Annotated in this window: 39 protein-coding genes and 1 tRNA gene (1 of these 40 running past the window's edge); 24 read left to right on the top strand and 16 right to left on the bottom strand. The window is 67.8% G+C overall.

The features are described 5' to 3' along the window. A protein-coding gene (locus ACAH41_RS17040) for a methyl-accepting chemotaxis protein (RefSeq protein WP_325656753.1) crosses the window boundary here: on the bottom strand, positions 1 to 1514 show its 5' portion. The gene continues 40 nt to the left of window position 1, outside the view; 1514 of the gene's 1554 nt are visible here — the first part of the coding sequence; the start codon lies at positions 1512 to 1514; the stop codon falls past the left edge of the window. 171 nt (positions 1515 to 1685) lie between these two features. On the opposite strand from ACAH41_RS17040, the gene ACAH41_RS17035 reads away from it, so the two are divergent. From ACAH41_RS17035 to ACAH41_RS17025, 3 genes are all read left to right on the top strand, one after another. Next, a complete protein-coding gene (locus ACAH41_RS17035; protein WP_325656755.1) occupies positions 1686 to 2252 on the top strand; it encodes a YaeQ family protein in 567 nt (188 codons plus the stop codon). A gap of 184 nt (positions 2253 to 2436) precedes the next feature. Beyond that, complete coding sequence (locus tag ACAH41_RS17030; RefSeq protein ID WP_325656757.1) at positions 2437 to 4626, top strand: prolyl oligopeptidase family serine peptidase; 2190 nt, start codon at positions 2437 to 2439, stop codon at positions 4624 to 4626. A 94-nt stretch (positions 4627 to 4720) separates the two neighbouring features. Beyond that, the gene (locus ACAH41_RS17025) at positions 4721 to 6778 is read left to right on the top strand and encodes a diguanylate cyclase domain-containing protein (RefSeq protein ID WP_325656760.1); all 2058 of its coding nucleotides are present in this window, start codon (positions 4721 to 4723) and stop codon (positions 6776 to 6778) included. A gap of 16 nt (positions 6779 to 6794) precedes the next feature. Here the strand turns inward: ACAH41_RS17025 and ACAH41_RS17020 are convergent, their stop codons facing one another. Further along, a complete protein-coding gene (locus tag ACAH41_RS17020; RefSeq protein ID WP_325656762.1) occupies positions 6795 to 8540 on the bottom strand; it encodes a long-chain fatty acid--CoA ligase in 1746 nt (581 codons plus the stop codon). A 253-nt stretch (positions 8541 to 8793) separates the two neighbouring features. Between ACAH41_RS17020 and ACAH41_RS17015 the strand changes: the two genes are divergently transcribed. From ACAH41_RS17015 to ACAH41_RS17005, 3 genes are all read left to right on the top strand, one after another. Further along, entirely contained in the window at positions 8794 to 9390 is a 597-nt protein-coding gene (locus ACAH41_RS17015; protein ID WP_325656764.1) for a hypothetical protein, read from the top strand. 14 nt (positions 9391 to 9404) lie between these two features. Further along, a complete protein-coding gene (locus ACAH41_RS17010) occupies positions 9405 to 11801 on the top strand; it encodes a response regulator (RefSeq protein WP_325656766.1) in 2397 nt (798 codons plus the stop codon). A 104-nt stretch (positions 11802 to 11905) separates the two neighbouring features. Next, a complete protein-coding gene (locus ACAH41_RS17005; protein WP_325656768.1) occupies positions 11906 to 15880 on the top strand; it encodes a glycosyltransferase in 3975 nt (1324 codons plus the stop codon). A 3-nt stretch (positions 15881 to 15883) separates the two neighbouring features. Here the strand turns inward: ACAH41_RS17005 and murB are convergent, their stop codons facing one another. Continuing rightward, the gene (gene murB / locus ACAH41_RS17000) at positions 15884 to 16900 is read right to left on the bottom strand and encodes a UDP-N-acetylmuramate dehydrogenase (RefSeq protein WP_325656770.1); all 1017 of its coding nucleotides are present in this window, start codon (positions 16898 to 16900) and stop codon (positions 15884 to 15886) included. Positions 16901 to 16980: 80 nt separating this feature from the next. On the opposite strand from murB, the gene ACAH41_RS16995 reads away from it, so the two are divergent. The 7 genes from ACAH41_RS16995 to ACAH41_RS16965 all read left to right on the top strand — a co-directional run bounded on the left by ACAH41_RS16995 (position 16981) and on the right by ACAH41_RS16965 (position 23614). Then, a complete protein-coding gene (locus ACAH41_RS16995; RefSeq protein WP_325656772.1) occupies positions 16981 to 17475 on the top strand; it encodes a YajQ family cyclic di-GMP-binding protein in 495 nt (164 codons plus the stop codon). A 103-nt stretch (positions 17476 to 17578) separates the two neighbouring features. Further along, positions 17579 to 18040 (top strand): GNAT family N-acetyltransferase, encoded by a 462-nt coding sequence (locus ACAH41_RS16990; protein WP_325656775.1) that lies wholly within the window; start codon positions 17579 to 17581, stop codon positions 18038 to 18040. A 137-nt stretch (positions 18041 to 18177) separates the two neighbouring features. Next, positions 18178 to 19380, top strand: a complete 1203-nt coding sequence (locus tag ACAH41_RS16985) for an acyl-CoA dehydrogenase family protein (RefSeq protein ID WP_325656777.1) — start codon at positions 18178 to 18180, stop codon at positions 19378 to 19380. A 9-nt stretch (positions 19381 to 19389) separates the two neighbouring features. Further along, entirely contained in the window at positions 19390 to 20523 is a 1134-nt protein-coding gene (locus ACAH41_RS16980; RefSeq protein WP_325656779.1) for an acyl-CoA dehydrogenase family protein, read from the top strand. A 138-nt stretch (positions 20524 to 20661) separates the two neighbouring features. Further along, positions 20662 to 21750, top strand: coding sequence for a hypothetical protein (locus ACAH41_RS16975; RefSeq protein WP_370538384.1), 1089 nt, complete (start codon positions 20662 to 20664; stop codon positions 21748 to 21750). A gap of 158 nt (positions 21751 to 21908) precedes the next feature. Next, complete coding sequence (locus ACAH41_RS16970; RefSeq protein WP_325656782.1) at positions 21909 to 22640, top strand: pseudouridine synthase; 732 nt, start codon at positions 21909 to 21911, stop codon at positions 22638 to 22640. Positions 22641 to 22651: 11 nt separating this feature from the next. Then, on the top strand, positions 22652 to 23614 hold the full coding sequence (locus ACAH41_RS16965) for a bifunctional riboflavin kinase/FAD synthetase (RefSeq protein WP_325656783.1): 963 nt from the start codon (positions 22652 to 22654) through the stop codon (positions 23612 to 23614). Positions 23615 to 23654: 40 nt separating this feature from the next. Here the strand turns inward: ACAH41_RS16965 and ACAH41_RS16960 are convergent, their stop codons facing one another. From ACAH41_RS16960 to ACAH41_RS16925, 8 genes are all read right to left on the bottom strand, one after another. Further along, positions 23655 to 24551, bottom strand: coding sequence for a hypothetical protein (locus ACAH41_RS16960; protein WP_325656784.1), 897 nt, complete (start codon positions 24549 to 24551; stop codon positions 23655 to 23657). A gap of 116 nt (positions 24552 to 24667) precedes the next feature. Continuing rightward, positions 24668 to 26188, bottom strand: a complete 1521-nt coding sequence (locus ACAH41_RS16955; protein ID WP_325656786.1) for an ATP-binding protein — start codon at positions 26186 to 26188, stop codon at positions 24668 to 24670. Then, on the bottom strand, positions 26185 to 27543 hold the full coding sequence (locus ACAH41_RS16950; RefSeq protein ID WP_325656788.1) for a sigma-54 dependent transcriptional regulator: 1359 nt from the start codon (positions 27541 to 27543) through the stop codon (positions 26185 to 26187). Before ACAH41_RS16950 ends, ACAH41_RS16955 begins: the two co-directional genes overlap by 4 nt. Before the next feature lie 22 nt (positions 27544 to 27565). Continuing rightward, complete coding sequence (locus ACAH41_RS16945) at positions 27566 to 28798, bottom strand: FtsX-like permease family protein (RefSeq protein ID WP_325656790.1); 1233 nt, start codon at positions 28796 to 28798, stop codon at positions 27566 to 27568. A gap of 11 nt (positions 28799 to 28809) precedes the next feature. After that, positions 28810 to 30111: an ABC transporter permease gene (locus ACAH41_RS16940; RefSeq protein WP_325656792.1), complete on the bottom strand. Its 1302-nt coding sequence runs from the start codon at positions 30109 to 30111 to the stop codon at positions 28810 to 28812. A 31-nt stretch (positions 30112 to 30142) separates the two neighbouring features. Next, positions 30143 to 31444 (bottom strand): TolC family outer membrane protein, encoded by a 1302-nt coding sequence (locus ACAH41_RS16935; RefSeq protein WP_325656794.1) that lies wholly within the window; start codon positions 31442 to 31444, stop codon positions 30143 to 30145. Between the two features lie 283 nt (positions 31445 to 31727). After that, positions 31728 to 32447, bottom strand: a complete 720-nt coding sequence (locus ACAH41_RS16930; RefSeq protein ID WP_325656798.1) for an ABC transporter ATP-binding protein — start codon at positions 32445 to 32447, stop codon at positions 31728 to 31730. 39 nt (positions 32448 to 32486) lie between these two features. Next, on the bottom strand, positions 32487 to 33776 hold the full coding sequence (locus ACAH41_RS16925) for an HlyD family efflux transporter periplasmic adaptor subunit (RefSeq protein ID WP_325656800.1): 1290 nt from the start codon (positions 33774 to 33776) through the stop codon (positions 32487 to 32489). A gap of 443 nt (positions 33777 to 34219) precedes the next feature. Here ACAH41_RS16925 and ileS point away from each other — a divergent pair, with 443 nt between their 5' ends. The 7 genes from ileS to ACAH41_RS16890 all read left to right on the top strand — a co-directional run bounded on the left by ileS (position 34220) and on the right by ACAH41_RS16890 (position 42917). Continuing rightward, positions 34220 to 37135, top strand: coding sequence for an isoleucine--tRNA ligase (ileS, locus tag ACAH41_RS16920; RefSeq protein ID WP_325656802.1), 2916 nt, complete (start codon positions 34220 to 34222; stop codon positions 37133 to 37135). Between the two features lie 12 nt (positions 37136 to 37147). Further along, on the top strand, positions 37148 to 37681 hold the full coding sequence (gene lspA, locus ACAH41_RS16915; protein WP_325656804.1) for a signal peptidase II: 534 nt from the start codon (positions 37148 to 37150) through the stop codon (positions 37679 to 37681). Positions 37682 to 37685: 4 nt separating this feature from the next. Beyond that, positions 37686 to 38111 carry a YchJ family protein gene (locus ACAH41_RS16910; RefSeq protein WP_370538383.1) on the top strand — a complete coding sequence of 142 codons (426 nt, stop codon included), beginning with the start codon at positions 37686 to 37688 and terminating at the stop codon, positions 38109 to 38111. Further along, positions 38108 to 38959 carry a pseudouridine synthase gene (locus ACAH41_RS16905; RefSeq protein ID WP_325656806.1) on the top strand — a complete coding sequence of 284 codons (852 nt, stop codon included), beginning with the start codon at positions 38108 to 38110 and terminating at the stop codon, positions 38957 to 38959. Before ACAH41_RS16910 ends, ACAH41_RS16905 begins: the two co-directional genes overlap by 4 nt. Beyond that, complete coding sequence (gene rarD / locus ACAH41_RS16900) at positions 38956 to 39837, top strand: EamA family transporter RarD (protein WP_325656808.1); 882 nt, start codon at positions 38956 to 38958, stop codon at positions 39835 to 39837. Before ACAH41_RS16905 ends, rarD begins: the two co-directional genes overlap by 4 nt. Positions 39838 to 40211: 374 nt before the next feature. Then, positions 40212 to 41006 carry a hypothetical protein gene (locus ACAH41_RS16895; protein WP_325656810.1) on the top strand — a complete coding sequence of 265 codons (795 nt, stop codon included), beginning with the start codon at positions 40212 to 40214 and terminating at the stop codon, positions 41004 to 41006. 294 nt (positions 41007 to 41300) lie between these two features. After that, positions 41301 to 42917 (top strand): TIGR04141 family sporadically distributed protein, encoded by a 1617-nt coding sequence (locus ACAH41_RS16890; protein ID WP_325656812.1) that lies wholly within the window; start codon positions 41301 to 41303, stop codon positions 42915 to 42917. A gap of 304 nt (positions 42918 to 43221) precedes the next feature. Here ACAH41_RS16890 and ACAH41_RS16885 read toward each other — a convergent pair whose 3' ends face one another. The 5 genes from ACAH41_RS16885 to ACAH41_RS16865 all read right to left on the bottom strand — a co-directional run bounded on the left by ACAH41_RS16885 (position 43222) and on the right by ACAH41_RS16865 (position 54469). Further along, the gene (locus ACAH41_RS16885) at positions 43222 to 45318 is read right to left on the bottom strand and encodes an HlyD family efflux transporter periplasmic adaptor subunit (RefSeq protein WP_325656814.1); all 2097 of its coding nucleotides are present in this window, start codon (positions 45316 to 45318) and stop codon (positions 43222 to 43224) included. After that, complete coding sequence (locus ACAH41_RS16880; RefSeq protein ID WP_325656816.1) at positions 45315 to 46637, bottom strand: HlyD family efflux transporter periplasmic adaptor subunit; 1323 nt, start codon at positions 46635 to 46637, stop codon at positions 45315 to 45317. Before ACAH41_RS16880 ends, ACAH41_RS16885 begins: the two co-directional genes overlap by 4 nt. After that, positions 46634 to 52093: a DUF4347 domain-containing protein gene (locus tag ACAH41_RS16875; protein WP_325656825.1), complete on the bottom strand. Its 5460-nt coding sequence runs from the start codon at positions 52091 to 52093 to the stop codon at positions 46634 to 46636. Before ACAH41_RS16875 ends, ACAH41_RS16880 begins: the two co-directional genes overlap by 4 nt. A 76-nt stretch (positions 52094 to 52169) precedes the next feature. Further along, positions 52170 to 52931 (bottom strand): efflux RND transporter periplasmic adaptor subunit, encoded by a 762-nt coding sequence (locus tag ACAH41_RS16870; RefSeq protein WP_325656827.1) that lies wholly within the window; start codon positions 52929 to 52931, stop codon positions 52170 to 52172. Beyond that, positions 52931 to 54469 (bottom strand): TolC family protein, encoded by a 1539-nt coding sequence (locus ACAH41_RS16865; protein WP_325656829.1) that lies wholly within the window; start codon positions 54467 to 54469, stop codon positions 52931 to 52933. Before ACAH41_RS16865 ends, ACAH41_RS16870 begins: the two co-directional genes overlap by 1 nt. A gap of 169 nt (positions 54470 to 54638) precedes the next feature. Between ACAH41_RS16865 and ACAH41_RS16860 the strand changes: the two genes are divergently transcribed. From ACAH41_RS16860 to ACAH41_RS16845, 4 genes are all read left to right on the top strand, one after another. Continuing rightward, positions 54639 to 55514 carry a hypothetical protein gene (locus tag ACAH41_RS16860; RefSeq protein WP_370538382.1) on the top strand — a complete coding sequence of 292 codons (876 nt, stop codon included), beginning with the start codon at positions 54639 to 54641 and terminating at the stop codon, positions 55512 to 55514. A gap of 59 nt (positions 55515 to 55573) precedes the next feature. Continuing rightward, a tRNA-Ala gene (locus ACAH41_RS16855) sits at positions 55574 to 55649 on the top strand. 386 nt (positions 55650 to 56035) lie between these two features. Continuing rightward, entirely contained in the window at positions 56036 to 56713 is a 678-nt protein-coding gene (locus ACAH41_RS16850) for a TonB family protein (protein ID WP_325656832.1), read from the top strand. A 209-nt stretch (positions 56714 to 56922) separates the two neighbouring features. Further along, a partial coding sequence (locus ACAH41_RS16845) for a MotA/TolQ/ExbB proton channel family protein (RefSeq protein ID WP_325656834.1) occupies positions 56923 to 57671 on the top strand: 749 nt, incomplete at its 3' end.

Raw genomic sequence — 57671 nt, 5'->3', positions numbered from 1 at the left:
CGCTGCGCCTGGTCCTTCAGGCTTTGCGCCGCGGCGGCCGACTCTTCCACCAGCGCCGCGTTCTGCTGCGTCATCTGGTCCAGCTGCGTGACCGAGCGGCCGATCTCGCCGATGCCGGTGCTCTGCTCGCTGGCCGCATGCGAAATCTCGCGAATGATGTGATCGACGCGCTCCACGCTGCTGACGATCTCGCCCATGGTCGCGCCGGCATCCTTCACCAGCCGCGCGCCGGATTCGACGCTTTCGACCGACGCCCCGATCAGCGACTTGATTTCGCGTGCCGCACCCGCCGAGCGCTGCGCCAGCGAGCGCACTTCGCTGGCCACGACCGCAAAGCCGCGGCCCTGCTCGCCGGCGCGCGCCGCTTCGACAGCGGCGTTCAGCGCCAGGATGTTGGTCTGGAAAGCGATGCCATCGATCACGCCGATGATGTCGGCAATCTTGCGCGAGCTGGCGCTGATGTTGTCCATCGTCGTCACCACCTGGCCGACGACTTCGCCGCCACGCGCGGCCACCGAAGTCGCGCTGCCGGCCAGCGCATTGGCCTGCCGGGCCGACTCGGCGCTCTGCTGCACCGTGCCGGTCAGCTGCTCCATCGCGCTGGCGGTCTGCTGCAGGTTGCTGGCGGTCTGCTCGGTGCGCCGGCTCAGGTCCAGGTTGCCGGTGGCCACTTCGCGGCTGGCGGTGCCAATCTGCTCGCTGGCCTGCTGCACTTCGCCGACCAGGCGGGCCAGCATCGCCTGCATGGCTTGCAGCTCGGTCACCAGCCCCGTCACTTCGTCCGGGCTGCGGCTGTCCCAGCGCTGGGGCATCAGGTCGCCATCGGCGACGCGGCGGGCCAGCGCCTGCGCCTGCTGCAGCGGCCGCAGGATGGACACGGTCAGCGCCCAGCCCAGCAGGGCCGAAGCCAGCAAGCCGGCGACCACGCCGCCGAGCAGCAAGGCTTCGCCGGTGCGGGCCGAGGCCACCGCGTCGGCGCGTTTTTCCTCGACCAGCGTGGCCTCGTGCCGGGCCAGTTCATCCACTGCCTTGGCATAGGCGGCCGCCGCGGGGCGCAGCTGCTGCTCGATCTCTTCGGTCGACACATGCGCACCTTCGGCGTCGCGTTTGACCAGCGCGGTGCGCACGTCGCGAAACTGGCTGCCGGCGGCGTCGATCTGCTTCATCAGTGCCAGCGACTGCGCGTCGTCCAGCAGCGATTCGAGGCGCTTGCGCAGCTCGGCAGAGCGCTCCGAGGTGCGCTTGCGGTCGGTGCCCACGCGGGTGGCCAGGGCCTTGTCATCGCTCACCAGCAAGGCTTCGGCGCGGAAGGAGCTGATGTCGACGATGCCGTGCAGCTCACGCGCCAGCAGCGCGCGCTCGGCCGCCACACCGCCAAGCTCGGCGGCCACGCCGGACAACACCCGCAGGCGCCAGGCGCCCACGCCCGAGGCCAGCGCCATCAGCAGGGTCACGCCAGCCAGGCAAAGCGACAAACGGGCGCGCAGCCGGAACTTCAGCGGCAAGGAAATCATGATGCGGTCGCCTGCTCGATGCCCGGGCATCGCCTCCGGCGTCACTATTGGTAGATACCCTGACTATCGGCTGAGGCTTTCGCAACTTGAGGCCACGGGCGGCTTGCGCAGCCCAGCGCCTACACTTCGGACCCCGCTCACGTTGGGCGGGCTGTCCCGCTGTCGCACCCCATGGCCATCAAATCCACCGTCTTCAAGGCCCAGCTGCAGATCGCTGACATGGACCGCGCGCTTTACGCCGACCATGCGATCACGCTGGCCCGCCACCCGTCGGAAAACGACGAACGCATGATGATGCGACTGCTGGCGTTCGCCCTTTCCGTGCCAGCCGATGACCTGCGCGGCAACCTGGAATTCACTGCCGGCCTGTCCGATCCGGACGCGCCCGACCTGTGGCAGAAGGACCTGACCGGCCAGCTGGTGCAGTGGATCGAGGTCGGCCAGCCCGACGACCGGCGCCTGGCCAAGGCCTGCAGCCGCTCGGAAGTGGTCAAGCTGTGGGCCTTCGCCAGCGCCGTGCCCATCTGGTGGCAGGCGCTGGAAGGCAAGGTCGTTCGGCTGCCCAACCTGGAGGTCTGGCAGGTGCCGGCCGACCAGAGCAAGGAACTGGCCACGCTGGCCCAGCGCACGATGCAGCTGCAGGTCACGGTGCAGGAAGGCCAGATCTGGGTCGGTGATGCGAGCCGTTCCATCACCGTCGAGCCCAAGCTGCTCAAGGGCCTGCACGCCAGGCGCTGAACAGGACCCCCAGGCCGACGACAAGCGTCGTCCGCCCCCCGAGGGGGTGAGTCGACTTGGGGCGGCCCGGCGTCGACTCGTCCCGCCTCGTACCGAACCCAGGAAGCGGCATGGTCCTATCATGACGGTTTCGTGCCAGCGCCAACCCGGCGGCTGGTGGTGTACCGCCACAAGCGTCCCGACGATGTCCCACTTCAACCGCCGCCAGGCCCTCGCCCTGCTGGGCGCGGCCGGCACCCCCCTGGCCATGGCACACAACCCCCTCTCCGCGGCCGCTGCCGCCGTCGCCCCTTCGTCCGTTGCCACCGAGGATCCCTACCTCTGGCTGGAAGACGTGCTGGGCGACAAAGCCCTCACCTGGGTCCGCGAGCACAACGCCGCGTCGCGCAGCGTGCTGGAAGCCCAGCCGGACTTCGAAGCCATGCGCACCCGGCTGAAGGACATCCTCGACTCGCGCGACCGCATCCCCATGGTCAGCCGCGAGGGCGAGTACCTCTACAACCTGTGGAAGGACCAGGCCCACCCGCGCGGCCTGTGGCGCCGCACCACGCTGGACAGCTACCGCCAGGCCGAGCCGCAGTGGGACGTGATCCTGGACCTGGACGCGCTGGCCAAGGCCGAGAACGAGAACTGGGTCTGGAGCCGGGCCACGCGGCTGGGCGGCAAGTCCACGCGGGCGCTGGTCGCGCTGTCCCGCGGCGGGGCGGACGCCACCGTTGTGCGCGAATTCGACCTGGCCACGCGGCGCTTCATCGAAGGCGGCTTCACGCTGCCCGAGGCCAAGTCGGACCTGGCATGGCTGGACGAGAACACCCTTTTCGTCGGCACAGATTTCGGCGAAGGCTCGCTGACCGATTCCGGCTACCCGCGCGTGGTCAAGCTGTGGAAACGCGGCGAGCCGCTGTCGGCCGCACGCACCGTCTACGAGGCGCAGAAGACCGACGTCGCCGCCTCGATCTCGGTCGACCACACCCCTGGCTTCGAGCGCGTGGTCTTCGGCCGCGCCCCTGACTTCTTCACCGACGAACTGGTGCTCTGGCGCGACGGCAAAAGCACGCCGATCGCCAAGCCGGCCGACGCCCAGATCTCGTTCTGGCGCGATGCGGTGCTGATCAAGCTGCGCAGCGACTGGACCGTGGGCGACAGCACCTGGGCCAGCGGCTCGCTGCTGATGGCCCCGGCCGAGGCCTACCTGCGCGGCGAACGCCACTTCACTGCGCTGTTCACGCCCACCGCCACCCGCTCGCTGGAAGGCTGGTCGACGACCCGCAGCCAGGTGCTGCTGGACGTGCTGGACAACGTGGCCAACCGTGTCGTCGCCTGGCGCAAGGTTGCGAACGACAAAGGCCAGGAATGGCAGCAGCGCGAGCTGAAGACGCCCTTCCCCGGCGCGCTGCAGGTCCAGCCGCTGCACGACCCGCAGGTCGCAGACGACCCGCTGGCCGAACACTTCTTCGTCTCGTACGTCGACTTCCTGACGCCCGACTCGCTGTATCTCGGCCGTGCCGACCAGGATTCACTGGAGCGCATCAAGGCCCGCCCCGCCTTTTTCGACACCACCGGCATGCGCGTCGAACAGCGCTTTGCCAAGTCCAAGGACGGCACCAGGGTGCCCTACTTCGTGGTCTGGCCGCAGGGCGCGACGGCCAACGGCAAGAACCCCACGCTGCTCTACGGCTACGGCGGCTTCGAGGTCTCGATGCAGCCCTGGTACTCGGCCAGCTGGGGCCATGGCTGGCTGCGCAAGGGCGGCGTGCTGGTGGTGGCCAACATCCGCGGCGGCGGCGAGTTCGGCCCGGCCTGGCACCAGGCAGCCATCAAGTCGCACAAGCAGAAGAGCTACGACGACTTCATCGCCGTGGCCGAGGACCTGCTGGCCAACAAGGTCACGACGCGCGAACACCTGGGCATCCAGGGCGGCAGCAACGGCGGCCTGCTGGTCGGCGCGGTGATGATGCAGCGCCCGGACCTGTTCAATGCGATGGTCTGCCAAGTGCCGCTGCTGGACATGAAGCGCTACAACAAGCTGCTGGCCGGCGCCAGCTGGATGGGCGAATACGGCAATCCGGACGACCCGGCCGAATGGCGCTTCATCTCCAAGTACAGCCCCTACCAGAACGTGCACCAGAAGACGAAATACCCGCGCGTCTTCTTCGTCACCTCCACCCGCGACGACCGGGTGCACCCCGGCCACGCACGCAAGATGGCGGCCCGCATGATGTCGCAGGGCCACCCGGTGCTGTACTACGAGAACATCGAGGGCGGCCACGGCGGCGCGGCCGACAATGCCCAGCTGGCCGACCGCCAGGCGCTGGAGTTCGCCTACCTGTGGGCCCAGCTCGGCAGCCCTGCCAAGGCAGGCACGAGAAGCTGAGCCGGCTCAAGTCAGGCGGTGCGGGGCCGATAGACGGACAAGCCCGTTTCGCGTGCGGGGGCCCTCCCGGGCGCCGGCGAAACGGTTTTGCCCCATGTCCGTGCCCGCCTGCCTGCCCGCGCTGTTTGCCTCGCTGAAGTTCCGCCTCACGGCCATCGGCGTGCTGGTGCTGGCACTGGGCATTGGCCTGATCACGGTGCAGCTGACCCAGCACGCCGAGCGCGACCTGCTGCAGATGCAGCGCCAGCGCGAGCTGGACGGCGTGGTGCGCAGCGCCGCGGTGCTGTCGCGCCGTTGCGTGGAACTGCAGCGTGCGCTGCGCGCTAGCGCCAGCCTGCTGGACGAGGCCACGCTGGCCGACCCGCAGCGGCTGGCCAGCGCCATCGATGCCACACCCGCATTGCGCGAGTTGTTCAGCTACGTGTTCGTGGCTGACGCCAATGGCAAGGTGCTGCTGATTGCAGACAGCCAGGGCCTGCGCCATCCACAGGTGTGGATAGGCGACCGCGACTATTTCCAGACCGCCATCACCCAGGCCAGGCCCACCATCTCCGAGCCGCTGCCCGATCGGGTGCTGGGCCAGCCCGTCGTGGCGCTGGTGCACCCGTTGACCGGCATCGGCAGCGGCCGGGTGCATGGCGTGATCGGCGGCGCGATGAAGCTGGCCAGCCGCGAGCTGCTGTCGGACCTGGTCGAAAGCACCAACGGCCACGCAGGCGACACCGGTGCCACCGTGATCGTCACCGATGCCAACGGCCGCATCCTCGCCCATCCCGAGCCGCGCCGCCTGCTCGGCCAGTTGCGCGAGGAGCCCGGGCTGCGCGAGGCGACCGAAGCCTGGTGGGCCAGCGGCGCGCCGGTCGAGCCCAGCGGGCTCACGCTTCCGCAGACGGGCCAGATGGTCAGCAACGCCGGCGTGCCCGGGCCGGACTGGGTGGTCTGGCGCCTGTTGCCGGAAGAGGCCTTGCTCGCGCCGCTGCACCAGGCACGCAGGGAAGCGCTGCAATGGGCCTGCGCCGTGGTGGTGCTGCTGGGCGGCTGCCTGCTGACGGTCGTGGCCTGGCTGCTGCGGCCATTGACGCTGCTGCGCCGCCGCGCGTTGCGCTTGTTCGAGCCCGGCGACCATGCGGCCGGCGACTGGCCGGTGCTCAAGGGCGAGATCGGCCAGCTGAGCCAGGTGTTGCGCCAGGTCAGCACCGCACGCGAGCAGGTCGAGCACCTGAACCGCGAGGTGCTGGTCAAGCTGCGCTCGGTGATGGACGCTTCTCCGGTGGGCATCGCGGTGAGCCGCGACGGCGAACTCGAAACGGTCAGCGCCGAGTTTTGCCGGCTGTTGGGCAGCACGCGCGAAGCGCTGCTGGGCGCGGGGTCCAAAAGCGTGTTCGCCGCCGAAGCCGACTGGCAACACGCCCGCGGCGAGTCCGAAGCGGCCTTCCGCAATCAACAGCGCTACCAGGGTGACTGGCAGCTGCGCCGGATCGACGGCAGCCTCTTCTGGGCTCGCCTGCATGGCCGGCTGGTCGACGAGCACCAGTTGCACGCCGGCACCGTCTGGACGGTTTCGGACATCAGCAGCGAAGTGGCGGAACGCGAACAGCTGGCCTGGTCTGCCAGCCATGATGCGCTGACCGGCCTGGCCAACCGCCGAGCCTTCCTGTCACGGGCCAACCGACTCATGGCCGAACGCCCGGCCAGCCTGCCGGCCGCGCTGCTGGTGATCGACCTGGACCGCTTCAAGCCGATCAACGACACGGCAGGCCATGCCGCCGGAGACGCGATGCTGAAAGCCGTCGCCGCAGCCATCGGCCAACAGGTGCGTGGCAGTGACCTGGTGGTGCGCCTGGGCGGCGACGAATTCGGCGTGCTGCTGCCCAGCTGCCCGGCGGATGCCACGCAGCGCGTGGCCAGTGACATCCGCGAGGCGGTCGACAGCATCGTGCTGCTCTGGGGCGTGCAACAGCTGCGCGTGGGCGCCAGCCTCGGCCTGGCGATGCTGGAAAGCGACACGCTGGACACGGCCGACTGGCTGCACCAGGCCGACATTGCCTGCTACGCCGACAAGGCCGAGCGCAAGCGCGAGGAACTGCCAGGTGGCGAATCGCCACCCGCACCGCCGGCGCAGCCTACGCTGCGCATCGTCGGCAAGAACTGACGCGGCTCAGCGCGCTTCAGCCGCGCCTGGGCGCCTCGCCTTCTCGCTCCTGCAGCAGCCGCCACATCACCTTGCCCGAGCCGCTCTTGGGCAGCGTGTCGACAAACTCGACCACACGCGGCGCCTTGTAGGCTGCCATGTGCTCGTGGGCCCAGTCGATGATGGCCTGCTCGCTGGTCACGCCCTTGGCCTCTGCCCGCAGCACCACGATGGCCTTGACCGTCTCGCCGCGGTAGGCGTCCCTGGCCGAGATCACGCAGGCCTCGGCCACGGCCGGGTGGCGGTACAGCAGCAGCTCCACTTCCGACGGCCAGACCTTGAAGCCGCTGGCATTGATCATGCGCTTGAGCCGGTCGGTGATGAAGAAGTAGCCGTCCTCGTCCACGCGGCCCAGGTCGCCGGTGCGGAAAAAGCGCTTGCCGCCCAGCTCGATGAAGGCCGCCTTGGTGGCCTCCGGGTGTTTCCAGTAGCCTTTGAAGACCATGGGCCCGTGGGTCACGATCTCGCCGACCTCGCCTTGCGGCAGCAGCGCCAGCGTGTCCGGGTCGATGACCCGCGAGTCCACGCCGAAGATCGGCATGCCCAGGCATTGCAGCTTCGAGCGCTCTGGCGGATTGCCGTGCGAAGGCGCGGCGGTTTCGGTCAGGCCATAACCCTCGGAGAAGGTGAGGCCGTATTCCTTCAGCAGCCGCTCGGCCACCGCCTGCGGCATCGCCGCACCGCCGCCGGAGAGATACACCAGGCTGGACAGGTCGAACTGGTGATGGTTCGGGCTGTTGAACAGGTCGATGATCATCGTCGGGATGCAGGTCCAGTGCGTGATCCTGTACTGCGAGATCAGGCGGCCGGCCAGCTCGCGGTCCCAGCGCGGCAGCAGGACCACCGTGGTGCCGCCATACACCGGCGCCAGCACGTTGTAGAGCATGCCGGTGATGTGGAACATCGGCACCACGCCCAGGCTGACCGACTCTGCGCCGGCGTAACCCCAGATGCCGCCGCCGCAGGTGTTGGACATTAGCGTGCGGTGCGTGTGCATGCAGCCCTTGGGCAGGCCGGTGGTGCCCGAGGTATAGGGCAGCAGCGCCAGGTCGTCCGGCTGCGCGGTGGTGGGGCCTGCCGGGTGCAGGCCGGCGCCCAGCGCCTCTTCCCAGCGGTAGGCGCCAGCCGGCAGCGGCGGGTCGGCGCGCAGCCAGGCCTCGATGGCCGGCTGCGGTGCCAGCGCAGCCGGGATGACGGCCGGCAGCATGTCCGAATAACGTGTCACCAGCAGGGTCTGCAGCAGCTGCTGCGGCGGCAGCGCGGCATTCGCCTCGGCGACGATGGCAGCCCCATCGGCACCGCAGATCACCGCCTTGGTGTCCGGGTCGCTGATGTAGTGGCCGAACTCCTCGACCCGGTTCATCGGGTTGACCGGCACCACCACCGCGTCGCAGCGCATCACCGCGTAGAAGGCGATCACGAACTGCGGGCAGTTCTGCAGGAACAGCGCCACGCGGTCGCCCTTGCCGATGCCCTGGGCCTGCAGCCAGCCGGCCAGCGCCTCGGCCTGCTGCTTGAGCTGGCCGTAGCTCAGCGCGTGGCCGAAGAACAGGTTGGCCGCTCGGTTCGGAAAGCGCGCGGCGGTGACCTCCAGGTTGAACCACAGGTTGACCTCGGGCACCACCAGCGACTTGGGCAGGCGCCGCGGCCAGTGCTTCAGGTGCGGCAACTCGGGCAGGGCCGCGGCGTTGTCGAGGGTGGTGGTCGAATCGGCAGTCTTCATGGCGTGTCCATGCGGGAAGTCGAAGAAGTGGTGGCGCGGCACTGGCAACCGCGCGCGACAGGCAGGCTGCCGCGATCGGGCCAGCGTAGCGGCGCTGCCGCGGTGCCGCCACCGGGGTCGGCCCGTAGGACTTGTCTCAAGGGCGACAAAGCTCCGCAGCGGGTACGCTTGTTGCACACCGGGTTTGGCGCACGCACCGCCGGTCCCGTCGCCGCCTGGCAAGCCAGGCGTCCTGTGTTGTTGGAGAAAAAGCATGCCCAGAGCCGGCCCTTCCCTCGCCTCGGCACCCGCTGCCGCACCGGCTGTGAGCGCCGCGCCGCTGCCTTGCGTGATCGACGTCGAAGCCTCCGGCTTCGGCCGCGGCAGCTACCCGATCGAGGTCGGCTTCGTGCTGCCGGACGGCGAGTCCGTCTGCACCCTCGTGCAGCCCGCGCCGCACTGGCAACACTGGGACGGCGCCGCCGAGCACCTGCACGGCATCACCCGCGACGTGCTGGCGCGGCACGGCAAGCCACCGCGCGAGGTCGCCGAGCTGCTCAACAGCCGGCTGCGCGGCACCACCATCTACTGCGACAGCTGGGCCCACGACTACGCCTGGCTGGCCATCCTGTTCGACGAAGCCGGCCTCACGCCCAGCTTCAAGCTGCGCCACCTGCACGAGCTGCTGGACGATGAAGCCGCCGCGCACTGGGACGGCGCCTGCGCCGAGGTGCGCAGCAGCCTGCAGTTGCAGCGCCACCGCGCCAGCACCGACGCCAGGGTGCTGCAGCTGGCGCTGGCCCGCGTGCGAGCACAAGCCCGCCAGGCCGCCGCCGCGCTGCCAGCGCCCCCCGCGCCAGACGCTGCCTGACCCCGCGCCCAACGATGGCCGAGCGCCTGCCCGCTTCGGTGCGCCGCCGCGCGCTGATGTTGATCGGTGCAGGCTTGATCGCGGTGCTGGCCGCGGTGGCCTGGGTGCAGTCGCGCCAGTTCGTGCTGTTCAGCGCCAGCATGCAGCGCAACGAGGACAACCGTGTCTGGCGCCTGGTCGAGCTGGAAACCGAAACCCTGCTGCTGCGCGACGCACTGGCGGCCGCGGCCGCCCACCCCGAGCCCGCCACCCAGACCGCCCTGCGCCAACGCCACGAGCGCTTTGCCCACCAGGTGCAGTGGCTGCTCAAGCCCGAGGGCGGCGCCGCCGAGCCAGGCGAAGGCGCGCTGCCCGAACTGCTGGGCGCCCAGCCGCAGGCCTTGCAGCGGCTGCTGATCACGCTGGTGCGCCAGATCGACCTCGCGCTGCAACGCAGCGGCCCGCCCGAGCCGGCGCTGCTGCACAACCTGGCAGCCGAGATGGCGCTGCTGCAAGCCCCCGTGCATGCGCTGGCCGACGAGGCCAATGCCCGCAGCCATGCGCAGACGCTGTGGCGCAACAGCAGCATCCGCAGCCAGATCCACCTCGGCGTGGGCCTGACGCTGCTGCTCAGCCTGATGACCCTGGCCTTCGCCGCAGTGCTGCTGCGCCAGTGGCGTGCCAGCCTGCAGCGCGGCGCCGAGCTGGAGCACCTGGCCGACCGGCTCAAAGGTGCGCGTGAGGCCGCCGACAGCGCCAACCAGGCCAAGAGCGTGTTCCTGGCCAACATGAGCCACGAGCTGCGCACGCCGTTCAACGGCTTGCTGGGCATGCTCAGCCTGCTCGAAGACACCCGGCTGGACGTGGAGCAGACCCATTTCGTGCACACCGCACGCGACTCGGCCGAGCACCTGCTCGCCATCCTGAACGACATCCTGGACCTGTCCCGCCTGGAGTCCGGCCGCATGACGCTGGACCTGCGGCCGCTGCGCCTGGGCGCGCTGCTGCGCGAGGTCGAGTCCACCATGGGCCCGGCCGCGCATGCCAAGGGCCTGGCGCTGGAATGCCTGGTCGACCCGCAATTGCCCGAATGGCTGCTGGGCGACGGCACGCGCATCCGCCAGGTGCTGTTCAACCTGCTGTCGAACGCGGTCAAGTTCACCGAGCACGGCCGCATCCAGCTGATCGCCCAGCCCCTCACGCCACCGGAGGGGCCGCTGGACGCCCAGCAGCGGCTGCCGGTGCAACTGCAGGTGATCGACACCGGGGTGGGCATTGCGCCGGTCGTGCAGGGCCGGCTGTTCCAGCGCTTCAGCCAGGGCGACGACCGCATCTCGCGTCAGTACGGCGGCGCCGGCCTGGGGCTGGAGATCACCCGCAACCTGGCCCGGCTGATGGACGGCGAGATCCGCATGCGCAGCCAGCCCGGCCTGGGCAGCGAATTCAGCGTGGTGCTGCCGCTGCGACCCTGCAAGCCGCCCCAGGCCGAAGGCATTGCAAAGGGCGCGCCGCCGGCCCGAGCACTGGACGTGCTGGTCGCCGAGGACCACGCGACCAACCGCATGGTGGTCGGCACGCTGCTGTCACGCCTGGGCCACCAGGTGCGCTTCGCGCGCAATGGCGAAGAAGCGCTGCGCGAGGCCGAGCGCCATTGCCCGGACCTGATCCTGATGGACCTGCACATGCCCGGCATGGACGGCCTGGAAGCCACCCGCCAGCTGCGCCGCCGTGCGCCGCCGCTGGGCCAGGTGCGCGTCATCGCCGTCAGTGCAGACGCCTTCGAGAGCACCCGCGCTCAGGCGCTGGCCGCCGGCATGAACGGCTTCCTGAGCAAGCCCTTCCACTGGGACGCGCTGGAGCAATTGCTGGGCCGCGTGCCCGCCTCGCGTGACACCGCGATGGCCGAGGCCGCGCTGGCCCGCGGTGCGGCGCTGCAGGACACCGATGCCCTCGGCACTGCGCCCGCAACAGCCGCAGCCCCAGCCGCTGTCGCAGTCGTTGTCGCCGCAGCAGCGCCGGCCACCTCCCCCGAGGCAGCGGCGCCGCGCTCCGCCACGCCGGTGCGCCCCCGCCCCGGGGACATGACCCGTCATCTGAACCTGACCACGCTGGGCGAACTGTGCGTGTTGTTGACGGCAGACGGCCTGCGCCCGCTGCTGCGCGACTTCTTCGCCGACAGCGGCGGCACCCTGCCCGCGTTGTGCCAGGCCCTCGCGCAAGCGACGCCGCAAGCCGTCCGCCAGCAAGCCCACGCGATCAAAGGCGCCGCCGAACTGGTCGGCCAGGCCGGCATTGCCGAACTGGCCCGTGAGATCGAGCACCAGGCCGACGCGCTGGCTGAAAACCCGGACCAGGCTGCACGCATGGCCGAGCGCCTGCGCGAGCGCTGGGCACGTTGCCAGGCGCTGTGCGAGTGCCTGGGGTTCTTGTGACCTGAAGGCGCACGCAAAACCTCCTGCATGCTGAGGTGGCGATCGGTCCACCGCTCCCCTATGCTGCGCAGTACATCGAAAAACAGTTCAGGGAGACAAGCACGATGTCAGAGCCGGTCACATTGGTACTGCTTGCCACGGCCTGGGGGCCTCGGTTCGGCGGCATCAATGCCTTCAATGTGGAGTTGGCGCGTTCGCTGGGCATCCTGCCGGGCAGGCAGTTCGACCTGGTGTGCGTGGTGCCCCAGGCCACCGAATCCGAGCTGGACGACGCCCGGCGCCACTGCGTCAAGCTGCAGGCGCTGAACCTGGTCAACGCCGACCTGCCAGCCGCGATGGCCGAACAGATGCTGGCAGCGCTTGCCCTGGACAACGACACCACTGCGGTATGGGTGGGCCATGACGACAAGACTGGCCCGCTGGCCTTGGCTCTCCGCCAGGCCAAGTCCGGCAGCCGGGCTGTCTTGATCCACCACATGGCCTTCAGCGCCTACCAGGATCACAAGAAGGGAAACAGCACCGATGCGCTGGCAAAGGCCGAGCTGCAACGTGAACTGTTTGGCCAAGCTGACCTCTGCCTGGCCGTGGGGCCGATGCTGTGGGACCAACTCGCCGACCTGCTGCAGTCCTCGCCTCACACACCCGCCATCGAGATGATCGTGCCCGGGTTGGCCGAGCCGGACCCGACAACCATCGCCCTGTCCGACGCACCGCCGCACAACTTCACCGCCTTCCTGGCCGGCCGCCTCGGCAGCGACGATGAACGCATCAAGCAGCCCATGCTGGGTGTCCGGGCCTTCGGCGCCGCCGTGGGCCATGCGTTCAAGCATGAGGACACCGGCCATCCCATCCGCCGCTCGCCAACACTGCGCATGCGCGGCGTGCCGGATGACCAGCATGAAGAAGTCCGACAGGCGGTGCAGGCAGCCGGAGGGCATGCAGCCAACTGCCAACTGAGCGGCTTCAATGAGGACCGTGCCGCCTACTTCAGCGCACTCGCTTCCAGCAGCGTCGCCATGATGCCTTCCTGGCACGAAGGCTTCGGCCTCACCGCATGGGAAGCCATTGCCTGCCAGGTGCCGGTGGTGCTGGGCGAGCAATCCGGCGTCTACCGCCTGCTGAATGAAAACTGCCAGGGCATGGGACTGAACCGAAGCGTGCGCAGCATCGCCATTCAGGGGCAGGCCGACTTGACGGCAGAAAATGCCCACACGGAAGAAGACCTTCGCGCCATGCGCGACGCGCTGCTCAAAGTCGGCGGCACGATTCACACCGCCAAGACCCAGGCTACTGAACTGGCCACCTTGCTGCGCCGCGACATGCGCTTCACTTGGCAGCGCTGCGCAGCGGACATGATGAGTGCCATCGAGCAGCACCTGGCCCTGGCGATGCTCCTTGCAAAGCCAGCTCCCTCAAGTGCAGCGGCCTCCCTGCCCGTCTTCTCACGCGCGCCAGCCCAGCCCGCGGACGAAGCAAGGCCACCCGAGTGGCTACTCCCACCGCGGCCCCGGTTACCGCAACCCGGCCTCGGGCTGGCCCCATCGGCCCTGCTGCGGGCACGCGATCAAGTGGTGGGCTTTCACCCAGAACGCCAGCCCCTGGTTGCCGGCTGGCTGGCCGAGATGCAGCGGGCCGAGCAGCCCCGCATCACGCTGCGCCTGGTCACCGGCCCCGGTGGCATGGGCAAGACCCGCTCAGCACTGGAACTGGCCGCCCAGGCCAAAGCCGCAGGCTGGCAGGCACTGTGGCTGCCGGAAGCATTGCCAGAGGGCGCGGCAGCCGCCTGGAAACTGCACTTGCAGCAGGCCAACCGCCCCTTGCTGCTGGTATTGGACTACGCAGAAGGCCGCCAGCCCACCTTGCTGAACTGGCTGGAAGCCGCACTCAACGAGTGGCGCCACACACCTGCGCAAACCCAAAACCGCCTGCACCTGCTTTGCCTGGCCCGACAGGGCGACTGGTGGGCCGAGTTGCCTCGCCACCCCAGTTGCACGGAAGACATCGCAAACCTGCTGGCCGGCCCCGCCAACCTCGGCTCGCAAGCCATGCCGGCCTGGCGCGATGACACCGATGCGCGGGCCTCCGCCTATCAGGCCGCCGTGAAAGCCTACGCCCAGGCGCAAGGCCTGCAAGCCCCAGCCAACACCTGGCAGCCGGACTGGCGCAGCAACGCATTTGGCCGCCCCCTCTACCTGCACCTCGCCGCGCTGGCCGCACTCTCGGGCGAGCGCCCCCACCATGCCCATCAACTGCTGCAAGGCCAGTTGGACCGGGAATGGCGTTTCTGGCAACGCCACGCCCAAGCCGCAGGAGCGGTCAGCCATGCCGATTGGGCCGATGCGCTGGCCTGGCTGGCGCTGGTGCAAGGTGCAAGCCAGGCCGAGCTGACCGCAGCCAGCCTTGCCCTCGGCATCAGCGATCCCGAGGGACTGGTTCAGCACCTGCAGGCGATCTATCAAGACGAGCACAGCCAGCTTGCCCCGCTGCAGCCAGACCTGCTGGCCGAAGCCATGGTCATCGAACGCGCCGGCCAGCCGCGCGGGGCTCAACTTCTGGCGCTGGCCCTGCCTAACGATGAACCTGAAGTGACAACCCGCACGCTGGAGGTGCTGGCGAGACTAGCGGTACAAAGGCCCGACCCCAGCTTGGCGATCGAACTCCTGCACCAGTGGGAAAGGACTGTGATTGCCGCACTGGCCCAAGCATGGCCTGCGCATGGCGATCTATTCATCACAATCACCCATAACGGCGCCCCCAGACTCTCCAGCTGGCTGGACGCTGCCTGGCAGGCTCTGCCAGCTCACAGGCAACAGGAACTTGCGGGCCGCCTGCGCCTGCCGCACTATTCCACGCCGCTGCTCAAGCTCGCCGTCGAAGTTGCCCGCGCAGCCGTGCACATCGCGAACCCAGGCGCCGAACGCGCGAGCACGCTCAACACCCTTGCCAACCGCCTTTCTGCTCAGGGCGACGCCGACTCACGCTCCGAGGCACTGGTTTGCTCACGCGAGGCCGTATCCATTTGTCGCGATCTCGTCCATACGCAACCTACGGCCTACTTGCCGGCCTTGGCTGGTTCGCTCCAAAACCTGGCAAACCACCTTTCTGATCGGGGCGACGCCGCCTCCCGCTCTGAAGCCCTTGACTGCGCACGTGAGGCTGTATCCATCCACCGCGACCTCGCCTTGACCCAGCCTGCGGAACATCTGCCGGACTTCGCCGGGTCGCTTCACAACTTGGCCAACCACCTTGCCGAGCGAGGTGACACAGCCGCCTGCACCGAGGCGCTAGCCTGCGTGCGTGCGGCCGTGTCCATTCGGCGAGACCTCGCCCAAGCCCAACCCGCTACCTACTTGCCGGACTTGGCCATGTCGCTCAACAACCTGGCTAACCGCTTGGCTGATCGAGGCGACGCCGACTCTCGCGCCGAGGTCCTGGCGTACGCGCGAGCGGCGGTGTCCATCCGACGCGACCTTGCTCAGGCTCAACCTGCGGTCTACCTCCCGGCCTTGGCCATTTCACTCAACAACTTGGCTAAACATCTTTCCGAACAAGGCGACGTCACCTCTCGCGCCGAGGCGCTCGCCTGCGGGCGAGAGGCCCTGTCCACCTACCGCACCCTCTCCCAGACCCAATCTGCGCCTCACCTGCCGGGCTTGGCCATGTCGCTCCATAACTTGGCCAAGTATCTTGCCGATCAGGGCGACGCCCATTCCCGCGCCGAGGCTCTGGCCTGTGCACGAGAGGCTGTGACCGTCTACCGCGCGCTCGCCCAAGCTCAACCGACGGCATACCTGCCAGACTTGGCCATGTCGATCAACAACCTCGCCAACCACCTCGCTGACCAGGGCCACGCCACCTCCCGCACCGAAGCACTTGTTTGTGCTCGCGAAGCCCTTCTTCTCTGCGGCGCAGCGTACTTCGACATGCCTGCGGCCCACCAGCGACGGTTCGAGGTCGCAACACACACATTGGCACGTATATCAACAGCGCTGGGGTTGGATCCGGAGCAGGAATGGAGGACTGCGCTGGCGCCTTTGCAGCCGGAGCCTGGCAAAGGCGAAGATGCTGACCTTGATTGAGCGCTACACAACCACCGGCTCGATTTCCAGCCGGATGCCGAAGCGGCCGTAGACGCTTTCCTGGATCGCCCGCGCCAACGTCTGCACCTCGGAGCCGATGGCGCCGCCGCGGTTCACCAGTACCAGGGCCTGCTTCTCGTAGACCCCCGCATGGCCGACTGTCTTGCCCTTCCAGCCGCAGGCGTCGATCAGCCAGCCTGCCGCGAGCTTGAAGCCGCCGCCGTCCATCGGGTAGTGCACCACATGCGGGTCGCGGGCGATGATGTCGCGGCACTGCTCGGCCGTGACCAGCGGGTTCTTGAAGAAGCTGCCGACGTTGCCAATCACCGCCGGGTCCGGCAGCTTGGCGCGGCGGATCGCGCAGACCCAGTCGAAGATGGTGCGGGCGTCCGGCGCATGGTTGCCGGTCTCGGCCATCTTGCGCTCCAGGTCCAGGTAGCCCAGCACCGGCTGCCAGCGCCTGGGCAGGCGAAAGCGCACCCGCGTGATCAGGCTCTTGCCGGCCAGCGCCTGCTTGAAGATGCTGTCGCGGTAGCCGAACTTGCACTGCGAGGCGTCCAGCCGCACGCTGCGGCCGGTCACCAGGTCCACCGCGTCCAGCGAATCGAAGCGGTCCTGCAGCTCCAGCCCGTAGGCGCCAATGTTCTGTACCGGCGCCGCGCCCACGGTGCCGGGGATCAGCGCCATGTTCTCCAGGCCGGGAAAGCCGTGGTCCAGCGTCCACGCGACCAGGTCGTGCCAGGACTCGCCGCCACCGGCCTCGACGATGAAGGCGTCGGCCGTTTCGCTGGCCACGCGAATGCCCTTGACCTCGACCTTCAGCACCAGTTCCGGCATGTCGCGCGTCAGGATCACGTTGCTGCCGCCGCCCAGCACGAACTTGGGCGCGCCGCCCAGGCCGGGCAGTTCCAGTAGCCGCCGCACGTCGGCGTCGGCCGTGATGCGCACCAGCCGGCCAGCCACCGCGGGCAGGCCGAAGGTGTTATAGGTCTTCAGGCTCACGCCCGCTTCGATTTGCATGGCAGAATTTTCTGCTATTCCCCGTCTTCCTTTGCCCTTCCAGGCCAAACAGTGCCTGCTATTTCCGAAAGTCGCCTGCCATGCCCAGCTTTGACGTCGCCCTCGAACCCGACATGGTCAAGATCAACAACGGCGTCAGCACCGCCATCAAGGAAATCGGCACCCGCTTCGATTTCAAGGGCACCAGCGCCAGTGTCGAGTTGAAGGAGAAGGAAAAGGAGCTGCACCTGATCGGCGACAGCGACTTCCAGATCGACCAGATCAACGAAGTGCTCATCAGCAAGCTGACCAAGCAGGGCGTGACGATCAACTTCATCGACAAGGGCGAGAAGCTGGAAAAGCTGGGCGGCGACAAGCTGCGCCGAGTCGACAAGATCAAGGACGGCATCGAGTCCGAGCTTGCCAAGAAGATCACCGGCGCGATCAAGAACAGCAAGCTCAAGGTCCAGGCCAGCATCCAGGGCAACGAAGTGCGTGTCACCGGCAAGAACCGCGACGACTTGCAACAGGCCATCGCGCTGCTCAAGAAAGAGTTTCCCGAGCAGCCGCTGACGCACAAGAACTTCCGCGACTGAGGGTCGCAAGCCGGCAGCAGCCGGCTGCTTCAGCGTCAGCCCGTAACCTTGCGTGGATCGGCAACGACCCACGCATCAGGCCTCACCAGAGGAGGTGCACTCGATGGCGTCTGTCCGCCTGAAGTTCCAGCTGGCAGGAGACCAAGACTTTGCGTACATCTACCGCCTGTGCGAGTCAACGATGCGTGCGTACGTCGAAGCGGACCTTGGCGATTGCTTCGAACGGGTAGCTCGCCCAACGATGCAGAAGTTGCTTCAAGGTGGCAAGTTCGCCAGGAGCTACGCCAATGACGTGCTCGTTGGCGCCGTTGCCCATGAGCAGCACGAGACGCACATCCAGCTCGAAGAGATTTACCTGGAAGCTGCTGCACAGAACCGGGGGCTGGGCACCGCGGTCATGAAGCACTTCGTCAATCAATCCAGGTCACTCGAACTGCCAATCCGCCTTCATGTCCTTTCGTCGAACCCTGCCCGAAGGTTCTATGAACGACTGGGCTTCCTGATCACTCGATCAACGCCTGAAGTGAATTTCATGGCGTACACGCCTCGGAGCATGGGGAGCTGATCTGAAGGCTCCTGCCGGCCCCGTGCCAAACATGAGCCTCGCCAACACGTGAAAACCCCATGGCCCGCTTGTCGCTGGGGGGACAGGATGAAGGCGAACGGTCGTGCTAAAAATCGGAGAGATCGGAGACACGCCTCATGGACCTCAATTTCACGCCGGACGAACTGGCTTTCCGCCAGCAGATCCACGACTGGGTGGCCGAGCACCTGCCCAAGGACATCAGCAGCAAGGTGCACCAGGCCCAGCGCCTGAGCCGTGACGACCTGCAGCGCTGGGCCAAGATCCTGGGCGCGCAGGGCTGGCTGGGTTACGGCTGGCCCAAGCAATTCGGCGGGCCGGGCTGGAATGCGGTGCAGAAACACCTGTTCGAGGAAGAGTGCGCGCTGGCCGGTGCACCGCGCATCGTCCCGTTCGGTCCGGTGATGGTGGCGCCGGTCATCATGGCCTTTGGCACACCCGAGCAGCAAAAGCGCTTCCTGCCGGGCATTGCCTCCGGCGAGGTGTGGTGGAGCCAGGGCTACAGCGAACCGGGCTCAGGCTCCGATTTGGCTTCGGTCAAGACCCGCGCCGAGCGGCAGGGGGACAAATACATCGTCAACGGCCAGAAGACCTGGACCACGCTGGGCCAGTTCGGCGACTGGATCTTCTGCCTCGTGCGCACCGCTACCTCCGGCAAGCCGCAGACCGGCATCAGCTTCCTGCTGGTGGACATGAAGAGCCCGGGCGTGACCGTGCGGCCCATCATCATGCTGGACGGCGAGCACGAGGTGAACGAGGTCTTCTTCGACAACGTCGAGGTGCCGGCCGAGAACCTGATCGGCGAGGAAAACAAGGGCTGGACCTACGCCAAGCACCTGCTGGCGCACGAACGCACCAACATCGCCGACGTGAACCGTGCCAAGCGCGAGCTTGAGCGCTTGAAGCGCATCGCCAAGTCGCAGGGCGTGTACGACGACACCCGCTTCCGCGACCAGATCGCGCTGCTGGAAATCGACATCGTGGCGCTGGAGATGATGGTGCTGCGCGTGCTCTCGGCCGAGAAGAGCGGCAAGCAGAGCCTGGACGTGGCGGGCCTGTTGAAGATCCGCGGCAGCGAGATCCAGCAGCGCTATGCCGAGTTGATGATGCTGGCAGGCGGCCCGCTGAGCGTGCCGTTCATCCACGAGGCGATGGAAGCCGGCTGGCAGGGCGACCAGGCGCTGGGCGGACTGTGGCCGGGCAATGCCGGCGAATGCGCACCGCTTTCAAGTACCTATTTCAACCTGCGCAAGACCACCATCTACGGCGGCAGCAACGAAGTGCAACGCAACATCGTCAGCCAGACCGTGCTGGGCGCCTGAGGACACATCATGGACTTCGATTTCTCCGACGACCAGGTCTCGCTGCGCGACGCGGTGGCCCGCTGGGTCGACAAGGGTTTCACATTCGAGCGCCGGCACCAGCTGGCCAAGGCCGGCGGCGCCACGCGCGAGGTCTACACCGAGCTGGCCGAACTCGGCTTGGCCGGGCTGACCATTCCTGAGGCCCACGGCGGCCTGGGCTTCGGCGCCGTCGAGGCGATGGTGGTGATGGAAGAGCTGGGCCGCGGCCTGGTCAACGCTCCGCTGGCCCAAGGCGCACTCATCGCACCAGCGCTGCTGGCGGAAGCGCCCGAGGCACTGCAGGCCGAATGGCTGCCGAAGATGGCCGGCGCCGAGGCGCTGGTCGTGCTGGCGCACCAGGAAGCCGGCGCGCGGTACAAGCTGCGCCATGTCACGACCCGCGCGCATCAGACGGCCACCGGCTGGACGCTGGACGGCGTGAAGAGTGTGGTGCCAGCCGGCGATGAAGCAGATGCCTTCATCGTGCCGGCCCGCGTCTCGGGCGACGTGGACAGCGAGGCCGGCATCGCGTTGTTCCTGGTCGAGCGCGGCGCGGCGGGCATCACCGTCAAGGGCTATCCGACGCAGGACGGCGCGCGCGCCGCCGAGCTGACGCTGGCGCAAGCCCCGGCCGCGCTGGTGGTCGAGAAAGGCTACGGCGCGCTCGAACAGGCGGTGGACATCGGCATTGCCGCGCTGTGCGCCGAAGGCGTCGGCCTGATGGACAGGCTGACCGCGATCACCGTCGAGTACATGAACACGCGCAAGCAGTTCGGCGTGACGCTGACGCACTTCCAGGCGCTGCGCCACCGCATTGCCGATGTGAAGATGCAGCTCGAACTGGCCCGCTCGATGAGCTACTACGCCACGCTGAAGCTGGGCGAAGCGGCCCCGGCCCGCCGCCGTGCGCTCAGCCAAGCCAAGGTGCAGCTCAACCAGTCCGCCCGCTTTGTCGGCCAGCAGTGCATCCAGCTGCACGGCGGCATCGGCGTGACCGACGAATACCTGGCCAGCCACTACTTCAAGCGGCTGACGATGATGGAGATGCAGTTCGGCGACACGCTGCATCACCTTGGCGAAGTCTCGGATCGCATGCAGGACACGGCGGGCGTCTTCGCCTGATCTGCGCACCCGTTTCCGCCAAAAGCCGCGTCGCCCGACGCGGCTTTTTTCATGGGCTTTCGCCTTCGGCTCAGGCCCGAGGCTCATTGAAACTTGGGATGTTCGCCAGGGCACCCGCAACTATCATCGGAGGCACCAATGCTGTACCAGCATATTCTCGGGATGACCTCCCGCAGCCCACTGACAGGACCCGACATGACACCGCCGCCACTCCGTTCACTGCTGCTGGCGCTCTCGCTGGTTTGCACCAGCGCCCTTGCGCAGACCCAATACGACGTGAAGCTGCTCAAGAGCAGCGAAGCTGAGAAGCTGGGCCCCAATTCATTGAACAACGCGGGCCAGGTCGTGGGCAGCGTGGTGGACGACATCTCCCACTCTCGCGCCTTCTTCACCGCAGCCAAGGGCAAGAGCGTCACCATCGTGGGCACCGCGGGGGTCACCAACAGCGTGGCGTACTCGATCAATGACGCTGGCCTCTTCACGGGTGGTATCGACAAAAAGGGCGCCTTCGTCCAGGACTCGGCCACCGGCTCGGTGCAGGATCTGGGGCCCCTGGTTGGCACGATGAGCAGCGGTAGAGTGATCACCAACACCGGGCTCGTGGCGGGCACCAGCCGCGAGAACGACCGCAACGAAGTCTTCGTGCTCGACCTCAACACCCGAGCAGTGAGCCGGCTGCCACACAACAGCGCCGACTTTCCGATCGAACCGAAGGATCTCACCGAAGACGGCGTGGTGGTGGGCTATGGCACGGTGCATACCCCGGCGGACTTCAAGGACGTGTACCACGCATTCATGAGTGAGCCGCCCTATGCCGTACTCACCGACCTGCACAACCCGGCGCTGGGCCGCGCCAGCATGGCCATGGGACTCAACCAGCAGCAGCAAGTGGTGGGCAGCTACCAGCGATCGGCGTGGGGGCAGGATCGCCCGTTCATCCGGAACCCCGGCACTCCGATGCGGGACCTCGCCATCCCCAAGGCCAGCCACGGACGGGCCCTGGACATCAACGACGCGGGCTGGGTGGTCGGCGACTACACGCGCGCGAGCGGCGGCTATGGCGGCTTCATCATCAAGAGCGACGGCACCCAGTTCAAGGACCTGGACGACGTGGTCACGATGCCGGATGGTCTGACGGTCCACGCCGCCTACAAGATCACCAACAGCGGCAAGATCCTGGTTCAGGGCTCCGACACCAAGTACTACCTGCTGACCCCGGTCAACTGAGCTCGACCGCTTGCTCTCGCCGATGCCCGCGCCCTTGAAGCGGCGGGCCCTTTAGGCCAAGGCTTCGCAAGCGGGACGGCCCGGATGGTGGGCTTCCTCGGCAAGGGCCGAGGAAGGCTGGCCGCAAGCGCGCACGCGCTGACGGACAATCGGCCCCCATGAAACTCAGCCAGATCCTGTTTTCGCAAGGCTTCGGCACCCGGCGCGTCTGCGCCGGCATGGTCGATGCCGGGCTGGTGCGCCTGGGCGAGCGCGAGCTGGACGACCCGAACGAAGACCTGCCGACCGAAGGCCTGGTGCTGACGGTTGAAGGCCAGCGCTGGCCGTACCACGCCAAGGCGCTGGTGCTGCTGCACAAGCCCGCGGGCTACGAATGCTCGCGCAAGCCCAAGCACCACCCGAGTGTGATGACGCTGCTGCCGGCGCCGTTGCGCCAGCGCGAGGTCCAGCCCATCGGCCGGCTCGATGAAGACACCACCGGTCTGCTGCTGCTGACCGACGACGGCACGCTGATCCACCGGCTGACCTCGCCCAAGCACCACGTGCCCAAGGTCTACGAGGTGGGCTGCAAGCACCCCATCGACGCCAGCCAGGTCGAGCGCCTGCTCGCCGGCGTGGTGCTGGACGACGACCCCGCGCCGGTGCGGGCGGCCGCCTGTGAAGCGGTCAGCGAACTGCACCTGCGGCTGACGTTGACCGAAGGCAAGTACCACCAGGTCAAGCGCATGCTGGCCGCGGTCGGCAACCGGGTCGAGACGCTACACCGCAGCTCGTTTGGACCGCTGCACATTCCCGAGACCTTGCCGGCCGGCCAATGGTGCTGGATCGACGGCTGGTCGCTGACCGAGCTGGGGCGGCCGCACCACGAACTGCCGACACAGGCCGGATAATCGCTTTCTTCATGAGAGTCTTCCGCGGCCACATTCCTCCGTCTGCCCAGGGCCCGCAAGGCTGTGCGCTGACCATCGGCAACTTCGACGGCGTGCACCGGGGCCACCAGGCCATGCTGGCGCTGCTCAACAACGAAGCGAAGCATCGGGGCCTGCGCAGCTGCGTGATGACTTTCGAGCCGCACCCGCGCGACTGGTTTGCCCAGCAGGCCGGCAAGCCCGAGCTGGCCCCACTGCGCATCGCCACGTTGCGCGACAAACTGCAGGAACTCGAGCGCTGCGGCGTGGACGACGTGGTGCTGATGCGCTTCGACCAACGCTTCGCCAGCCAGACGCCGCAGGACTTCATCGAACAGGTGCTGGTCAAGCAACTGAACGCCCGCTATGTGCTGGTCGGCGACGACTTCCGCTTCGGCGCCAGGCGCGCCGGCGACTACGCCATGCTGGACAACGCCGGCAACACGCTGGGCTTCGACGTGGCCCGCATGCTGAGCTACGAAGTGCACGGCATGCGGGTGTCCAGCTCGGCCGTGCGTGAAGCCCTGTCAGACGGCGCGATGGAACGCGCCGCCGCGCTGCTGGGGCGGCCCTACAGCATCAGCGGCCACGTGGTGCACGGCCGCAAGCTCGGCCGCGACCTGGGCTTCCGCACCCTGAACCTGCGCTTCCCGTCCCACCGCCCTGCCGCCCAGGGCATCTTCGTCGTGCGCGTGCACGGCCTGGGCGCCCAGCCCCTGCCTGGTGTGGCCAGCCTGGGCGTGCGCCCCACCATCGAAGACGCCGGCCGCGTGCTGCTCGAAGTCCATTGCCTGGACTGGCCCGCCGACGTCGCCATCGAAGGCGGCTACGCCCGCATCCTGCAGGTCGACCTGACGCACAAGCTGCACGACGAACGCAAATACGAGTCGCTGGACGCGCTGCGGGCGGGCATCGAACAGGACGTGGTCGACGCGAAGACCTGGTGGAAGATCTGACAAGGCGCCAGGCCCTCGATGGGGCCGGCGCCTGACGCGGCTACTTGAGGCCAGCGTTGATGGCCCTGGCGTACTTCGCGGTTTTCCCGGTGCCTACGAGGTCGTCATACAGCCAGAGGCCGCCGCCGACGATGCCGCATTCGGTGTGCCAGCTCTTCATCTGGTTGCCCACTTGCCGCGGGCTGTCGTCGGCGTCCCACAGGAACGGGAGGACGGGCACGTCGCCGAAGTCCCAGCCCTGGCAGGGACTGTTGCCGGTGCCGCCTGCATAGGCTTGCAGGTGCACGGCGTCCACGGTGCCTGGCAGCTGCTTGTTGATCTTCGCGGCGACCTGCGTCCAGTACGAGGCGTTGAAATACGGGTCCGGCACCACGTGGAAGCCCAGCTTCCCAAGCATGACGCCGAATTTCACCGTGCTGGGCAGATCGAAGCTGTTTTCGTCGTCGAAGTCGATGGCGTCGATGGCCGGGATCGCAGCCTTGAGTGCTGCGAAGGTCTTGTAGAGGATGCTGTCGGGGCCGGTGCCCTGGCTCTGCACCAGCGCGGCAATGTCCTGCCAGTCACCGAAATTGGACGAGCCGATGCTGAAGGTCACGCGCTTGACCTTGCCCTGCTTGAGCCGCGCCATGTCGGAGGCGAAGTCAGGGTAAGTCTGGTCGCCGATGTAGACGCCCTCGGAGGTCAGCGGGAACTCGCCGTTCAGGTTCAGGTCGCCATTGGGCTTGACCTCGACGCTCCAGACGATGATCTCGGTGAAGCCGGAGTTCGCCAGCTCGGTGATGTTCTGGGACGCGCCCTTCGAGGTGATGTACAGCGGACCACCGCCGAAGATGCCTGAGTAGCCTTGCGGCGAGGACGCCGCAGAAGCCGTGCCGGGCAACCAGCCGGACAGGCACACCGAAGCCAACAGCGGAATGAGCGCACGGGAGAATCGCATCAAAGACTCCTGATCGGACAATGGTCAAGCTGCCGATGCTATATACAACTGCAGGCCGGCCATCTACCCAAATGGGTATAAACGTGTCGGCAGTTCGGTCAAGGCGAGGGCCGCACTCAGCCGGTCCTCGCCCCCGGCAGCTGGATGCTGACCCGCAGGCCGCCACCTTCGCGGTTGGCCAGCGTGATGCGGCCACCGTGGGCCTCGGCGATTTCACGGGCCAGCGCGAGGCCCAGGCCGGTGCCGGCACGCTTGGTCGAGTAGAACGGCAGCAAGGCCTGCGAGAGCACGGTGTCGCTCATGCCGGGGCCGCGGTCCGCCACTTCGATGCGCCAGCCAGGCTGGGCCACTGCCGGCTCCGCGTTTTCAGCGGGCAGCAGCAGGGGCATTTCCTGGATGCTGAGGGTCACGGCCTCGGGCGGGCCGCCAGCCTCGTGGGCGTTTTTCAGCAGGTTGATCAAGGCCTGTTCCATCTGGCCGGCGTCGAACACGCCAGGCGGCGTGGGCAGCTCGCCGAGCAGCGCGAAGCTGCAGTGGGCGGCCAGGCTTTCGGCCCACATGGACCAGACGACCGGCGCCGGGCGCGGCGCAGGTAGGCGGGCGAAACGGGCATAGCCTTCGAGGAATTCGTGCAGGTGGCGCGCACGTTCGCCCAGGCTGGCGAAGACCGCGGGCAGGCGTGCCAGCTCGCCGCGCCGGGCCAGCTCCGCACCCGAGTGGGCCAGCGACGAAATCGGCGCCAGCGAGTTGTTCAACTCGTGGCTCAGCACGCGGATCACGCGTTTCCAGGTCGCCACTTCCTGGCGCGAGAGCTCACGTGTCATGCGGCGGAACAGCCGCAGCCGGTGCGGCCGGCCCTGCAACTGCACATGGCGCTGCGACAGGTGGAAGGTCTCGTCGCCACCTTCCTGCACCAGCGTGAACAAGGCGTCCTCGCCCGCGGCAACGGCCTCTCGCAGCGCGGGCGGCGCGGCGGCCAGCAGCAGCTGGAAGTCCTGGTCCTGCAGGCTGCGGCCTTCGCCCAACAGCTGGCGCGCTGCCAGGTTGGCCAGCACCACCCGCTCTTGCGAAGCCGGATGCACGCTGGTCAGCACCAATGCCAGCGGGCTGTGCTGCAGCACCGTGTCCAGCAGCAGCTCGCGCTGCACCAGGTGCTGGCGCTGTTCGCGCAAGGCCTGGCCCAGCACCTGGTGCTGCTTGACCAGCTCGGCGAGTTCACCGTAGCCCTGGAACGGGCCGCGCTTGCCCTCGCCTTCGCGCAGCGAGTTGGCGAACACGTCGTCTGCCGCCAGCGCGCGGCTGAAGTCGCCGTCGCGGTAGCTTTGCACCAGGTTGTCCAGCGCGCGGTTGAGCGTGCGCAGCGGCGCCAGCGCCCACGCGGCCAGCCAGGCGACCAAGGGCAGCAGCAGCACCGCGCTGGCGACCAGGGCCAGCAGGCTGCCCGGGGAAGGTCCGACGATGCGCTCGCTGTCCTCCAGCGCCAGCAGGTCCTGGCCTTCTTCCAGCAGCTCCGGCAGCGGCCATTCGGTCAGGCCGTGGTAGATCAGCGCGCCGCCAAACGCGCAGACCAGGCCGGCGGCAATCAGCCGGTGCTGCAGCCTCGGCGGCGCGGGTGGGGTGACGTTCGACTCGCTCAAGGCGCCGCCAATCCATAGCGTTCCATGCGCCGGTACAAGGCCTGGCGCGACAGGCCCAGCGACTGCGCAGCGCGGCTGACCACGCCGTCAGCCCGCTCCAGCGCGGCGACCACCGCTTCGCGGCTGGGCTCATCCAGGTTGCGGTGCGCTGCGGCCAGCGCGGCGCTCGCCTGCACAGGCCCCAGGCCGAGCTGTGCCGGCTGGATGGCCGCGCCGCTGTCGGTCGCCATCAGCACCGCGCGCTCGATGGCGTTTTTCAGCTCGCGCACATTGCCCGGCCAGGCATGTGCCAGCAGCGCTTCGCGCGCGGGCTCGCTGAGGCGGGCGCGGCGCTGCAGGAAGAATTCGGCCAGCGGCAGGATGTCGTCGCGGCGCTCGGCCAGCGGCGGCAGGCGCAGCTCGATCACGTTGAGCCGGTAATACAGGTCTTCGCGGAAGCTGCCGGCGCGCACCATCGCCGCCAGGTCCGAATTGGTGGCGCTCAGCACACGCACTGCCACCTGCCTCGTGCGGCCACCGCCCAGGCGCTCGAAGCGCCCGGTCTCCAGCACGCGCAGCAGCTTGACTTGGCCCGCCAGCGGCAGGTTGCCAATCTCGTCGAGGAACAGCGTGCCGCCATCGGCCTGCTCGAAGCGGCCTTCGCGGGCCTTGGTGGCCCCCGTGTAGGCGCCGCTGTCGGCCCCAAACAGCTCGGCCTCGATCAGCTCGCCCGGCAGCGCGCCGCAGTTGACCGCGATCATCGGCCCGTCGCGCACGGCCGAGTTGGCATGGATGATCTCGGCCACACGTTCCTTGCCGGCGCCGTTGGGCCCGGTGATCAGCACCGGCACGGCAGAGCGCGCGACCTGCCCGGCCATCTCCAGCACCTGGGCCATCGCGTCGGACGCGAACACTGCGCCGCGCAGGTCCAGCTTCTCGGCCAGCACCGCGCGGCGCCGGGCCCGCGCCTGCCGCGCCTGGCCCAGCTCACGCTGCGACTCCGCCAGTTCCAGCAGGTTCTCCACCGTGGCCAGCAGCTTGGCATCGTCCCAAGGCTTGGCAAGGTAGTCCGCCGCACCGGCCTTCACCAGCTCGACGGCGCTCTCCAGCCGGGTCCATGCGGTGAGCAGGATCACCGGCAGGTCCGGCTGCGCCTCGCGCAGCGCGCGGAACAGCGCCTGGCCTTCCTGGCCGGAGGTGGTGTCGGCGCTGAAGTTCATGTCCTGGATCACCAGGTCCACCGGTTCCCGCGCCAGCCAGGCCAGGCCTTCGGCCGGGCCGTGGGCCACGCGCGGGGCGATGTCGTGCAGCGACAGCAGCAGCGACAAGGCTTCGCCGACGGCGGGGTGGTCGTCAATGATCAGGACGCGGCGCATGGCAGGTAATCTCAGCGGGCGCTCATGCTAGCCCACGGGTGGCCACGACAGGCGGCACCGCGGCCGCGCGCATCGCCGGTCCAAGCACCGCCAACTGGCCCAGCGCCCACAGCCCCAGGGTGCCGACGGGCAGGTACCACAGCGGCATCGGTGCCAGCTCGTGCTGCTTCATCAGCACGTAGTTGATCGCGTAGGCCGCCAGCATGCCCAGCGCAATGCCGGCGCTGGAAAGCAGCAGGTTTTCCAGCTGGAAGTAACGCAGGATCTGGTGGCGCGTGGCGCCCAGCGCACGCCGCACGCCAATCATCTGCGTGCGCTGCTGCACCCAGAAGCTGGCCAGGCCGACGATGCCCAATGCGGTGATCAGCAGCATCGCCAGGCTGACGATGCCCAGCAACCAAGCCAGCGCGCGGTCCTCGCGGAAGTACTTGCTGCGCATCTCGTCCATGCGCTCCAGCCGGAAGATGATGCGTTCGTGCATGGCCTTGTCCAGCAGCACGCCGGCTTCCTTCAGCACCCGGTCGCGGTCCTCAGGCGCCACGCGCAGCAGGTAGCTGCCACCGTTGGCATAGTTGAAGCGGACCGGCTGCAGCACGGCCGCCGTGTTGCCCTGGCGCGGGTTGGGCGGCAGGATGTCGTCGACGATGCCGATGACGCGGCTGGCGACATCGCCGTTCCAGATTTCCTTGCCCAGCGCCGAATCGCCTGGGAACAGCTTCTCTGCAGCGGCATGGTTGAGCAGCACCGAAGGCATCGGCGCGTCGCCCTCGATCTTGTCGAGCACGGCCATCGACTGGTATTCCTCCGGCAGGAAGTCCCGCCCTTCGAGCAGGCGCAGGCCGGTGGTGTCCAGGAAGCGCTCGCCGATCATGTAGAGCGACAGGTGCGCGGTGGGCTTTTCCTGGTCCTTGCGCAGCGAGTAGCCAGTGTTCCACGAGGAGTTGCCAAACGGCACCTGGCTGGAAATGGTCACGTCGCGCACGCCGGCAATGCCGCGCAGCAAGGTGATGTCCTCGCGGGTGCGCACGTCCGGGTTCTCGTCCTTGCGCAGGCCGATGGTCTGCACGCGCACCAGCTCGTTTTCTGCCACCGCGGTTGACACGTTCATCAGCTCGCGCCGCTGGCCGATCACGAACACCGCGTTGCAGATCAGCGCGCAGCTCAGCGCGATCTCCAGCACGATCAGGAAAGCCGCGGTCTTGTGCCGGCTCAGCGACGACAGCACCGGGCGAAGGTCCATCCAGAAGTTCGACATGGTGTGTCCTTTCAAGAAGACTTGAGTTGCAGCGCAGGGGTGATCTGGCAGGCGCGCCAAGCGGGCAGCAGCCCGGCCAGCACGCTGGCGGCCAGGCCCAGGCCGAAGGTCAGCGCCAGCATCGTCATGTCCAGCTCGGCCAGCTTGGCGACACCGCTGGGACTTTGCCGCACCAGCGCCAGCCCGCCGATGGACAGCAGCAGTCCGAGCGCGCCGCCCAGCAGGCCGATGACACCGGCCTCGACCAGGAACTGCACGAAGATGGACCGCCGCGAAGCGCCCAGCGCCCGTCGCACACCGATCTCCGGTGCCCGCCGCAGGCACTTGGCCAGCAGCAGGCCGATGGTGTTGACCAGGCACAGCAGCAGGAACGCGAAGGCGACGCCGACCTGAAGCTCGGCATCGCTGGGCACCACCTTCTTCAGCGTCATCCAGCCCATCACGTCGTGCAGCGCCGTGCGGGCCGGGCGCTCGAAACGCCCTGCGGCATGCTGGCGTTCGGCATAGCCCTGCAGGTACTGGCGGTAGTCGCTGACCTGCTGGGCGGTGTCCAGCTGAACCCAGTACTGCACCCAGGTGCACATGGAGGCCAGCGAGGTAGGGTCGGCCGACTTCTCGGAATGGCAAGTCATTCCTCCGTTGCGGCTGAGCTTGAGTTCGCGCGAGGTCGAAAACGGCACATAGACCTGCTCGGTGTTGCCGAAGCGGCTGGTGTTAAGGTCGTAGAAATGCGGCGTGAGCTGCCAGGGCTTCAGCACGCCCACCACGCGGTAGACCTGCTCGTCGATGCGGATGTCTCGCCCCACCGCGGGCTGCTTGCCGAACACCTTCTCGGCCAGCTCAGTCGTGATGACGGCCACGCGGGCACGGGCCTCGTCGTCGGCCGCGGTCCAGCCCTGGCCGGCGGCGAAGGGCGCGTCGAACATGCTGAAGAAGTCGGCCGAGGTGTAACGCGAGTCGACGAAAAACGGCAACAGGTCGGGCTGGTCGGGCACGATGGAAAAGCCACCGCCGGTCATCACCGCCTGCTGCACGCCGTGGTGCTCGCGCAGCAGGGCCTCGGCGTCGAAGCGGGTCAGCTGTTCGGGCAACTCATCGTCGGGCGTGTAGCCCTTCATCGGGTCGCTGTCGAGCTGCGGCGTGAACAGGCGGTGGCTCTTGCTCGGGATCGGGTCGCCGGACATCACGCGGTAGACCGTCAGCGTGGTCATGCAGGCGCCAATGCCCAGCCCGAGGGCCAGCACCATCAGGCCGGTCAGCACCCGGCTGCGGCGCATGCCGCGCAGCGCCAGGGCGAGGTAGTAAGCAAACATCGTGGGTCTCCTGAAAAGGGACGGCAACGGTTCAAGGCACGCTGGCGACCGCGAGCGGTGCCAGCAAGGTGTTCAGCGCGCCCAGGTCGGCTTCGCTCAATGCCCCACCGGCCTGCTTGAGCAGCAGGTGCTCCAGCACGAACTGGTGGCGCAGCTGCGAGTAGCTGCCCTGGGTGGAGGTCTGCGTCTGGATGGCCAGCAGCAGGTCGGTCATCGTGCGGGTGCCCAGTTCCTGGCCGACGCGGGTCGCCGCCAGCGCGCGCTCGGCCGCGTCGCGCGCCAGCTCGGCTGCGCGCACCTGCGCAGCGCCAGAGACCACGCCGCGGTAATGGGCCAGCGTGTCGCGTGCCAGTTGGCGGCGCAGGGCTTCGAGGCCGTCGCGCGCCTCGTCGCGCTGGTAGGCGGCCTGGCGCACCTGCGACTGGGTGATGCCGCCGCTGAACAGCGGCAGCTTCAGCGTCAGCGCCCAGGTGTGTTCGGTCGCGGCGTCGGAACCCGGCTCGCGGGTGCGCGCCAGGTCCACGCCGGCTGACAGCGTGGGCCAGTGCTGGCGGCGGGCGCTGGTGATGGCCTGCTCGGCCGCTTCCAGCGAGCCGGACTGCGCGGCCAGCAGCGGGTTGCGCGCCAGCGCGGCCTGCACCCAGGCCTGCGCGTCGGCCGGCTCTGGCAGTGCCAGCGGCAGCGGCGTGACCAGCGGCTGCAGCGGCGGCACCGGCTGGCCGGTGAGCTGGCGCAGCGCCTCGCGGGCGTCGTCCAGTGCGCTCTCGGCGGCCAGCGTCTGCGTGACGGCGGCGCCTGCGTAGGCGCGTGCCTGGTCCAGGTCCAGCTGGGCGATCAAGCCCTGGCGCACGCGGTGCTCGGACTGGTTGACCTGCAGCTCGAAGGCCTGCTGGTTGGCACGCGCATTGGCCAGTGCGTCCACCGCACCCAGCACGCCGAAATAGGCCTGCGCCACGCGCACGCACAGCGCCTGCTGCGCGGCCTGCAGCCGCGCGGCTTCTGCGCCGGCTTCGGCCTGGGCTTTCTGCAGCGTGGCGAACTGGCTGCCGTCGAACAGCACCTGGTTCAGGCTGGCGCCCCAGCTCTGCACGCGGCCCCGCGGCTGGCCGGCGGCGTCGTCATGCGTCAGGCTGCCGGTGGCGGCCAGTTGCGGCAGCAGCGGCGCCTGGGCCTGGGCCACGCCTTCCTGCACCGCGCCGAGGTGGGCCTGGGCGGCGGAGAGCGTTGGGTCTGCCGCCAGCGCCTGCTGGTAGATCGCCAGCAGGTCGGCAGCCGAGGCGGGTGCTGCGTGCAGGCTGGCCGCAATGGCCGCGAAGGTCGCCAGTGTTCGCAAGGGCCACCACACCGTTCGCAACTGCCACCACACCGTTCGCACTGAGCCTGTCGAAGTGTCTCTTGCCCATTCATCCTGAGCTTGTCGAAGGACAGCAGGCTTCGACAAGGCCTTCAGTCCTGAGCCTTGTCGAAGGGTCAGCCCGAACGGAGTGGAGCGGTGCCGAACCGTCAAGTGAAACGCGGCTTCGACAGGCTCAGCCCGAACGGTGTGTTGTGTCACCGGAGCGCGAAACCGCAACCCGACGAGCAAAGGCAGAAGAGGCATGCGCAGCACCACGGGTTCAGGCCAGCGCTGCGGCGGCGCGGCCGGGCTCGACGGCTGCGTCGCGCGCCAGCGTCAGGTCCAGCACCTGGCCGTCCATCACGTGCACATGGCGCTGGGCGCGGGCGGCGAGCTGCGGGTCGTGGGTGACCATCACGATGGTGGCGCCTTCGCGGTGCAGCTCTTCGAGCAGCTCCATCACGCCGCGGGCCATCTGGCTGTCGAGGTTGCCGGTGGGCTCGTCGGCCAGCAACAGGCGCGGGCTGCCGGCGAGTGCGCGGGCAATCGCCACACGCTGCTGCTGGCCGCCCGAGAGCTCGGCCGGGTAGTGGCGGGCGCGAGAGGCCAGGCCCACGCGCTCCAGTGCCTGCATCACACGCTGCTTGCGCTCGGCGGCGGGCAGGCCGCGGTAGCGCAACGGCACTTCCACGTTGTCGGCCACGCGCAGGTCCGGGATCAGGTTGAAGGCTTGGAAGATGAAGCCGATCTTCTGGTTGCGGATCTGCGAGCGGGCGTCGTCGCCCATCTTGCTGACGTCCACGCCGTCCAGCTCGTAGCGGCCGCCGCTGAAGGCTTCCAGCAGGCCGGCAATCGTCAGGAAGGTGGTCTTGCCCGAGCCGGAAGGACCGGTGACGGCGACAAACTCGCCGGCCTTGACCTCAAGGTTGAAGTCACGCAGGGCGTAGGTCTCGACCATGTCGGTGCGGTAGACCTTGGACAAACCAGTCATCTTCAGCATGCGGGCTCCTGTTGGGATTGAAGAAAAGGGCGAAAGGAATCAGGGAGAAAGCGGCACACGCTCGGCGCCTTGCAGCGCGTCGGTGCCGGAGACGATCACGCGGTCGCCCACGTTCAGGCCCTGGGTGATCTCGATCTGGTCGATGCCGCGCGCGCCCAGGCGCACCGGCTGCTTGATGGCCACGCCGTCGCGCACCACGTAGGCGAACTGGCCGCCGAGCTGTTCGACGAAGTTGCCGCGGCGAACGGTCAGCACGCTGTCGCGCTTGTCCAGCAGCACGCGCACCGACAGGCGCTGGTTCTGGCGCAGCGCGCTGGGCGGCTCGCCCACGAAACGCAGCCGCGCGGCAACCTCGTTGTTGACGACTTCGGGCGACACCGCGCTGACCTCGGCGCGCCAGGTCTTGCCGTTGCCAGCCACCTCGCCCGGCATGCCGACCGACAGTTCACGCGCATAACTCTCTGCCACCTGCATCTGCACTTCCAGCGCCGAGAGGTCGATCACCGACAGCAGCTGCGCGTCCTGCGCCACGGTGGCGCGTTCGGCCACGAAGAGCTGGCCGACCTGGCCGTCCACCGGCGAGCGCACCTGCAGCTCGCTCTGCTGGCGCTGCAGCTCGGTGACCATCAGGCGCTGGCGCTCAAACGCGAGCTGCTTGGCCTTGAGGTCGAACTGCAGGCTGTCGTCGTTCAGGCCCATGCCTTCCTTGGCATGCGAGAGCGTGATCCTGGCCTTGTCCAGCGTGTCCTTGGCATGTTCGACCTGCATGCCCGAGGCGGCACCGGCCTCGAAGGCCTTCTGCTGGCGCACCAGGTCGTTCTCGGCGGTCTGCGCGTCAATGCGGGCGTTTTCCCAGGCGCTCTGCAGCACCGAGCGCTGCTGGCGCAGCTGCACCTCGGCGCGCTTGGCGTCGGCCTGCAAGGCGTCGGCCTGGGACTGTTCCTGCGCCACGCGGCTGGCCAGCGCCGGGCTGTCGATGCTGGCCAGCACCTGCCCCTTCTGCACCGCGTCACCGGCGTGCACCTTCAGCGTCACGGTGCCGGTGCCCGGCGCGTACAGCGTGGGGCTTTGCGCGGCGACGACCTTGCCTTCGGCGGCCAGGTCGCGCACCAGCGGGCCGCGCTGCACGTCGGCCAGCGTCAGCCGGCTCATGCTGACCGACGCCACGCCGCCGCTGCCTTCGCGCCACATGCCGGCCAGCTTGCCGCCAAACAACCAGAGGCCGGCGCCGACCACCAGCAGCCCTGCGGCGGCCCACCACAGCGGGCGGCGGCGGGCTGGCAGCTCGGTGGCGAGCATGCGGTCTTGGGCGGCGGTGTCTCGGATCATCGGGCGGACTTTCGGAAGCGGTGACTTGACGTTCGCAACGCCCGTGCCATCTCTCGAATTCTGAAAAATCCCTTTCACATCAACGATTTGAAAGAAATCATCCGTTTACCGACGGTGTCCGCGGACAGCTGCGTGGACAGCCCGCCGGACACCCGGACAGCCCGGCGGACACCGGTCACCATGGCCCCCGACCCTGCCGGACGCCGGTGCCGGAGCGGACCGTTAGAATCGAGCGGATGCGGCTGCCCTCTTCCCCCACCGGCGCAGCGCGCGGCGACCTCGTCGCCACGCGCCGCCAGACCACGCGCGATCGAATTCAGCTCGGCGCTGCCTGAAACACGGCACGCCTGCCCAGCCGCCGCGGCGCCTCGCCTCTTCCTGCGCGCGCCGCCACCCCTCTGCCTGAACTTTCGGACGCGCTCGCCGATGCGGCGCCCAACGCCATGACCGATTCGACTGCCCCGACCTCCAAGACGCCGGCGCCCAGCGCCTACCGCGACACGCTGAACATGCCGGACACGCCGTTTGCGATGCGCGGCGACCTGCCCAAGCGCGAGCCGGCCTGGATCAAGGACTGGAACGACACCAGCCGCGCCGACGGCGGCCTGTACAAGCGCCTGCGCGACGCCCGCCACGGCGCGCCGCTGTTCGTGCTGCACGATGGCCCGCCGTACGCCAACGGCAAGCTGCACATCGGCCACGCGCTGAACAAGGTGCTCAAGGACATGATCGTCAAGTCCAAGCAGCTGGGCGGGTTTGATGCGCAGTACATCCCCGGCTGGGACTGCCACGGCCTGCCGATCGAAAACGCGATCGAAAAACTGTTCGGCCGCAACCTGAGCCGCGACGAGATGCAGGCCAAGAGCCGCGCCTACGCGACCGAGCAGATCGGCCAGCAGCGCGAGGACTTCAAGCGCCTGGGCGTGCTGGGCGACTGGGAGCGCCCGTACCGCACGATGGACCCGGCCAACGAGGCGGGCGAGATCCGCGCCTTCAAGCGCGTGATCGAGCGGGGCTTTGTCTACCGTGGCCTGAAGCCCGTCTACTGGTGCTTCGACTGCGCCTCCTCGCTGGCCGAGTTCGAGATCGAATACGCCGACAAGAAGAGCGACACGCTGGACGTGGCCTTCGAGACCAACGACGCCGGCGCGCTCGCCGCGGCCTTTGGCCTTCCCTCGTTGCCGGCCGGCAAGACCGGCTTCGCCGTCATCTGGACCACCACCGCCTGGACCATCCCGGCCAACCAGGCGCTGAACGCCAACCCGGAGCTGAGCTACGCGCTGGTCGACACGCCCAAGGGCTGCCTGGTGCTGGCCGAAGACCTGGTGGAAAGCTGCCTGCAGCGTTTCGGCCTGGAAGGCACGGTCATCGCCACCGCGCCGGGCAAGCAGCTGGGCGGACTTGAGTTCCGCCACCCGCTGTACGACGTGGACGCGGGCTACCGCCGCCTCTCGCCGGTCTACCTGGCGGACTACGTGAGCGCGACGGACGGCACCGGCCTGGTCCACTCGTCTCCTGCCTACGGCCTGGACGACTTCAACTCCTGCGTGGCCCATGGCCTGCCGCTGAAGGACATCCTGAACCCGGTCACCGGCAACGGCACCTACGCGGCAGACTTCCCGCTGTTCGGCGGCCTGCACATCTGGAAGGCCGTGCCGGTCATCCTGGAAGCGCTGCAGAACGCCGGCCGGCTGATGGCCACCAAGACCATCACCCACAGCTACCCGCACTGCTGGCGCCACAAGACGCCGGTGATCTACCGCGCCGCCGCGCAGTGGTTCGTGCGCATGGATGAAGGCGAAGGCGTCTTCACCAAGGACAAGGCCGGCAAGACGCTGCGCCAGCTCGCGCTGGACGCAATCGACCACACGCAGTTCTACCCGGAGAACGGCAAGGCCCGGCTGCGCGACATGATCGCCAACCGGCCGGACTGGTGCATCTCGCGCCAGCGCAGCTGGGGCGTGCCCATCCCGTTTTTCCTGCACGTGGATTCGGGCGAGCTGCACCCGCGCACGATGGACATCCTGGACCAGGCGGCCAACATCGTTGAGAAGGGCGGCATCGAGGCCTGGAGCCGCGTGACGACCGAGGAAATCCTCGGCGCAGAAGACGCGCCGCTGTACACCAAGAGCACCGACATCCTTGAGGTCTGGTTCGACTCCGGCTCGACCTTCCAGCACGTGCTGCGCGGCAGCCATGCGCACGCCTATGCCAATGGCGACTTCCATTCGGAAGGCCCGGAGGCCGACCTGTACCTGGAAGGCCATGACCAGCACCGCGGCTGGTTCCACAGCTCGCTGCTGCTGGGCTGCGCGCTGTATGACCGCGCGCCCTACCGCGGCCTGCTGACCCACGGCTTCGCCACCGACGGCCAGGGCCGCAAGATGAGCAAGAGCCTGGGCAACACGGTGGAGCCGCAGTCGGTCACCAGCAAGCTGGGTGCGGAGATCGTTCGCCTGTGGGTCGCGTCCACCGACTATTCGGGCGACCTGAACATCGACGACAAGATCCTCGCCCGCGTGGTGGATGCCTACCGCCGCATCCGAAACACGCTGCGCTTCCTGATGGCCAACACCTCGGACTTCGACCCGGCCACGCAGGCCGTGCCGTTCGAGCAGATGCTGGAAGTGGACCGCTACGCGCTGGCCCGCGCCGCCGAGTTGCAGGCCGACATCCTGAAGCACTTCACGGCCTACGAGTTCCACCCTGTCGTCGCCAAGCTGCAGGTGTACTGCTCGGAAGACCTGGGCGCGTTCTACCTGGACGTGCTGAAGGACCGGCTCTACACCACCGCCGCTGGCAGCCTCGCGCGCCGCTCGGCGCAGACCGCGCTGTGGCACATCACAAACGCGATGCTGCGCTGGATGGCGCCCTTCCTCAGCTTCACCGCAGAGGAAGCGTGGGCCATCTTCGCCGCCAAGAACACCACCGGCACGCTGTTCACCGAGCACTACTGGACCTTCCCCGAGGTCTCGGCCGTGCCGGACGAAGCGCTGCTGGCCAAGTGGACACGCGTGCGGGCCATCCGCGACGTGGTCAACAAGGAGATCGAGGCAGTGCGCACGGCCGGCCAGGTCGGCGCCTCGCTGCAGGCCACCGTGCTGATCACCGCGGGGCTGGACGACGCCGCACTGCTGCGCTCGCTGGGCGAAGACCTGAAGTTCGTCACCATCACCTCGGCTGCGGCCGTGGCGGACGGTGCCGAACTGGCCGTCGCCGTCACCCCCAGCAGCGCGACCAAGTGCGAGCGCTGCTGGCACTACCGCGACGACGTGGGCATCAACCCGGAACACCCCGGCCTGTGCGGCCGCTGCGAGAGCAACCTTTACGGCGCGGGCGAAACCCGGCTGATTGCCTGAGACTCCCACAACATGGCCCGTGCAAACCAACGCCGTTTCGGCGCGCTCAGTTCCTCGTCCTCCGGTGCCGGCCTGGCCGTCTGGCTGGGCCTGGCCGTGGTGGTCATCCTGCTGGACCAGTTCACCAAGGTGCTGATCCTGAGCAACTTCCAGCTCGGGGACAGCAAGCTGGTGACCTCGTTCTTCAACGTGGTCCGGGTGCACAACACCGGCGCGGCGTTCTCCTTCCTGGCCGGCGCCTCGGGCTGGCAGCGCTGGTTCTTCGTGGTGCTGGGCATCGCGGCGTCCGGCTTCATCGTCTGGATGCTGCGCCGCCACCCGAAGCAGACGCTGTTCTGCTTCTCGGTCTCGATGATCCTGGGCGGCGCGCTGGGCAACGTCATCGACCGGTTGATGCACGGCTACGTGGTCGACTTCATCCAGGTGCACTACGACGGCCGGGCCTTCCCGTCCTTCAACCTGGCCGACAGCGCCATCACGCTGGGCGCCATCTGCCTGGTGCTGGACGAGATCCGCCGCGTCGCGCGCGGCAACAACAACGGCTGACACGGTGGCCACCGCCGCGCCCTGCCCTTGCGGCCGGACCGCCGCCGCACCGGCCCGCAAGCCGCCAACGGTGCTGGCCTATGGCGACTGCTGCGGCCGCTGGCACGCCGGCCCGCTGCACCTGCAGGCGCCAGACGCCGAAAACCTGATGCGCTCGCGCTACAGCGCCTTTGTGCTGGGCCAACACGACTACCTGCTGCAGACCTGGCACCCGGACACCCGGCCGGCTGAACTTGCGCCCGACGAGCCCGGCCTGCAATGGCTGGGGCTGGAAGTGCGCCAGCACCGAGCGCTGGACGCCACACACGCGATGGTCGAGTTCGTCGCCCGCTGCAAGCTGAACGGGCGAGCGCAGCGCCTGCACGAGAAAAGCCTCTTCGAGCGCGATGACGCCGGGGGCTGGCTCTACCTGGACATGCTGACGGAGTGACCGACACCTCCGCCACGCCGCCGCTGGCGCTGCTGCACCTCGACGCAGCCCTGCTCGTCGTCGACAAGCCACCCGGCCTGCTGGTGCACCGCACCGCGCTGGACGCGCACGAGTTCGACACCGTCGTCGAGCGCCTGCGCCAGCAACTGCCAGCGCAGCTCGGTGACCAGGCACCAGCGATGCTGGCGCCCGCGCACCGGCTGGACAAAGGCACCTCTGGTCTGCTGGTCTTCGCCTGCCAGCCCGCGGCGGCGCAAACGCTGGCCGCGGCCTTCGAGCAAGGCCTGGTGCACAAGCGCTACCTGGCACTGGTGCGCGGCTGGCCCGCTTTGGAACAGCGCTGCGAACACCCGCTGGCACGCGACCCCGAGCTGCCCAGCGCAGGCCAGCCGCAGCTGCCGGCCTGCACAGCATTCCGCCGGCTGGCGCGCATCGAATGGCCGTTCCAGGTTGACGGCCGGCATGCCAGCAGCCGCTATGCGCTGGTCGAGGCCCAACCGCAGCAAGGCCGGCGCCATCAGATCCGCCGCCACCTGAAGCACCTGGGCCACCCCATCGTCGGCGACGCGACGCACGGCAAGGGCCCGCACAACCGCGCAGTCGCCGCCTGGCTCGGCCACGGCCGGCTGTGGCTGCATGCGATGGACCTGACGCTTCCACACCCCATCACCGGCCAGTCGCTGGCCTTGCACGCGCCGCCCGATGCGGCCTGGCAGGCACTGTTCGCACAAGGCGAGTGGCAGTGGGACGAAGGTTCGGAGGCAGTGCGTGCCATCGGGGCCATGGGGGGATTGCAGGCTGGGGACAATCGCCAGCCCGGCGACCTGCCCAACCCAAGCGCTCCATGAATCCTGGTGTCTACGCCGCCGGCCTGGCCTACGTCTGCTGGGGCCTGTTCCCGCTGTACTTCCACCGCCTGTCGCAGATCAGCGCCGTCGAGCTGATCTTCCACCGCTCGGTCTGGGCGCTGCTGTGCATGCTGCTGGTGCTCGGCGCGCGGCGCCAGTGGGGCTGGCTGGGGCCGGCCATGCGCTCCCCGCGCACGGTCGCAACCTACGCGGCCAGCGCCTTCCTGCTGTCCATCAACTGGGTGCTGTACGTCTGGTCGGTGCACAACGGCCACGTGGTCGAAGCCGCGCTGGGCTATTTCATCAACCCGCTGGTCAACGTGCTGCTGGGCGTGCTGGTGCTGCACGAGCGTCCGCGGCGCCTGCAATGGGCAGCGCTGGCGGTGGCAGCCGCAGGCGTGGCCTGGCTGGGCGCGGTGGCCGGCTCGCCGCCGTGGATCGCACTCGGCCTGGCCGCCAGCTTCGGCGCCTATGGCCTCCTGAAGAAGACCGCGCCGCTGGGTGCGCTCGAAGGGCTGACGACCGAGACGCTGCTGATGGCCCCGGTCGCCATTCCGGCGCTGCTGTGGCTGGGCACGCACGGCGGCGACACCGCGCAAGCCGACGCGATGACCTGGGTGTGGCTCCTGCTGGCCGGCCCCATCACCGCCGTGCCGCTGCTGCTGTTCAGCTACGGCGCGCAGCGCATCTCGATGGCCACGCTGGGCCTGCTGCAATACGTCAGCCCCAGCCTGCAGTTCCTGCTCGGCGTGCTGATCTTCCGCGAGCCCATGCAACCGGCCCGCCTGATCGGCTTCGCGCTGATCTGGGGCGCGTTGATGCTGTACAGCGCCGAGACGCTTTGGCAGCGGCGGCAGGTGCGGCTGCAGGCTGTCTGAGACGGCACGTCGGTTTTCATTCAAGGCTGAACTTCTTTCTCTCAAGCCTGAACGCGACCCATGGCCTCGGCAAAGCGCAGCGCCCAGGCTCGCCCGCGCCCTCGCTGAAAGAACGCTTTGCGGCGACTAAGGCACTTCGAGGGCGCGCGGCAAATGGCTGCTCTCGCTGCGAAGCGGTCAGTTGGCGAGGCGTTGTCGGAATACATCATCCGCGACGTTGAACGCGGCCCACCGCTCGCCTCGGATCGCTTGGCCGCCTTCACCGTCGAGTCGACTCCGTCGATGGGGACCGCCACGACTTATTGCGGTGAGCTCAGCTCTAGTAGGCGGCGCGCTGGTTGTGCGAGCACATGATGTCGAGGAAACTCAAATTCATGACCACACCACCGGACGAACCGCTGCCCGAAGAACCCACGGACAACATCTTCGGGCCATTGAACAAGCTCTCGCGTGCGTTGCAGAGCCACGACGAGCGCGGCCTCGTTCTCTCGCTTGCTGCTTTCGCTGAAGAGGCGCTGGGCGACCTGATTCTGGCTTTCCTGCGCGATAACAAGTCAAGCCGCGACCTATTCGCCGGGTTCAACGCGCCTCTTGGGACGTTATCGGCTCGCATCAAGGCAGCGCACGCATTAGGCTTGATTGACGAAGAGCAGTTCAACGACTTTGAGTGCTTGCGGAAGATCAGGAATGAGTTTGCCCACAGTTGGGACTGCATCAGCTTGGAGCGGCAAGACTTAGCCGCTTATGCGCGCAACATGTCTTTCAGTAGACTTGACCATCACTACCCTTCGACAAGCGCAGACAAGGTTCGGTCTTCGATTTCGGCCCTGCTCGCCGACATCAGGTCGGGGACAAACCAGATACGGCTCAAGGATGGCGGACTGAAAGTTCAACCGCACCAGTTGTTTCCAATAATCTATGGCGACGGTGGCGGCAGTAGCAACGAGAAGTACTTCGAACAGGCGAAGGCTAGGTTTGCCGAACTGGAAGCGGCGCTTTCGACTGCAACGGGAGAGGAGAAGCGCTTTTTTCTCCACCACCTCAAACTGTTCACGACGCAGGTCGGCCTGCTCTGCACGCACGTCCCCTTCGGATTGCGGCCCGAGACGCGTGACTTCTACATGAAGGTCAAGGCCGAAGCGGCCAAGCACGAATGGAAGAAGCGCTAGTCTATGGGCAGAATGTCAGCAATGCAGCGAAAACGGTCGGCGACAACTAAGCGGCATGTGACCGCTCTGAGCCGAACAGCAGGCATGGCAGATGGCGCATGATGGCGGACTGGTCAAAACTGTCGCGACGAAAAAATCTTTGCGCAGAGCTGATTCGTGTCGGGATATTCGGACGATTTCCGTTTGCCAGTATGGAGAGAGGGAGAATCCGCCACTCGCTACGTGGAGTGCCGCTCCTGCATCACTAGTTAAGCCAAAAGACCGCGAGAGCGAAAATACCCAGGAGGGCATAAGATGGCAAGAACCTACCGGCGCCTAAACCTTTTTATGGCCAAGCCATTGGGCGCAGGCATGACGTTTGCCGACCTGCTTGCTGCAGCACCAGTTATCACTTATCCAATGGCGAATTCTTTGGGTATTGATGGGGTTCTTTTCGTGAGGCAAAGCGCGGAAAAGAGGCCTAGCTGGGGCTCCTTGCTAGATGAGGCTGCGGGCCATGTCATTCCAGACCTCGCAAATCGATCGAGTTCTGCGGTGCTGTTGCTCCGATCGAACGGTGACATCTTTGCATTTGCCTTCGGCTACGGCCGATATCTGATCGAGCAATCGCTGTTCGTACAAGACTTCGGCCTCCGCACAGCGCTCAATACCCTCGACAACAAGTCACTTCGCAGCGTTGACTTGCATACCTTAGAAGACCAACCAGTTCAGAAAAAGTCCCAGGCTGCGCGCGACTCAGAGGTAGGTGTCTTCGGCATCGATATTCTTCGAGATGTTCTTCGCGCTGTGACTGGCATCCCGAAGCGCGGGGTTGCCCTTAAGCAAATCGCCGGTGGAGACGCGATGTTCTCGTTCGGTGTTGACATGGAAGCCGTTGATTTCCCAGCGTTGGCCCAACGTATCAAAGGATACTATGCCAACGAGGACTACAAAGCTTCCTTTTCGTGGGTGGATAACGTGCGCAAGGTCAGAGACGAGGCCTCTGTCAATGCGCTAAACGCACAGCTAGTTCAAGCTATCTCCGCGCGCAATCCTGGAATTCTGGTCACGCTGCCAGAGATCGGCGCATGGGACACGATCCTTGGATTCAGCTTCACACGCAATAAGGACGTTGTTCGCCCCGTCATCAATTCGGAAGACTACATAAACACGATTGCTGACTTGCCCAGCCTCACCATCGAGAACCTAAAGCGTGACAGACTGTTTGTCCATGATGTCGATGGAAACACCACTGAGCACTCGGTGTACCGATGCATCTACTTCGAAATAATTAATGGCGACAAAACGAAGATAATCTTCGATGGCAAGTGGTATGAGGTTGATGCGACATTCATTGGTCGTATTGCCGAGACATTGAACTCGATTCAGATTTCTACCCTTGCATTCCCGGCAGTTGAGGTGTGGGAAGAAGGAGGTGTATCAAAAATTGAGTCCGAAGGCGACTACAACATTCGAGCTGCCGCAGCACATGGATATTTCCTCCTAGACAAGCAGCTCGTCAAAACCGATCGAACCACGTCACCTATCGAGCTCTGTGACCTCTTGACTCCTACAAAGCAGTTGGTGCACGTGAAGCATCGCAAGGGAGGATCGGCTGGGCTGAGCCATCTTTTTGCTCAGGGCGGCGTGGCTGCTGAGATCATGCTTGGCGACAAGGCGTTCCGCAAGAAGGCGAGAACGGTGCTGCGCAGGGTAAATGCAGCTGCGCATGATCTCGTGCCCTTGCATACTGTCAGAAGCGCTGACTACGAGATTGTTTTCCTGATCCTGGGTGAAGACAGTGCAACGCTCAAGCAGAACTTGCCGTTCTTCAGCAAGGTCAACCTAACGAAGGCCTTCGAGAATCTCACACAACGCGGGTTCCGGGTTTCTATTGGCGGCGCTCCCACGACGCCCCGCTTGCTTCCTTGATTGGAAAGCCTCCGCAGCCAAAAAACCAAAATTCAAGTGGTGCTGGTGGCCGCCACTTTGCGAGTGTTGGCGAGAATTGGTCGGTGCGCTTAGCGCGTAGAGAGGGCCAGCCGCCCTGCTGCGTAGGGCCGCAGTCAGCCTTGAAGCAGCCACCCAACTGAAGCAATTCCCCCACGGGAAAAGTTCAGTCTTGAATGAAAAGCAGGTTCAGCGTCGGCTCGCCGATGGCCGCTAAGTCGCTGACTCACAGCCGGCGACGTGCAGCCTCCAGATAGGTCCGAAACGGAAACCTAGCCTTGGGCCCTCAAAAGCCGGCTTCGCGCCAGAACACGCTGAGCACGTGCCGTGCGATGCGCTTGGCCAGCGGCTCGGCGCGTGCGTGGATGCTGACCAGGCCGCGCCAGCTTTGCTCGGGCTCGTCAATGCCGCCGGCCACGTCCAGCGTCACGCGGTAGAGCGCGGTTTCGGGGTAGAACACCTCGCCCTGCTGGCGCACTGGCAACTGGCCGCCCAGCGGGCTGGCGAGCAGCTTTTCGTTCAGCGTGCGGGCGGCGTCGCGTTCGATGCTGCGAACCTTCAGCTGCAGCGCGGGGCCGCGCAGCGGGTCGACGATGAACAGGCCTTCGTCGCCCACCGCGAGGCGCCGCACTTCCTGCTCGTCTGCATAGGTGACGACTTGGCGTGGGCCGGTGGCGACCAGCCGGCCCAGCACTTCGTTCTGCGCCACCCAGTCGCCCACGTGCAGGTCCGGGTCCAGGTCGTAGAAGCGGCCGGTGAACGGTGCGGTCGGAGCGTAGCGTTGCGCGTCCGCCGAGACGGTGCGGGCTTCGGCCTGCGTGGCCTGCATCTGCTCGGCGGCAAGCTGCCAGTCGCGGCGCTGCTGCGCGTCAAAGGCCGAGGCCGCGGCCAGGCCTTGCACGCTGGCGGCGCGGGCCTGGGCCTGCAGCGCACGCAGTTGCAAGGCGGGTGACTCGATCGCGAACAGCGGCTCGCCCTGGCGCACTGCGTCGCCATGCCGGTGCGGCAGGGCGGTGACCCTTGCGCCGGCCGGTGCGTACAGCGTCAGCTGCTCGGCGGGCTGCAGCAGGCCCATGCCGGTGACACGGCCCGGCAAGGGCAGCACGAACAGCAACACCAGCGCCAGCAGCGGCACCGCCAGCAGCAGGCCGCGCCGAGGGTGGATGCGCTCGCGCCGTGCCCACCAAGCCTTCAGCTCGCTGGCCACCGGCGCGGCAATGAACCACACCAGCTCGATGCCGAACAAGGCGATGCCGACCGCCTTGACGAAGAAGTGATAGACCAGCAGCGCCACACCCAGGAACAGGCCCAGGCGGTACAGCCAGGTGCCCCAGGCAAAGGCGACCAGCGCCAGCGTCTTGCGGCGCGAGAAGGCCTCGGGCGCCGGCTCGCCGAGGCCGAACAGCATCTCGCGCAATTGCCAGCGCGCCAGCGCAAAGGCGCGTGCGTGCAGGTTGGGCATGTTGACCGCATCGGACAGCAGGAAGTAACCGTCGAAGCGCATGAAGGGGCTGGCGTTGACCAGCAGCGTCGAGATCCAGGTGGTGCTGGAGAGCAGGAAGGCGGCCGTCTTCAAACCGCCCTCGGGCAGCCACAACCAGGCCGCGGTGGCCCAGGCGGCGATGACGAGTTCAGCGCCAATGCCGGCGCCGGCGACGGCCAGCCGCTGGCGCGCGCGTGGGAGTTTCCAGACCTCGGTCGTGTCGGTGTAGGCCACCGGCCACAGCACCATCAGCGCCACGCCCATGGTTGGCACGCGGCAGCCAAAGCGCTTGGCCATCAGCCCGTGCGAGAGTTCGTGCGCCAGCTTCACGGCGGCCAGCGTCAGCCCGTAGGCGGCCAGGCCTTGCCAGCTGAACAGGTCGACCAGCGTGCCGGCATAGGCCTCGGCATTGCGCAGCACCCCCGCCAGGCCCAGCAGGCCGACGATGAGCGTGAGCCCCAGGAAGCGGCGCGAGAACAGCGCGGAGAGCCGCGGCGCCAGCCAGCCCAGCAGCGGGTCCGCGCGCAGCAGCGGCACGCGGAAGAACAGGTAGTGGTGCAGCAGCCAGGTCCACACGCTGCCGCGCTGGCGCTGCAGCCGGGCGGCCAGTTCACGCGCCTGGCCAGCAGGTTGCTGCAGCAACTGGTTCTGCTGCAGGAAGTCCTGCAGGCGCAGCACGTCGGCCTCGGCCAGCGCGAGCGTGGTGTCTTGCGACACGGCCGTGGCAATCTCGGCCGGCTGACGCAGATGCCAGCGGCTGAGGATTTCGAAGCTGGGCCAGTCGAGCTGGAAAAACTGGTTCTTCACCGGGTCGTGCAGCGTCCAGGCCGGCTGGCCATCGGCCAACCGTGGTGCCGGGTACAGGCCCAGCTCTTCGCGCAGGACAGCCAGGCTGGTCATAGCGCCATGTACTGCCTGGCCATGGCCAGCGGGCGACGCAGCACCCAGTAGCCCAGCGGCACCCAGCCGGCCTGCAGCCGCGCGGTGCCTTTGAGGCCGATGCGGTGTTCGGTCGCCTCGCTGAGCTGGGCGCGCACGCGGTAGGCGTAGTTGCCGTCGGGGCGCTGCACCGGATCGTGCGCGAGGTAGCGCAGCGTCGCGGGCACCGGGTCCAGCGGCGTGGCGGCGAGGTAGAGGCGCAGCTCGGCGCCTGCGGGCAGCGGCAAGGCGTCGCCCACAGGCAGCCAGGCTTCGACCTCGACCTGCTTCGGGTCCACCACGCGCAGGATGCGCTCACCGGTTCGCACGGGGCGGCCTTCCCATTCGGAAGGGTCGTCGAAGATGGCGAGGCCGGCGCGGGGCGACAGCACGCGAGAGCGGGCGAACTGGTCTTCGAGGAAGGCGGCCTCGGCGCGCTTTTCCTCGATCTTGCCCATCGCCGCTGCGAGCTGGCCCTTGGCATGCGGGTCGGCCAACGCGAGCTGCGCGGCCTGGCGGTATTCGGTTTCGGCGGTGGCCAGCGCCTGGCGCGCCACGTCCAGCCGGCTGGCAATCGGCGCCTGGTCGAAGCTGAACAAGGGCTGGCCTTGGGTCACCGCCTGGTTGGGCTGGACCTGGAAGCGCTCGACCACGCCGTCCAGCGGCGCGCGCACCACCAAGGCGTCTGCCGCGACCAGTTCGGCCGGCGCCAGCACCGAGAGCCGCACGGGGATCAACAAGAGCAACAGCAACGCTGCAGCGACCTGCACCGCGCGGCGGCGCCACCAGGCACGCGGCGCGGCCTCGGGCGAGCTCGCAGTGCGCCACCAACGACGGACCGGATGCAGCGCCTGCCAAGCGTGAGTCCACACGTGCAGCCATTCCTGCAGCAGCGGCAGCGCGACTTCTGGCACGGGCTCGTCAGACGCCAGCAGCAGGCCACCGGCCGCAGCCCCAGGCAAAGGCAGCCACAGCGCCTGCGCCGGCAGCCATTCGGACCATTCGGCCGCGAGATCGGCCGGCAATGCGGCGCGGTCCACCACGCCCTGCCCGGCCTGGCTCGCGAGGTGCGCGCACAGGCGCTGCAACCACAGGGCATACGGCGCGTTGCGGTCCGGCTCGACGACGCCGGACAACCCGCGCACGCCCGTGCCGGCCTGCCACAGCACGGCCTGCCGGTAGTGCAGCAGCGAGCGGCTGTCGTTGAGCAGCAGGAACACCAGCTCCTCGCTGCTGCGTGCCTCGCGCGCCTGGTGGGCGAGCGACAGCAGCGGGATCAGCGGGCTGGCCGTGTCGTTCAACTGCGGGCTCCGGGCGAGCGGGGGTCATGCGCTGCCAGCGTGTGACCTTGGCTTGCAGTCTTCAGTTGCTCGCTGAACGCCGGTCGCGCGGCCAGGCGCGGTGCGGCATCGCCTTGCGGGGCTTTGGACGTGGGGCCGGCCGGCGCGGATTCGCCAGCAGGTTCGACCGGATCAATGTCCACGGTGGTCTGCACCACGTTGCCGTTTGCGTCCCGCGTGCTGAGCACGATGTGCAGACCCTTGAAGCCGGGGGGCGCCTTGCCGCTGAGCGTGCCTTTCACCGGGTCGAACTTCAGCCAGCCGGGTAGCGCTTGACCGTCTGCCAGGCGCGCGGCCTGCACCGGATTGGCGTCACCGGCAGGCGGCAGCGCGAACTGCACCTGCCCGTCGCGGCCCACTTCCACCGTGGTGGCCAGAGGCCTGGCCGAAGCCAGCTCGGTAGCAGCCGTGGCGTCGAAGGCGATGCTGCTGCGCAAGGACTGCAAGGACAGGCCGCTGGCCGCGTCGCGCGGCGGCGCGGTCACGGAAGGCAGCGGCACCAAGGCGGCCGTGTCGTGCACGAACACCGGAGCCGGTGCCGGCGAGGCCACCGGCGTGGCGGGCGTGGCGTCGGGGTTCACCAGTTGCGGCGGTCGCACGATGGGGACGGGAGCCGGTGCGGGTACAGGCGTGGGCGCTGGCGCTGGCGGGGCCGGCGGTTCTGGTGTGGGCGCGGGCGCCGGAGAAGGTGCAGGCTCGGGTGCAGGTGGAGGTGTGGGTGCCGGCAGTTCCGGTGCAGGCGCAGGCGGCTCAGGCACCGGCGCGGGTGCGGGAGGCTCAGGCGCGGGCACGGGAGCGGGCTCTGGTGCAGGTGCGGGTGCAGGTGGCGGAGGCGGCGGCGTGACGACGGTGGCGGACGCATCCGAGGCCACGTCGACCACCGCGCCCTGCGTGTCAGTGACGGTGGCCACTGCGCGCAGTGCATGGCCGGCCATCGCGTCGCTGAGCAGCAGCGTGCTGCCGCTGGCGCCTGCCACGTCGGTCCACTGGCCGTTGCCATCCCGAACCTGCCAGCGCAGCGTGATGCCGGCCACGCCTTCCGAATCGGTCAGCGCGGGCGCAGCGGTCAGCACCTGGCCGACGACCACGTTGCCGCTGACGGCGACGCTGCCTTGCGGCGCATCGTCGACACCGGCGATGTGCACCACCAGGCTGCTGTGCGCGGCGAGGCCGCCGTCGGACACGGTGAGCGCGAAGCTTTCCTGCGTGGTGCCTGCGGTGGCGTTGACCGCGGCGGCGTCGGGCACGTAGACATACAAGCCGCTGGCGCTGTTCAGCCACAACGTGCCGAAGCTGCCGGCTTTGTAGCTGTCGTAGCTGTGGCCACCCACGGTGGCCGAGCCGGCACTGCCGCCGTCGATGCTGAACTGCAGCGTGAGGCCAAGGTCACCGCTGGCCGAGAGCTGGCCGGTGGCGTTGGCAAAACTGTCGCCAGCGGCGGTGTCGGTCAGCTGAATGTCGGCCGGCGCGGCCAGCACAGGCGCGTGGTGCAAGGCGGTGACCGTGAGGCTGAAGTCGCTGCTGACGCTGGCGCCGCTGCCGTCGGTGGCGGTCACGCGCACGCTGACGGCGCCGGCATCGGCCTGGCCGGGCGTGCCGCTGAACTGGCCGGTGCCGGCGTTGAAGCTGAGCCAGCTGGGCAGCGGAGAACCGCTGGCCAGCGTGGCACTGAGCGTGAGGGTGTCGCCCACGTCCACGTCGGCAAAGCTGTTGCCCGGCAGCGTGAAGCTGAAGGCACTGCCTTCGGTGGCGTTCTGCGCGGCAATGCCGGTGGCGGTGGGCGCTGCGTTCAGCACGGCCAACAACAGGTCGTTGCCGTCGCCGCCGGCCTGCGCCAGCTGCAGCGGGTGGCCATCGGTGGTCGTGAAGGTGGCGCCGTCGGACAGGTTGTCGAAGCTGCCGTCGATGGCGTCTGCGGCGTCGTTGGCGATCAGCACCAGGTTGTCGCCCGCCGACACTGCCCCGTTGACCACCGCGAGGCTGAGCGTGCCGCCATTGAGCGTGACGCTGCCGTGCACGACGATCTGGTCATGCCCGCTGCCGGGCGTGGCATCGGCCACGTCGGCCGCGTAGGTGCTGCCGGCCTGCATCACCAGGCCGTTGTTCAGTGTCAACGTACCGGCGCCGTTGCTTGTGCTGGTGCCGGGGGCGATGGTGCCGCCCGAGTTGACAACGACCACGCCGCCGACGCTGCCGGTGCCGGCCAGCGTGCCGCCGCTGGCAACCGTCAGCACGCTGGTGTTGGCCAGGCTGCCGGTGAGATTCAGGGTGCCGCCGGCCACCGTCGTGCTGCCGCCGTAGGTGTTGGCGTTGCTCAGCGTGAGGCTGCCGCTGCCCTCGGTGGTCAGGCCATCGCTGCCGCTGATGACGTTGCTCAGCGTGGCCGCGACGCTGGTGCTGATGATGGAGTCCGCATAGACCAGGAAGGCGTTGTCGATGGTCGTTGCGCCGGTGATGCTCAATGTGCCGCCGTTGAGCGTGACGGTGCCGGCGCCAAGCTGGCTGTCGCTGGCCACGCTGAGCGTGCCGGCGTAGATGCGGGTCTGGCCGCTGTGCGTGCCGGAGTTGCCGCTGTTGGCCAGTACCAGCGTGCCATTCCCGAATTTGTTCAGTGCGGCACTGCCGGACAGCGCGCCGCTGAGCGTGACGCTGCCGGTGCTGACCGTCAGGTTGCCGCTGGTGTTCAGCGCGATGGTGTTGTCGATGGTGGTGCTGCCAGTGACACTCAGCGCGCCGCCGTTCAGCGTCACCGTGCCGGCACCGAGGTTGGCATCGTCCGCCACGCTCAGCGTGCCGCCGGTGATGCGGATGCCGCCGCTGAGGCTGCTGGCGTTGCTGCCCGAGAGCGTGAAGGTGCCGCTGCCGTACTTGATCAGCTCCGCGCTGCCGGTCAGCGTGCCGGAGAAGGTGGTGCTCGTGCTGTTGCCGCCGGTGCTCAGGGTGCGGCTGCCGGAGTCCACGGCCCCGCTGCCAGCCAGCGAGCCGATGGATTCGCTGGTGCTCAGGCTCAGCGTGGCGCCGCTGTTGACGGTGACGGCGCTGGTGTCGGCCACCGCATGGCCGCCCGCCAGCACCAGCGTGCCGGCCGAGATGGTGGTGCTGCCGGTGTAGGTGTTGCTGCCGCTGAGCGTGAAGCTGCCACTGCCGGCCTTGGTGATGCCGCTGGTGTTGGTGGACGAGATGACGCCGGAGAAAGTGGTGCTGGTGTTGTCGCCGCCGGTGGTGAGCTTGTAGCTGAGCACCACGTTGCCGGCGCCGGCCAGCGAGCCGATGGTTTCGCCGCCACCGTCCAGCGAAAGCGTGGCGCCGCTGGCCACGGTCACGGCGCTGGTGTCGGCAATCGAGCTGCCACCGCTGAGGCTGAGGCCGCCGGCCGAGACGGTGGTAGCCCCCAGATAGGTGTTGGCCCCCGAGAGCGTGAGCGTGCCGGTGCCGGCCTTGGTCAAGCCGCCGGTGCCGTCGATGACGCCACTGAAGGTCGTGCTCGTGTTGTCGCCCCCCACGGTCAGGGTGTTGGCGCCCAGCGCAACGCTGGCACTGCCGGCCAGCGAGCCGATGGTTTCGCTTGTCGTCAGGCTGAGCGTGCCGTTGCTGACCGTGACCGCGACGCTGTCGGCCAATGCCGCGCCGCCGGACAGCGCCAGCGTGCCACCGGTGATGGTGACCGCGCCGGTGAAGGTGTTGGTGCCGCTGAGCGTGAGCTGACTGTTGCCGCTCTTGGTCAGGTCGCCACTGCCGGAAACGACGCCGGACAACGTGACATCGTTGCTGGCGTCGATGGTGCCGCCGAGGCTGCCCAGGACCACGCCGTGGCTGATCTTGCTGGTGCCTGTGAGCGACAGCGTGCCGCCATTGAGCGCCAGCGTGCCGCTGCCCAGGTCGCCGTCCTGGTCGAGGCCGATCACGCCGCCGTACACCAGCGTGTCACCACTGAAGGTGGCGGCATTGCCGGCATTGGCCAGCACCAGCGTGCCGCCGCCAAACTTCAGCAGCATGTCGCCGCCGGACAGCTGGCCGGCCAGCACAATGCTCACGCCGTCGCCCACTTCGACCTCGCCATACTGCGCGACGATGTCGAGGTTGTTGCCGATGTCCGCGCCACCGGCGATGACGCTCAACCTGCCGCCGTTCAGCGACACCGTGCCGCTGCCGAGCTGGCCGCCGTCATTCACCGTCAGCAGGGCATTGCGCACCATCGTGCCTGCGGCGTAGGTGTTGGCGCCCGAGAGTGTCAGCGTGGCGTCGTCTACCGTGAGGCTGCCGCTGGTGCCGGTGATGTTGGCATCCAGGCTCAAGGTGTCGCCGCCGCCGCCGGCCACGTTCAGCGCACCACTCAGTTCGAGGTCGGCGCCGTCAATGGTCAGCGTGTTGGTGGGGTCGATGTTGAAGACGATGCCGTCGCGCACCGTCAGGTTGCTGCTCAGCGTGATCGTCTGTCCGCCGACCAGACTCGGGCTGCCGAAGCTGCCGAACTGCAACGTGTCGCCGTCCTGCGCCCAGTGCATGGCCTCGCGCAGCGACAGGCCGCTGCCATCGCTTTCGTCGTCGGACAGGTTGGCGCCGAAGCTGGTGTCGTCGCCGCCGGCGGTGTCGTCGCTGGTCGTGACGACCAGCGTGGCGAGGTGGCCGGAGAAGGCTTGCTGGGCCGCTTGGCTCAGCGCAAGCCGGCTTTCGATGGTGCCGGTCGCAGCCTCCAGCGTCCAGTCACTGCCGCCGCAGGTGGCGCCGGTGTTGTCGGTGGACGCAGCCACGTCGGCACCAGTCGCCGCGGCCAGTGCGTGGATGAAGTTTTCGCCGCTGCCGCCGGCGACGCGGCAGCCATAGAGCAGCAGGTCGCCGCCTGGGTTCAAGGCAGCGCCGAGCGCGGCCAGGTCGGTGGCGCGGCTGGCGACGGTGTTCGCGTCCAGCGTCAACGAACCGAGGTAGACCTGGCCTTCGGCGCCGTGGCTCAGCACCTGGATCGAGTCCAGCGCGCTGCGGCCTTGCAGCGAAGCCAGCATCTGCGTCAGGCCGTCCTGCGCGGGGTCCAGCAACACGACTTCGGCGCCCGGCAGCACGCCGTCGCGCAGTGCCTGCCAACCCTGGACGCTGGTGTCGATGAAGACGATGTCGTGCGGGGTCGGCTTGTCCTGTTCGTGCACGGCGACGGCGGTGGGAGCGGCGTCTGCAAGCCGCGCAGCGGCGTCGGCCAACGCGACGCCGTGGCTGGCTTCTGGCATCGCGGCGGGCGCCTCGTGGTGCAGCGCTTCTGCGGCGGCGGTGACCGCGGCAGCGTCGAACATCAGCCGAGGCTCCAGCACCAACGGGCGCACGACGGTGCGGCGCTGCACCGGTGCGTGCGGCTCGGCGGGACTGCCGGTCAAGGCGCCGAGCCTGCGGACGACGTCATTCCAGATGCTGCGGGGAAGGCGGTTCATATGGCGTGATGTCGGTTCGGCGGGCGGCGGCCCGGAGGCAGCGCAGGCGCTGCCGGAAGATGGAAGGCAGCGAAGTTCAGCGGGCCGGCACGTCGACGATGACGCGCCCGCTCATGCCGGCGACCAGCTCGGGAAAGCGCCCGCGGATCTGCGCGGTGAACTTGACCGACTGACTCACCGGGTCGACTTTGGCCGCTGTGCGCACGACGCCTGCCGGATAGGTCTTGCCGGTCTCGTCAATGCGGATCTCGAACGGCGAATTGACCTTCAGGAAGGCCATCCAGTGCGAAGGTGCAATGAACTCCAGCTCCAGCGTGGCGTCGTCAATGATCTCCAGCAGCGTCTGCCCCGGCTGCACGTACTGCTGCTCGCGCACCTTCTGCTCCGAGACGCGGCCGGCGAACGGCGCGGCCACGTGGCACTTGCCGAGCAGGATGTTGTTGTACGAAAGATCGGCCCGCGCCTTGGCGGCTTCGGTCTGCGCGATCTCCAGCTCCAGCTTGCCGGCGGAGTTCAGCTCGGAGAGCCGCGTGGTGGACTGCAGCGTGGCATCGGCCGCAGCCAGCACGGCCTTGGACTTCTGCAGCTGCGCCTGCTGCAGCGAGCAGTCGAACTGCACCAGCGTCTGCCCGGCCTTGAAGGCGCCACCTTCGGGCACCGGCAGGCTCTGGACCTTGGCGCCGACTTCGGCGGCCAGCGTGGTGAAACGCCTGGGCGTGAGCTGGGCGCGAACCTCGCGCAGCTCGGGCCGTGCAGGCTCGGCGGCTTCGGTGCCGAAGCTGACCAGCGCGGCAAACGACAGCGTGGCAACAGTCGTGCAGAAAACAATCGCGCGCATCACTGCACCGCCTTGCTGGTGTCTGCGGGTGCAGCATCGGGTTCTGCGGGCAGCGTGCCGGCGTCCCAGGCCTTGAGCACGCCCGCAACGGCCAGGGTCAGGTCGGCCAGCGGCATGGCTTCAGGTGCCGTCAGCCGCGGCTCCAGGCCCAGCGTGGCCTGCAGCTTCGAGGCGGCGGCCTGCACGCTGGACAAGGCCTGGTAGCGGCGCAGCTGCGAGAGGATGGCGGCCGTCTGCTGCGCCACGCGTTCCTGCTGGGTCTGGCGCGCAGCGGCTTCCTGGTTCGCCACATGCCTGGCGATGCGTGCATCGACCTGGGCGATCGCGTCGGCACGCTCGTACTGGCGCACCGCGTTGCCGTATTGCAGGCGAGCGAGGTGCAGCTGCGAGATCACCGCCATCTGCGTGCTCATGCGCTTCTGGTCGGCCAGTTGCACACCGGCTTCGGCCATCTTCGTTTGCGCCATGGCCGACAGCACGCCCAGCAGGTTGAATGACAGCTGCAGCCCGGTCTCGTTCCAGGACTGGTTGATCAGGTACTGGTCATTGCTGGAGCGCAGTGCGTAGTTGAACGACAGGCCAGGGAACATCTTCAGCATGGCCTTGCGGGTTTCGGCCTGGGCGATGCGGCTGTTGTAGATGCTCTCGCGCAGCTCGGCGTTCTGGCTCAGCGCGTAGGTTTCCAGTCGCTCCACCGGCTGGTTCAGCCAGGCAGTGGCGGGTGCGGCAGCCGGTTCGACCACGGTGATGGCCTGGCCGCCGGGCGCGCCGATCAGCTGCGCCAGCTCGATGCGTGCGCTGTTCAGTTCCTGGTCCACCAGTTCCAGCAGACGCAGGTTTTCCAGCAGCTGGCGCTGGTAGCGCAGTGGCTCCAGCGGCGAGCGCAGGCCTTCCTGCTCGATCTTGCGGGCGTCTGCCAGCGCCTGCTCGGCCACCTGCGTGGTGGCCTGCAGTTCGCCACTCAGCTTTTGCGCTGCGGCGACGCGCCAGAAGGCGGTGCGCACGTCCTGCACCAGCAGGTGCTGGGCGCGGCGACTGCGCTCGGTGGCGATGAGGAAGCGGTCCGCGCTCTGGCGCGCCGCGTAGTAGCTCTGGCCAAAGTCCAGCAAGCTCCAGGAAAAGGAGAGGTCAACGTTGGTGGCGTCACGGCTGGAGGAAATCGTCTGGCCGCCGATCACGGTGCCGGTGGCCAGGTCCTTGCTGAGCACCAGCAGGTCGTTGTCGCGGTTGCGGTAGCCGGCCGAAGCCACGAGGCGCGGCAGCATGTCCATGTTGGCTGCGTCCAGCCCGCCAAAGGCGACGACCTCTTCCATGCGGCGCACGCGGCGCTCGGCGTTGTACTTCAGGGCGCGCGCAATCGCGGCCTCCAGGCTCAGCGGGCCGTCCAGCGGTGCGGCGTTCTGCTGCAGCGCGAGCTTGTCGGCCTGGGTGATGTCGCTGATCTCGGCGCCGGCCAGCCGCTGCGGCTGCAGCGAGGCACAGGCGCTCAGCACGAGCGCGGCCGCGGCCACGAACAAGGTCTTGGCAAATGCGTGCATGGGGAATTCTTGTAGAGGGACGAAGCGCCGCAGGACCGTGCGCGAGGCGTGTGAGACCGAGTTCGCAGGATAGAAAGGCCGGCGGCGTCGAAGGCAGCACTGGAGCCGGGCGAAACACCGCTGTTTCGAGCGAATGGAAGCCGCCGCCCAGCAGGCCGGGCGCGGCAGAATGGACAGCGTGAAGCCATGCCTGCCCCAGGAAATCGCGCCCGTCGACGCAGCCCAGGCCGCGCTGACTGCGCAATGCCTGGGGCCATGGTCCAACCAGCTGATGGCCTACTTCCTCACGCTGCGGGCCGAGACCGATGCGGCGCTGGCGCCGCGTTTCCCGTGGGCCGGCGGCAAGGCCTATCCGTATGGCCGCTGCGAGGAGATCACCCAGGACCTGTATGCCAGGCTGGCCCAACGCCTGGCCCGGCCCAGCGATCCCGTCACGCAGGCGCTGCACGACTTCGTCGCCCAGGGCGGCATCGTGCGCAGCATCTGGGGCGTGCTGCGCGAGCAGTACTTCCAGAACGCGCTGCAGTTCGGCGGGCTGTACGTGGACGTGTCCAACGACACGGTGTTCGTCACCAAGCCGCAGGTCGAGATCCTGCCGATCAACGAATGTGGCCTGGTGGCGGTGCGCGATCTGGCGCACTTCCGCCAGACGGCCGAACGCTACTGGCACGCGACGGTCTATGCCAATCACCTCGCGCCCACACTTGCACCACTGCTGCCGGTCATCACCGTCAGCCCCGGCAAGCTGCAACCCGGCCTGCAGTCCGCCTGCGACTACATGATCGACCTGATGCGCCGGGACGCTTTCGTGCAGGCCGAAGCCTGGTTGCGCGAAGGCCCGGTGCCGCCGCCGGAACTGCAGTTGCCTGACCTGCCAGCCGATTTGCGTGCGTGGACGACCGATACGCGGCAGGAGGCGGTGCTGGCCTGCCAGCGCGCCCGCGCCGCAGGCTGCCAACACGATGCCAACTGGCGCAGTGCCAGGGTCATGGACTACCTGCGCTCGGTGGGCGCGTCAAAGACAGGCGCAGGGGGCACCCCGTGAAAGCGCTGATCGCGCCTGCTGGCGGCCCGTTTTGGCGCTGATATACTGCCGCGCTTAGTGGGGGTGTAGCTCAGCTGGGAGAGCGTCGCGTTCGCAATGCGAAGGTCAGGAGTTCGATCCTCCTCATCTCCACCAAACGCCAAAGGCCTCGATGCAGATCGAGGCCTTTTTGCATGCGGCTTCCAGCGTGACGACGGCACATTGCTTGCCTGCGTTGTGCACGAGGGTGCCGATGCGCCAGCTTGGTGCCTGATCTGCCAAGCTCCACTGGCACAGAAATCGCTTGCATGAACCGCTTTGTCAAAGTGCCCTGGCTGACCATCGCTGAAGTATTGCAACACTCGGTAAACAGCCCGTTCAACCGGCTGGTTAGAAGGGCTGGAGCCGGTTTTGCCGTGAATCATTAGGGTCAAGCCTGTAATGGCAGGCAGAAGTTGCCCGCTATAGTGGCGTTTTTCGCGGCCCAAAAGGCCGCTGCCGATGAGAAAGACAGCGTCCTTCTAGGGCGACTGGAGGAATGAGTGGATTTCGCTGAATCGCAGCGCAGCCCCCGCAAGCACCCTGTGGGGCTGATGGTGGTGATCGTGCTGCACGTATTGCTGGGTTACGCCCTGGTGAGTGGCTTGGCACGTCGGGTGGTGGAGGTCGCCATCAAACCGGTGGAGACCAAGCTGATCGAAGAGATCAAGCCGCCCCCGCCGCCGCCGCCGGAGAACCTGCCTCCGCCGCCAAAGAACCTGCCTCCGCCGCCGGCCTTCGTGCCGCCGCCGGAAGTGCAGGTTGCGCCGCAGCCGGTTGCGCCGACGATCACGACGACGACGGTCGCACCTCCGCCTGCGCCGGTCACGATCAGCGCTGCACCGCCCGCGCCGCCAGCACCGCCGGCACCGCCTCGTGCGGCAGCCCGGCCGGCCATCGGCAACATCTCCAACTGCGCGCCCACTGGCGCAGACTACCCCGCAGCCGCGACCCGGGCCGAGGCCACGGGCACCACGCGCATTCGCTTCACCGTCGACGCCCAAGGCAAGTTGGCCAAGGCCGAAGTCGTGAAGGCGGCCGGCCCGAGCCGCGAACACAAGCTGCTGGACCGCATCGCACTCGACAAGCTCAGCAGTTGCACCTTCAAGGCTGGCGCTGACGAAAACGGCCAACCCACGGGCGGCACCTTCGAAGTCGAGTACGTCTGGAAGCTGGAGTGAACTCGCAGTTTCAAAAAGTGCGCCGTGTGCCAGTCGTTGGGTGACGACCCGGGCAACGGGTCCGGCATCAATCAAGCTTTTTGTTTGTCGCGAGAAAGACGCCAGATCTGCCGCGCGACACCCATCCTCAGTCGCCCTGCCCCTCTTTGTGGCCGCAAAGGCCCGCCGGGCAAGGCATTTGTCCCTGTTTTGTTCCCTGGAGTGAGTCCATGTCCTTTCTGAAACAACTGCGCGCGCCGCTGCTGGCGGTCACCCTGGCCACGGCCGGCCTGGCCGGTGTCGCCACCCTGATGCCGCAAGCCGCCCTCGCCCAGGAAGCCTCTGCCCCTGCCGCCACCACCGCAGCCGAGCCCGCCGCACCGCCCGTGGTGCCCGAGATCAAGAAGGAAACCATCGACAACCCCTACGGCCTGGAAGCGCTGTGGAGCCAGGGTGACTTCGTCGCCCGCGGCACGCTGATCATCATGATCATCATGTCCATGGGCTCCTGGTACATCATCTTCACCAAGCTGTTCGAGCAGCGCAAACTGCTCAAGAGCGCCGAAGCTGCGGGCGCCGAGTTCTGGAGCGCCGGCTCGATCCGCAAGGGTGCCGACTCGCTGGAAGAAGGCTCGGCCTTCCGCTTCATGGCCGAACAAGGCCTGAAGGCGGCGCACCACCACGAAGGCACGCTGGTCGAGAACATCGACCTGAACACCTGGATCGGCATGAGCGTGCAGCGTGCGGTCGACAACATCGCCAGCCGCCTGCAGGATGGCCTGGCCTTCCTGGCCACCGTGGGCTCCACCGCACCGTTCGTCGGCCTGTTCGGCACGGTCTGGGGCATTTACCACGCACTGACGGCCATCGGCATCTCGGGCCAGGCCTCGATCGACAAGGTTGCCGGCCCGGTCGGCGAAGCGCTGATCATGACCGCCTTCGGCCTGGCCGTCGCGGTGCCTGCGGTGATGGGCTACAA

The organism is Ideonella sp. (genome assembly GCF_041287625.1).
Taxonomy (GTDB): domain Bacteria; phylum Pseudomonadota; class Gammaproteobacteria; order Burkholderiales; family Burkholderiaceae_C; genus Ideonella.
Note: the sequence above shows the minus strand (reverse complement) of the source record. Positions and strands in the feature narration are given on the sequence as shown.

Bases quoted from the DNA above. Each gene is read 5' to 3' on its own strand.
- ACAH41_RS17035 (WP_325656755.1), top strand. From the start codon at position 1,686: ATGGCCATCAAATCCACCGTCTTCAAGGCCCAGCTGCAGATCGCTGAC.
- ACAH41_RS17030 (WP_325656757.1), top strand. From the start codon at position 2,437: ATGTCCCACTTCAACCGCCGCCAGGCCCTCGCCCTGCTGGGCGCGGCC.
- ACAH41_RS17025 (WP_325656760.1), top strand. From the start codon at position 4,721: ATGTCCGTGCCCGCCTGCCTGCCCGCGCTGTTTGCCTCGCTGAAGTTC.
- ACAH41_RS17020 (WP_325656762.1), bottom strand. From the start codon at position 8,540: ATGAAGACTGCCGATTCGACCACCACCCTCGACAACGCCGCGGCCCTG.
- ACAH41_RS17015 (WP_325656764.1), top strand. From the start codon at position 8,794: ATGCCCAGAGCCGGCCCTTCCCTCGCCTCGGCACCCGCTGCCGCACCG.
- ACAH41_RS17010 (WP_325656766.1), top strand. From the start codon at position 9,405: ATGGCCGAGCGCCTGCCCGCTTCGGTGCGCCGCCGCGCGCTGATGTTG.
- ACAH41_RS17005 (WP_325656768.1), top strand. From the start codon at position 11,906: ATGTCAGAGCCGGTCACATTGGTACTGCTTGCCACGGCCTGGGGGCCT.
- murB (WP_325656770.1), bottom strand. From the start codon at position 16,900: ATGCAAATCGAAGCGGGCGTGAGCCTGAAGACCTATAACACCTTCGGC.
- ACAH41_RS16995 (WP_325656772.1), top strand. From the start codon at position 16,981: ATGCCCAGCTTTGACGTCGCCCTCGAACCCGACATGGTCAAGATCAAC.
- ACAH41_RS16990 (WP_325656775.1), top strand. From the start codon at position 17,579: ATGGCGTCTGTCCGCCTGAAGTTCCAGCTGGCAGGAGACCAAGACTTT.
- ACAH41_RS16985 (WP_325656777.1), top strand. From the start codon at position 18,178: ATGGACCTCAATTTCACGCCGGACGAACTGGCTTTCCGCCAGCAGATC.
- ACAH41_RS16980 (WP_325656779.1), top strand. From the start codon at position 19,390: ATGGACTTCGATTTCTCCGACGACCAGGTCTCGCTGCGCGACGCGGTG.
- ACAH41_RS16975 (WP_370538384.1), top strand. From the start codon at position 20,662: ATGCTGTACCAGCATATTCTCGGGATGACCTCCCGCAGCCCACTGACA.
- ACAH41_RS16970 (WP_325656782.1), top strand. From the start codon at position 21,909: ATGAAACTCAGCCAGATCCTGTTTTCGCAAGGCTTCGGCACCCGGCGC.
- ACAH41_RS16965 (WP_325656783.1), top strand. From the start codon at position 22,652: ATGAGAGTCTTCCGCGGCCACATTCCTCCGTCTGCCCAGGGCCCGCAA.
- ACAH41_RS16960 (WP_325656784.1), bottom strand. From the start codon at position 24,551: ATGCGATTCTCCCGTGCGCTCATTCCGCTGTTGGCTTCGGTGTGCCTG.
- ACAH41_RS16950 (WP_325656788.1), bottom strand. From the start codon at position 27,543: ATGCGCCGCGTCCTGATCATTGACGACCACCCCGCCGTCGGCGAAGCC.
- ACAH41_RS16945 (WP_325656790.1), bottom strand. From the start codon at position 28,798: ATGTCGAACTTCTGGATGGACCTTCGCCCGGTGCTGTCGTCGCTGAGC.
- ACAH41_RS16940 (WP_325656792.1), bottom strand. From the start codon at position 30,111: ATGTTTGCTTACTACCTCGCCCTGGCGCTGCGCGGCATGCGCCGCAGC.
- ACAH41_RS16930 (WP_325656798.1), bottom strand. From the start codon at position 32,447: ATGCTGAAGATGACTGGTTTGTCCAAGGTCTACCGCACCGACATGGTC.
- ACAH41_RS16925 (WP_325656800.1), bottom strand. From the start codon at position 33,776: ATGATCCGAGACACCGCCGCCCAAGACCGCATGCTCGCCACCGAGCTG.
- ileS (WP_325656802.1), top strand. From the start codon at position 34,220: ATGACCGATTCGACTGCCCCGACCTCCAAGACGCCGGCGCCCAGCGCC.
- lspA (WP_325656804.1), top strand. From the start codon at position 37,148: ATGGCCCGTGCAAACCAACGCCGTTTCGGCGCGCTCAGTTCCTCGTCC.
- rarD (WP_325656808.1), top strand. From the start codon at position 38,956: ATGAATCCTGGTGTCTACGCCGCCGGCCTGGCCTACGTCTGCTGGGGC.
- ACAH41_RS16895 (WP_325656810.1), top strand. From the start codon at position 40,212: ATGACCACACCACCGGACGAACCGCTGCCCGAAGAACCCACGGACAAC.
- ACAH41_RS16890 (WP_325656812.1), top strand. From the start codon at position 41,301: ATGGCAAGAACCTACCGGCGCCTAAACCTTTTTATGGCCAAGCCATTG.
- ACAH41_RS16885 (WP_325656814.1), bottom strand. From the start codon at position 45,318: ATGACCAGCCTGGCTGTCCTGCGCGAAGAGCTGGGCCTGTACCCGGCA.
- ACAH41_RS16875 (WP_325656825.1), bottom strand. From the start codon at position 52,093: ATGAACCGCCTTCCCCGCAGCATCTGGAATGACGTCGTCCGCAGGCTC.
- ACAH41_RS16870 (WP_325656827.1), bottom strand. From the start codon at position 52,931: ATGCGCGCGATTGTTTTCTGCACGACTGTTGCCACGCTGTCGTTTGCC.
- ACAH41_RS16865 (WP_325656829.1), bottom strand. From the start codon at position 54,469: ATGCACGCATTTGCCAAGACCTTGTTCGTGGCCGCGGCCGCGCTCGTG.
- ACAH41_RS16860 (WP_370538382.1), top strand. From the start codon at position 54,639: ATGGACAGCGTGAAGCCATGCCTGCCCCAGGAAATCGCGCCCGTCGAC.